This window comes from Mycobacterium sp. Dal123C01 (assembly GCF_052566995.1).
In genome coordinates, this window is the sequence record NZ_CP199580.1 from 3526796 (window position 1) to 3582968 (window position 56173).

The following is a 56173-nucleotide window of genomic DNA, read 5'->3' on the forward strand; positions in this document are numbered from 1 at the left end:
GGTGCAGCTCGCGACCGCCGCGCTACTGGCCGGGCTATCGAGTGTGCACTGGCGGCGTTGAGTGTGCAGGTAGGGCGCGATAATCGCGGTTTTCCCGCCGTCAGCGCACTCTGAAAGTCCTCAGCGCACACTCAACGGCGGCGGCCGTAGCGGTCGTCGAGTTTCTCCTCGACGGTCATCGGGGTTTCGGCCGACGACGCCTGCTGTTTGTGTTGACGGCGGGCGCGGATCTCGGAGTAGGCGAAATAGCCCAGTCCGATCGGCGCCAGAATGCCGAACGAAATCCACTGGATGCCGTAGGACAGGAACGGGCCGGCGTCGAGGTGTGGCACGTCGATCACGCCGAGCCCGCCCGGCTGGTTTTCGACCAGTTGCAGATAGGACCCGGTCAGCGAGACCTTGGTCAGCACCGATACCTGCTCGGTGTTGATCGAATACACTTGCTGGAAACCATCTCTGGAGAATGGTTCCTTGTCGTGAACGGCCGGCTCGGAGTCTCGCAGCCGTGCCGTGACGGTTACCGTTTCTTGCGGCGGGCGGGGAACCGGCGGGACGTGCGAGCCGGGCTCCGGGCGTACGTAACCACGATCGACGAGAACCGTCGGCCCGTCGTCGACGACAAATGGGGCCAGCACCTCAAAAGCCTGATTTCCCTCGACGACTCGCAAGCGGGCCAGTACCTCGATGTCGGGCAGATAGTGCCCGGTCGCGGTCACCCTGCGCCACTGCGCGTTCGATGCCGACGAATCCTGCTGCGGCAGCAAGGTTTTCAACGGAACCGGTGCGGTGTTGAGGGAGTTCTCGATCTGCTGGTTCTCCCGCGACGTGCGGGCGTTCTTTCCCAGCTGCCACGGCGCGAGCACCATAAAGCACAGGTATGTGAAGGCGATGACCACCAGGATCAGCGCTATCCAGCCCGGTCGCAGCAGGAACGCCAGCCTTGCCAGGAAACGACGCATCAACCGTGTCCGTTGTGCGCTAGTTGCTCGTCGACCCAGTCGTGCAGGCCGGGCAACGCGGCCTCGATGACGGCCAACACCTCTTCGAAGTCGGCATGGTCGCCGTAGTAGGGATCCTCGACGTCGAGGGCGTAGGCGGCCGAGCGCGGGTCGAACGAACGCAGCATCCTCATTCGATCGTCGTCGACGCCCAGCTGCTGCAAGATTCGAAGGTGGTTGCGGCCCAAGGCGACCACCAGGTCGGCGCCCAGGTGGTCGTCGTCGACCTGCGCGGCGAGGTGGTCGGTGGAGTAGCCGTGGGTACGCAGCACCCGGGCTGCCCGCTCGTCGGCGCAGTTGCCGACATGCCAGTTCCCGGTGCCCGCACTGGTCACGCGCACCGCGTCACCAAGTCCACGCTGGGCCAGCTGGTGGGCGAACATTTTCTCGGCCATCGGCGAGCGGCAGATGTTGCCGGTGCAGACGAAGGTCACGTGCAGAGGATTCGAGTCAGACACCCAGCGCCCTCCGCAGCTCGGACATGGTCGCGGCGTGTGTGACGCCGATCGTGGCGAAGCCGTCGGGGAAATCGGCCTGGCCGTACCCCCAGCCGACCACGACGGTGTCGATACCGTGTGCGGCCGCCCCGTCGACGTCGTGGCTGCGGTCGCCGACCATGAGCACCCGCTCGGGCAGCGGCTCTAGCTGGGTCAGCGCGTGCGCCAGCACTTCTTCCTTACTCCTGCGGGAGCTGTCCGGGCAGGCGCCGGCGATGACCTCGAAATGCTGGTCGAGCCCGAAGTGGGCGAGGATGCGTCGCGCCGTCGGCTCCAACTTCGAGGTGGCCACGGCCAGCCGGACTCCTGCAGCGCGCAGATCGGCCAGCAGCGGCTCGATCCCGTCGAACAGGCTGTTCATCGCCCAACCCCGGGCGCCGTACTCGGCCCGGAACGCCGTGAACGCCGCGTCGGCATGCTCGCCAAGGCCCATCGTCTGGAACGTTTCGTCCATCGGCGGGCCGACGATCCGGGCAGCCAGGTCGCCCTCGGGGACCGGGGCGCCGATGTGGCTGAGCGCGTGTACGAAGCTGGTAACGATCCCTTCGGCGGAGTCGGTCAGGGTGCCGTCGAGATCGAAGATCACCAGCTGGGGCGCCAGTCCATCGGCTGAAACTGCTCCTGTCACCTCACCATTGTCGTTGATGGGGTATTGCGAGGCATGAAGGGTCTGGCTGGACATGCGCTCAGTTCGCTTCCTGGGGATTCTTAGTCTGGCGGGCAACAGGTTTCGTTGCATACCGTTTTGCCAGCGCCTGACACTTCGGAAGGAATCACCATGACCACCAGTACCGTCACGGCCTGGGAAGAGGCGGAGATCGAAAGAGCCAATGCCTCTGGGCTAACCCCGGTGGTTTTCGTGCATGGTCTGTGGCTGCTCTCCAGCAGCTGGCAACGCTGGCGCGACCTGTTCGAAGCCAACGGCTACACGACCATAGCCCCAGGCTGGCCCGACGATCCGGCCACTGTGACGGAGGCGTTCGACCATCCAGAAGTGTTCGCACACAAAAAGGTTCAGGCCGTCACCGATCACTATCTGGATGCTATCAAGCGGCTGGCGAAGAAACCCGCGGTCGTCGGTCACTCCTTCGGCGGATTGATAGCGCAGAAAATCGCGGGCTCCGGCGCGTCCGTGGCAACCGTGTCGATCGACAACGCCCCGTTCAGAGGGATTCTGCCGCTGCCGATCTCGTCGCTGAAGTCGTCGTTCCCGGTCTTGAGCAATCCCACCAATTACGGCAAGGCAGTCGCGCTGACCTTCGATCAGTTCAAGTACGGCTGGGCCAACAACCTTGACGAAGCCGAGGCCAGGGAGCTGCACGAGACCTTCCACGTCCCGGCGCCCGGCTTGCCGCTGTTTCAGGCGGCGGTGTCTAACTTCAATCCGGCCAGCGAGACCCGGGTGGACTCCAAGAATCCCGACCGCGGTCCGCTGCTGATCATCGCGGGGGAGAACGACCACACGATCCCGCTGGCGATCACCGAGGCCACCTTCAAGCTCCAGTCCAAGCACAATCCGGGCGTGACCGAGATCGAGCGAATTGCCGGCCGAGGCCACTCCCTGGTCATCGACAGCGGGTGGAAAGAGGTCGCCGACGTCGCCGTGACGTTCATTCAGCGCTTCACCTGATTCGCGCTGCGGTCACTTTTGGGGGTCGCCGATCATTTGCTGCTGGCGCGGCGCGCCCGGGCTATGCTCCGTTGACCACGGGGCTCTGAAGGGTGAAAAACGCATGCGCCGATTGATAGTCGGAGTCGCCGTCGTTGCTGTCGGGATGTCGATCGCTGCGTGCGGCGGCAGCAAGGGGAGCGGCCCCGCCGCGTCGGCCACGAGCACCACGACGACCACGTCGGCGTCATCGAAGCCTCCGATCGCGCAGGCCGCGCTGTCGAATCTGTTGCTCACGCCGGCGGAGGTCGACGGCGTGCTGGGCGTCACCGGGTCGGTGAGCAAGGAAAAGATCGACAAGCTGCAGGACGACTCGACTAGTACGCCGGGAGCGCCGGGGTGGAAATTTCCCGACGAGTGCGTCTACGCCAAGGGTCCCGCCACTGCCCCCGTCTACGCGGGCAGCGGCAACACCGCGGTGAGCGGCGACATGGACACCACCTCCCTGAATAACGACCAGGACATCATGCTGGGCCAGGTGGTGGTGTTGTTCCCCTCCGCCAAGGAGGCGAATGACTTCTTCGGAACGTCCGCCCAGCGCTGGCCTGCCTGTGCGGACCGTGAAATCGCCGAGCCCGCCACCCCGGACGGCACGCAGACGACATACAAGATCGGCCCGTTCTCCAACGCCAACGGAATCTTGAGCGTTACGCAGACGACGACCATGAGCATGAGTGGCCAGCCCACCCCGATGGTCCTCACGTCCCAGCGGGCGCTGACGGTGCGCAACAACGTTGTGGTCGATGTCGTCCTGCTGCGCAAGGACCCGGCGGACTTTGGCGTCAAGGTCGCAGCCCAGATCGCCGGCAAGATCGACAAGCAGCAGTAGCCTCACCCGGGCCGTGAACGGGCCTGGTAGTGGCGCACTAGTGTTTCACGGATGGCGAGTCTGGACCCGAGCGTGCTTGCCGCCGCGCGCTATCACGGTGACCAGGCCGTCGCGCCCGGCATGCTGGACTTCGCCGTCAACGTGCGTCACGCGCACCCACCGCAGTGGCTGATCCAGCGGCTGGCCGCGCGGCTGCCGGACCTGGCGTGCTACCCCAGCGTCGAGGACCTGCACCGGGCACAGGACGCGGCCGCACAGCGGCACGGCCGGGCGCGCGACGAGGTGCTGCCGCTGGCCGGGGCGGCAGAGGGGTTCGCGTTGCTGCCCAACCTGCGGCCGGCACGGGCGGCGATCATCGCGCCCTCGTTCACCGAGCCGGCCGTGGCGCTGAGCGCCGCCGGAGTGCTGGTGCACCACGTCGTGCTCGACGCGCCCTTTGGCCTCGACGACGCTGATGTGCCCGAGGACGCCGACCTCGTCGTGGTGGGCAATCCGACCAACCCCACCTCGGTGCTGCATCGCCGCGAGCAGCTCCTCGCGTTGCGCCGGCCCGGGCGCATCCTGGTGGTCGACGAGGCGTTCGCGGATTCGGTTCCCGGGGAGCCGGAGTCGTTGGCCGGTGATTCGCTGCCCGACGTGCTGGTGCTGCGCAGCCTGACCAAGTCGTGGGCGCTGGCCGGATTGCGAGTGGGCTACGCCCTTGGCGCGCCAGAGGTGTTGGCGCGGTTGACTGCCCAGCGCGCGCACTGGCCGGTGGGCACGCTGCAATTGACGGCCATCGCCGCCTGCTGTGCCGCTGACGCGGTCGCCGAAGCGGCGGCCGATGCGGCGCGGCTGGGCCAATTGCGCAACGAGATGGTCGTCGGCCTGGCATCGGTGGGCGCCGACGTGGTCGACGGCCAGGCCCCGTTCGTGCTGTTCCGCCGCCCCGATGCCGTTCGGCTGCGGAACAGCCTGCACGACAAGGGGATTGCCGTGCGCCGCTGTGACACGTTCGTCGGCCTGGACGAGAGCTATCTCCGAGCCGCGGTGCGCCGGGAGTGGCCGCTGCTGGTTCAAGCCATCGCGGAGGCCATGCCCGTCTCGAACAACGGGAGGCACCGGTGAGCGTGCGGCTATCCGAGGTCATCGAGGTACTCGACGAGGCCTACCCGCCACGGCTGGCCCAATCGTGGGATTCGGTTGGCCTGGTGTGCGGCGACCCCAACGACGTACTGGACTCGGTCACGGTTGCCGTCGATGCCACGGCGGCGGTCGTCGACGAAGTCCCCGAGGCGGGCCTGCTGTTGGCTCATCACCCGTTGCTGCTGCGCGGGGTCGATACGGTTGCGGCCAGCACGCCCAAGGGCGCGCTGGTGCACCGGTTGATCCGGACCGGGCGCTCCCTGTTCACCGCACACACCAACGCCGACTCGGCATCGCCCGGTGTTTCTGACGCGCTGGCGCACACGCTTGGCCTCACCGTCGAATCAGTGCTCGAACCGCTTTCGGACACAGCCGATCTCGACAAGTGGGTGATCTATGTGCCGCGGGAGAACACGGCAGCGGTGCAGGCCGCCGTGTTCGAGGCCGGCGCCGGCCACATCGGCGACTACTCGCACTGCAGTTGGAGCGTCAGCGGCATCGGGCAGTTCCTGCCGCACGACGGGGCGACACCCGCGGTGGGCAGCGTCGGAACCGTGGAGCGCGTGGACGAGGACCGGTTCGAGGTCATCGCACCCGCGCGGGCCCGGGCGCGTGTGTTGGCAGCGATGCGCGCCGCCCACCCGTACGAAGAACCCGCATTCGACATCTTCGCGCTGGTACCCCCGCCCGGTGACGCCGGACTGGGCCGTATCGGCACGCTGCCGCAACCCGAAACGTTGCGCGCCTTCGTCTCCCGTGTCGGTGCCGCGCTGCCGCAGACCTCCTGGGGCGTGCGCGCCGCGGGCGATCCCGACAGGGCCGTGTCGCGGGTCGCGGTGTGCGGCGGTGCCGGGGATTCGCTGCTGAGCATCGCGGCTCGTGCGGACGTGCAGGCCTACGTCACGGCCGATCTGCGCCATCATCCGGCCGACGAGCATGGCCGGGCCTCGGAGGTGGCACTGATCGACGTCGCGCACTGGGCCAGCGAATTCCCCTGGTGCGCACAAGCCGCCGAGGTGCTGCGGTTCCGATTCGGGGCGGCGCTGCCGGTGCGCGTGTCCAGCACCCGCACCGACCCGTGGAATCTTGGCGACGCAACCTGTGGAGATCAGTGATGAAAGCCGAAGTAGCGCAGCAGCGTTCACTATTGGAGTTGTCCCAACTGGATGCTGAGCTGTCCCGGATGGCGCATCAAGCCAACCGTCTGCCGCAGCGCGAGGCCATCGATCGAATGCGAGGCGAACACGACGCCGCCAATGACCGGCTGGGTGCCGTGCGAATCGCTTTGCAGGACTTGGACGCTCAGGTGTCGCGGTACGAGTCGGAGATCGAAGCGGTGCGGCAGCGCGAAGACCGCGACCGATCGTTGCTCACGTCGGGGGCCACCGACGCCAAGCAGCTGGGGGATCTACAGCACGAACTGGAAACCCTGCAGCGCCGTCAGAGCAGCCTGGAAGATTCGCTGCTCGAAGTCATGGAGCGCCGTGAGGAGCTGCAGGGCCAGCTGACTGCCGAGCTGGGCACGATCGAGACGCTGCAGGCCGACCTGGCCGAGGCGCAGCAGGCCCTCGATGCTGCACTCGCCGAGATCGACGAGGCTCGTCTGGTTCATTCGTCGCGACGCGAGGCGCTGGCTGCGGCACTGGCACCCGATTTGTCTGCCCTCTACGAGCGACAGCGTGCCGGGGGAGGACCCGGCGCTGGGCAGCTGTTGGGGCATCGCTGCGGCTCCTGCCGGATCGAGATCGACAAGGGCGAACTTGCTCGCATCTCGGCGGCCCCCGAGGACGACCTGGTGCGCTGCCCGGAATGCGGCGCGATCCTGTTGCGGGTCAAGGGGTTCGGGCAGTGAAGGTGGTCATCGAAGCCGACGGTGGCTCCCGCGGCAATCCCGGGCCCGCCGGCTACGGCGCGGTGGTGTTCACCGAGGATCGCGCGACCGTGCTGGCCGAAAGTAAGCAGGCCATCGGCCACGCGACCAACAACGTCGCCGAATACCGCGGACTGATAGCCGGCCTGGAAGACGCCATGAAGCTGGATGCCGCCGAGGTTGAAGTCTTCATGGATTCCAAGCTGGTGGTCGAGCAGATGTCCGGCAGGTGGAAAGTCAAGCACCCAGGGCTGATTGAGTTACATGCCCAGGCTCGCAAGCTGGGGGCGCGGTTCGACCGGATCAGCTACGCGTGGATTCCGCGCGAACGCAACAAGCATGCCGATCGGCTGGCCAACGAAGCGATGGACGCCGCCGCCGAGATCAGTGACGAGAGCTCCGAACCGGCGGTGGCCGAACCGGTGGTCGCCGAACCGGCGAAAACTGGTGCGACACAAACCCTGTCGCCGCCCGGCTGGACCGGCGCTCGCGGCACGCCGACCAGGTTACTGTTGCTGCGCCACGGGCAGACCGCGCTGTCGGTGCATCGCCGCTATTCGGGGCGCGGCAACCCGGAGCTCACCGACTTGGGACGCCAGCAGGCGCAAGCCGCGGCGCGGTATCTGGCCGAGCGCGGCGGCATTGCCGCGGTGGTTTCCTCGCCACTGCAACGCGCCTACGACACCGCCGCGGCAGCCGCCAAGGCGCTGGGTCTGGACGTCACCGTGGACGACGACTTGATCGAGACCGACTTCGGAGCCTGGGAGGGGTTGACGTTCGCCGAGGCCGCCGAACACGATCCCGAATTACATGCCCGCTGGCTCAGCGATACCGCCACGGAGCCGCCGGGCGGCGAGAGCTTCGATGCCGTACTCGAGCGGGTGTGCCGGGCGCGGGAACGAATCATTGCCACCTACCAAGGCGCCACGGTGCTTGTCGTATCGCATGTCACGCCGATCAAGATGTTGTTACGCCTGGCGTTGGACGCCGGGCCCGGCATCCTGTACAAATTGCATCTTGACCTGGCATCCTTAAGCATCGCTGAGTTCTATTCCGACGGGGCATCTTCGGTGCGACTCGTGAATCAGACCGGCTATCTTTAGCCGCTAAGGAGCCACCGTTGCAGCCGTCTCCACAGTCCGATGAATCGCCGGCCGCCGTTCCGGCGGATATCCGGGCGCAGGTGATGCCGGCGGTTCTCGACGAGTTGTCCCGCTGGGGCGTCGAGCGGTTCAGCGTCGAGGCCTTGGCCGAGCGCCACCACCTCGATACGGCGATGATCTACCGCCACTGGGGCGACCGTCAGCGGCTGATCGTCGATGCGGCGCTGGCTGATCTCGAGGCCTGGGGTACGCCAACGGACACAGGCTCGTTGCGCGGAGATCTGGAGGCTTTAGCCCGGAATGTGACCGATCGAATCAACACCGAGGTCGGGCGCACTTTCCTGCGGGCGTTGGTGATGGGACATCGCGGGTATCACGACGAAGAAACCCGAATGAGGTTCTGGCGGGCGCGTTTCACTGTGGTGCGCATGGTGATAGACAGGGCAAGGGAGCGCGGCGAATTGCGCGACGGGATCAGCACGCTGGCTGCTGTACAGATTGTCATGGCGCCCCTGAACATTCGTGCGCTTTACTCGGACGCTGCCGTCGACGACGACTATTGCGCGGCCATTGCGGATATGGCGTGGCATGCGCTGGCGCGTAAATCCGTAACTGGCGAGCTGTAGACCGCCCGTTCGGCGTTGAATGTGCATAGTGGGCGTAGAGCGTGCGTTGTGGGTTGAATAATCGTCAAAATTCCACCCTGAGCGCACACTCAAAGCCGTCAGTGCACACTCAACGTGGCCAAGCTGAGCTGTTCAGCGAGACAACGTGATTGCTTGCTCCGGGCAGTTTCGCTCCCCGACGACAGCTTGCGCCTCGAGCTCACCCGCGACATCCTCGACAAGTACCAGGCAGTGGCCGACCTCGTCGGCATCGAACACGTCGCCCGCCAGGCTGTAACACCGTCCGTGGCCGGTGCACAAATCGGGGTCGACCGACACCTTGGTCATGAGCGCACGCGTCACGACACCGGGAAGATCAGCGGCAGCGACTCCACCGATCTCAGCGCGGCGGTGTAGATCAGCTGGGTGCCGGGCTTGATCTCGTAATTCGGTATGCGCCGGTGGAATTCGCGCAATGCCACCCGCAGCTCCATCCGGGCCAGGTGAGATCCCAGGCAGCGGTGCGGACCTCCGCCGAACGCCCGGTGCCGGTTTGGGCTGCGGTTGAAATCCACCACCTCGGGGTTGGGAAACTCGGCGGGGTCGGTGTTGGCCGCACCGAGTAGCGGGCTGACCCGCTCGCCCTTGCTGATCGGGCAGCCGCCCACCTCGACGTCTTGCATGGCGACCCGAACCACACCGGGCACCGGTGTCTCCCAGCGCAACAGCTCCTCGATCGCATGCGGCAGCACGTCGGGTTCCTCGACGAGCTGATGACGGTGATCGGGGTGTCGCGCCAGGTACACGAAGAAGCAGTCCAGTGAGTCGGTGACGGTGTCCAGCCCCGCGATCAGGAACAGGAAGCAGATGTCGAGCAGCTCCTCGCGCGAAAGCGGTTGACCCGCGATGTTCGCCGCGATCATCGCGGACAGCACGTCGTCGCGTGGGCTGGCGATGTGCTGGTCGATAGCGCGGTCGAAGTAGTCGTAAATCTGTTGCGCGACGGCTTGCGACGCGTCATGACGACCGTCGTAACCCTCGGCGCCCTCCGGGCGGATCACGCCGTCCTTCCATTCCAGGAATTGGTCGAGGTCTTCCAACGGCAGCCCGAGCAACTGCAGGAAAACGGTGCACGGGAGCGGTACCGCGAACTCCTCGTGAAAGTCGACCTCGCCCCGCCCGGCGAACCTGTCGATCATCTCGTTCACCAGCTTGGCGACGCTTGGTTCACGTTGGGCCATCTCGCGCGGGGTGAACAGCGGATCGAGAATGCGCCGGTACTTCGCGTGCTCGGGGGGATCGATCTGCAGCGGAATGAGCGGTCGGATGTTGCCGAGGTCGACCGCATCCATGTTCGACGAGAACAGCTCGGTGTGTTTGAGCGCCATCTCGATGTCGGTCAGGCGGCTGAGTACGACCGCCTCCGGCGACCGGAACACCGGAGTCGACTCGCGCAGAGCCTTGTACATCGGCTGGGGCTCGGCGACGCCCATCAACGCCTGGTCGACGAAAGCATCGGCTTCTGTCATGCGGTCAGCGTCGCACCAACTTCTTATTTAGGCAATGATTGAAAAAATTGGGCAATAGCCAGAAGCCGGTGATCAGGCGGCTATACCCGCTGGCCAGGAGAGGGGCCAACGAGTACCGTGTTCGTGCGGACGAGTTGGCTGGGCGACCGCGGCTCGTACCGGTCCGCAAGGTCCGGCCGAGTCGAGGAAAGTCCGGACTTCACAGAGCAGGGTGATTGCTAACAGCAATCCGAGGCGACTCGCGGGAAAGTGCCACAGAAAACAAACCGCCACCCTCGCGGTGGTAAGGGTGAAACGGTGCGGTAAGAGCGCACCAGCATCCCGGGTGACCGGGGTGGCTCGGCAAACCCCACCCGAAGCAAGGTCAAGAAGGCTGCACCGGAAGGTGCGGCCGCGCAGGCGATTAAGGGTTGCTCGCCCGAGCCTGCGGGTAGGCCGCTTGAGGCACCCGGCAACGGTGTGTCCAGATGGATGGTCGCCGCCGTGCCGCCGTTGGCTATGCCGCGGCGGTGGGGAACAGAATCCGGCTTACAGGCCAACTCGTCCGCCCTACGCCTGCGACCTGCATATCGGCGATCTCTAGCCAGCTAGCGTCAGAAGGTTACGGAGCAGCTCCGTAACGGTGTCCGGCTGCTCGAGCGTGGTGGTGTGGCCGCTGTGTACGACGGTCACGAGGCGCGCCCCGGGGATGAGGTCGACGATGCGCTGCGACTCGGCGGGCGGAGTGGTGGCATCGTCGGCGCCGACGATGACCAGCGTGGGCGCCTGGATGCGTCCGATCTCGCTCGCTACCGGCAGTCGGTCGGCAACACCGATGACGGCCTTGCTGATGCCCGAGCGTTGGCTGCGGCGGAGCCGCCGTTCCCATTCTTCGATTACCGGCTTGTTCGAAGCGTCTGCGCGGAACGTGGGGCCGAATACCATTGGCAGCACAGTTTTTCGCAGTACCCCAATGCCCGTCACCCGGAAGATCGTGCTCATCAGTTTGAATTTAGTGCCGTCGAGCTGGGCACCGGCGCTGGTGTCCAGGAGCGTCAGCGTGCGAATCAATTCCGGACGACGGGCGGCGATGCGCAGTCCGACGAATCCCCCCATCGATAATCCGACGTAGTGGACGGGCGCCACACCGAGCGACTCGATCAGGGCGACAGCGTCGTCGGTAAGAGTGTCCATGTCATAGCCGTCGTTGGCGGCAGGACTGTCACCTTGGCCGCGCCAATCGATTGCGACACAGCGGTATTGACTTTTCAGCGCGGCGATCTGTGGATGAAACATCCAGCCGCTGAACAGCAGGGCATGGCCGAAGAACACTGTCGGCGCGTCGGCACGTTCCGGCGGTGTCCCCGTGTCCGAGTAGGAGATGGTGGCTGAACCGCGCGTGAATGTTGGCATGGCCGTCCTAAACTGAGAGTCTCACGTCGATGCTTGGCGATGACGCTCGCACCCTAGTTGTATACATGATATGTCGCTGTCTTCCGGGCGCTCCACCTGACATCAGAGGTTGCCGCCGCCGGCGACCGTCCCGCCGACACGGCAATCGGCGTCAGCGCGTCTTTTTCACCGACTTGTCGAGTTTGCGCAGCGCCTCGTCGAGCTGCTGACGGCAGCTCTCGGCCAAGTCGGCCTCCTGCTGGTAGAGCAGACCGTAGGTGAAGGTGTCTTCGCCCGCGGCGTGGGCGGCGTCGGCCTGCTCAGTCAGGTGGTCGCGGCTGACCACGCTGTCTTGATGATCGCCGAGCAGCGACTGGATGGCCTTGGCCTGCTTGGACACGTCGTCCGCGCCGGTCGCCGCCGCCGTGTAGCGAAGTCGCTTGGCGCGCTTGCGAATTACGTGCAACGCCTCGTCGCGATCGTGCTCTTCGTCGTCCTCTTGGTCCTCGTCGGCCGACGAATCGACGTGTTCCTCTTGGGCGGCCTGGTCCACTTCGGCGGCGGCCTTCGCGGCCTTGCGCACCTTCTTGTAGGCGGCGTCAATGGTGACCGGCGCCGGTTGCTCGCCGGCAGCGGCGGCCGGGCTTTCCGCCACCATCGCATCCAGGGCATCGAGCAGCCGGAAATAGCGTTGCGACCGCATCGCGATCAAGGACCGCCGCAGCCCGGACTGGTAGCGGCGCTTAGCGCCCTCGATCAGGCGTTCGCGCACAGGTCCACGCACCAGCTCCGGTGACAGCCGATCCAGCTCTTGCTCGTAGCGCTGTTCGAGCACCTCGGCGTCGCGTGCCACACCCAAGACGCCGGCGAGCTCGCGTAGTTCGTCGAGCACCCAGGCGTAGGTGCCCTCCGACACGCCGAGCGACTCTTGGGCGTCCTTCAGCAGGCTGCGGATCTTGCGGGTGGTGACCCGCATCTGGTGCACGGAGTCGTCGACGTCGGCGCGCACGGCGCGATCCCACACCAGAAGCTCGTCGACCTGCTCGGCCACCGCGCGCTGTACCGGGTCTTCGGATGGCCGGGTGCCGTTGGACTGCAACGTCGTCCCGAGCACCCGCGCAAGCTTGGACGCGTGACCGGCGGGTTGGCCGCCGGCGTCCAGGAGCCGGTTGCTCAACCGGTTCAGCAGCTCGGTATCGCTTGCCCCTCGTGATTCGTCGAGCTCCAATTCCCACTCACGCCACTCTTGCTCGACGGCGCCCGCGTCGGGGCTATCCGAACCACCAGCCGACCATGCGCGGACATGGTCATTGCTGAACTCCGCGAAGGGTGCGCCCTCGATGCCGTACAGCACCTGGCTTTCGCGTTGGGTGGTGATCCGGGCGACCGGTTTGATCGGCCGGTCGCGAACGATCGCGAGCACCACGTCCAGTAATTGGGTGGGGACGGTGTCGTCGTCCGCGGACCCCAGGGGTGTACGAATCTCGGTGCGGGCGTCGGGCCCGGCCGGCAATTTCAGGTGCCAACCGGCGTCATGGCCACCGGTACGGCGCCGCAGCGTGATCTTGTTGTGCGCGAGATCCTGCGCCTGGGTGTCGAAGTACATCGCGTCCAGCGATTGCGTCGGCAACGTCTCCACCCGGGCCACCGCCGCGATGCCTTCGAACGACGGGGTGACCGTGGATTCGGGGACGTCGAACTTGCGCTCCACCTCGAGATGGCGCGAGGTTTCTGGCATTCTTTTCGGCTCCGTCAGGGGGCGCGTCGCCGCGGAATTACCCGGTCATCGACGCTCGTAAATGATGACCCATAGCGTGCCACACCACGGTTGAACGGCGGGCAGCGATCCTGGCTGCGGCGTGTCCGTCCGCGGTGGCCTGGGAGAACGGATTTTCGCGCCCGGTCGGTTACGGGGGCGGGGGCGGCGGAGGCGGAGGGTCTTCCGGCATCGGCGCGTAATCCGCCGGCGGCGGCACGTAGCGCTGGATGGCATCGGCGACGTTGGCGCAGCCGCTGACCGAAACGCGTCGGCCCGCGTTGACACAGACGGAAGCTTCCGCCGTGCCGGCGGAGTGTGTGAAGGCGACGATTCCCGGGATCGGGGTAATCGCCAACAAAGCCAGCAGTGCGGTAATCCAGCGGCGCTGATTCATATCGCAACTCCTGGGTTTGCGGACAGAGGGTTACACAGGGTTGAAGTATATCGACGTCGGCATTAACCGCGGTCGGGTTTTGCGTCGTTGGTACCGGGTCGATCTTGTGCGGCCCGCAATTCTCTACCGCCCGTTTAGCCCATGAGCCGCAGTAAAACCGCTTATGGTTTGCCTGCGGGTCAGTTTTCGAATACCTGATGGAGGAGCTACCGATGGTGTTTTTCGCACTCGCCACGTCACGCGCGGTCGTCGGTGGAATTGCTGCCGGCGCAATCAGTGCTGCAATGCTTTTCGCCGCCGTCGGCCCGGCTGCCGCGGATCCCGAGCCAGCGCCGGCACCGAACTGCACGGCGGCCGATCTCGCGCAGGTGTCTTCGGGTGTCGCGGCGTCAACGTCGGTCTATCTTTTCAGCCATCCAGACGTCAACACCTTCTTCACCAGCCTGAAAGGTCAGCCGCGCAGCGATCAGGCTGACCAGGTCAAGCAGTACATGGACGCCAACCCCCAGACGCACACCGACCTCGAAGGCATTCGCCAGCCACTCACCGATTTCCGTAATCGGTGCAACATGGAATAACTCAGAAGCAGTGTTCGTCGGCGGGGAAAACTCCGCCAGCTACTTCTTCCGCGTATTGGCTAGCGGCCCGGCGTAATTCGTCGCCGACGTTCGCGAATCGCTTGACGAATCGCGCCGCCTTGCCACTGCTCATGCCGGCCATGTCCTGCCAGACCAACACCTGAGCGTCGCAGTTCGGACCGGCTCCGATCCCGACTGTCGGGATGGTCAGCTTGCCGGTGATCTGGGTGGCCAATTCGGCGGGCACCATTTCCATGACGACCGAAAACGCCCCGGCTTCGGCGACGGCGATCGCGTCGTGGACGGTCTGCTCGGCGGCGTCACCGCGGCCCTGCACCCGGAACCCGCCCAGGGTGTTGACGCTTTGCGGCGTGAAGCCGATGTGCGCCATCACCGGGATACCCGCCGCGGTCAAGCAGCCGATCTGCTCGGCCACCCGCTCGCCGCCCTCGAGCTTGACGGCGTGCGCGCCGCCTTCCTTCATGAATCGGGTGGCGGCGGCCAGCGCGGCGGCGGGGCCGGCCTCGTAGCTGCCGAACGGCAAGTCGGCGACGACGAGGGCGTGCGGCGCCCCCTTGACGACGCCGCGAACCAGCGGGATCAGTTCGTCGATGGAAACCGGCACCGTGGTGTCGTAGCCGTATACGACGTTGGCCGCCGAGTCGCCGACCAGCAACACCGGGATGCCGGCATCGTCGAAGACGCGGGCGGTCGAATAGTCGTAGGCCGTGAGCATGGCCCACTTGTGGCCTTCGGCCTTCATTTTCTGTAGATGGTGGGTGCGGATCTTGGTCCGGGGCGCGCTAGACGCCGCGTTTGCACCGTAAACGTTCTGCTCAGACATCATTGTCCCTAGTGGTGGTCGGGTCGATCCTCGTGGCCGCGAATGGGTCCCCGGGTTCGTCTGACTTCCGTCATTCTGCCATCTCTTGTGCGCGGTTGCACCGTCGTAGCGGTGTGAGACGTGCCATGCGCGGTAGCCGGCAGGCGGTAGCCGCTCACGAAAACCTCAGGTTGTCTCTGGCAGCATGTGTTGGCATGGGTCTGACTCGCCGCGACAAGATCGCGCGCATGCTGCTGGTCTCGACAGCAATCGCTGCCGTGGCGCTGCTTCTGGGGGGCTGCGTGCGCGTTGTCGGCGGACACCCGCTGATGGCGGGGCCCAAATTGGGGCAGCCGGTGGAGTGGACGCCGTGTCGGGTCGCCAGCGGATCGGTGAAGCTTCCCGGCGGCGCCATGTGCGGCAAGCTCGCCGTGCCCGTCGACTACGACCATCCCGGCGGCGACCTCGCCACGCTGGCGATGATTCGATTCCCGGCGACCGGGGACAAGCTCGGTTCGCTGGTGATCAACCCCGGCGGGCCCGGCGAATCCGGTATCGAGGCTGCGCTGGGCGTCGTTCAGACGCTGCCCAAGCGGGTCCGCGAGCGGTTCGACCTGGTCGGGTTCGACCCTCGTGGTGTGGCCTCGTCGCGGCCGGCGATCTGGTGTAACTCCGATGCCGACAACGACCGGCTGCGCACCGAGCCGAACGTCGACTACAGCCCGGCCGGTGTCGCCCACATCGAGGACGAGACCAAGCAGTTCGTCGGCCGTTGCGTCGACAAGATGGGCAAGGATTTCCTGGCCAGTGTCGGGACGGTCAACGTCGCCAGGGATCTGGACGCCATCCGCGCGGCGCTGGGCGACGACAAGCTGACCTACCTGGGCTACTCGTACGGCACCCGGATCGGGTCGGCCTACGCCGAGGCCTTCCCGCAGAGAGTGCGGGCGATGATCCTCGACGGCGCCGTCGACCCCAACGCCGATCCGATCGAAGCCGACCTACGGCAGGCCAAAGGATTCCAGGGCGCCTTCAACGACTACGCCACCGACTGCGCGAAGCAGTCGAACTGCCCGCTGGGCACCGATCCGGCCAAGGCCGTCGACGTCTACCACAGCCTGGTCGACTCGATGGTCGACCCGAACAACCAAATGATCGGCAGGCCGGTGCCCACAAAAGATCCGCGGGGGCTGAGCTACAGCGACGCCATCGTGGGCACGATCATGGCGCTGTACTCGCCGACACTATGGCATCACCTGACCGACGGCCTGAGCGAACTGGCCAACCACCACGGCGACACCCTGCTCGCCCTGGCCGATATGTATATGCGCCGCGACTCGCACGGCCACTACACCAACGCCACCGATGCGCGGGTCGCGATCAACTGCGTTGATCAGCCGCCAATTACGGACCGGGCCAAGGTCATTGACGAAGACCGCCAATCTCGCGAGATCGCCCCGTTCATGAGCTACGGCAAGTTCACCGGCGACGCTCCACTGGGCACCTGCGCGTTCTGGCCGGTGCCGCCCACCAGCAAGCCGCATGCCGTCTCGGCGCCCGGCCTGGTCCCGACCGTCGTGGTGTCGACCACGCACGATCCGGCGACGCCGTACAAGGCCGGCGTCGACTTGGCGAACCAGCTTCGCGGCTCGCTGCTTACCTTCGACGGCACCCAGCACACGGTCGTCTTCCAGGGCGACAGCTGCATCGACGACTACGTGACGGCGTATCTGATCGGCGGCACCACGCCGCCGAGCGGCGCCAAGTGCTAGCGCCCGTCGAACCGACGCGCGTGGCCCGCCGGGCCCGGCCCGAGATCAAGGCGTGACCAATTCGCGCCATCACAGGTACTCGAAGCTGCGACGATTGACCACCATGTCGCGCCTGAGATCCTTGAACTCGGCGCTGCTGTCGTTAGGGCTTTTGCTTGTAGTACAACCGGCACTGCCCGAGGCCGGCGCAACTCCAGAACCCGGTGCCGGCCAGACGGCGAGCCCGGCGCCCCCGTCGGCGGCGTCATCGCTGACCTGGGGCAGTTGCAGCCAAGTTCTCACCGACCGCAGCGACGTTCCCACTGCACAGTGCACCACCGTGTCAGTCCCGATTGACTACAACAATCCGACTGGGGCACAAGCGAAGTTGGCGGTGATCCGTGTGCCCGCCACCGGTCAGCGGATCGGGTCACTGTTGATCAACCCGGGCGGACCCGGAGCGTCGGCGGTCGACATGGTGGCCGGGATGTCGTCGGAACTGCAGAACACCGACATCACCCGCAATTTGGACCTGGTGGGGTTCGACCCGCGAGGCGTGGGCCACTCCACCCCGTCGCTGCGCTGCCGCACCGATGCCGAGTTCGACGCCTACCGGACCGAACCGATGGTCGACTACAGCCCGACGGGCGTCGCGCACATCGAGCAGATCAACCGGCAATTGGCTCAGGAATGCGTGAACAAGATGGGCAAAGGGTTCTTGGCCAACGCCGGCACCGCGTCCGTCGCGCGCGACATGGACATGGTGCGTCAGGCGCTGGGGGAGGACCAGATCAACTACCTCGGCTATAGCTATGGCACCGAGCTGGGCACCGCATACCTGGAAAAATTCGCCGACCATGTGCGCACGATGGTGCTCGATGGCGCCATCGACCCGACCGTCGACCCGGTCCAGGAGAACATCCGCCAAACGGCAGGATTCCAAACCGCTTTCAACGATTACGCCGCGGACTGCGCCCGCTCGCCGGCCTGCCCGCTGGGCACCGACCCGACCCAATTCGTCAACCGCTACCACGCCATGATCGACCCGCTCGTCGCCAAGCCGGGCCGCACCTCGGACCCGCGCGGCCTGAGCTACGCCGACGCGACCACGGGCACGATCAATGCGCTCTATACCCCGCAGCACTGGAAGTACCTGACGAGCGGTTTGCTCGGGTTGCAGCGCGGCACCGACGCGGGCGACCTGCTGCTGCTCGCCGACGATTACCAGGGCCGCGACAAGCACGGGCACTACGACAACGACCAGGACGCGTTCAATGGCGTCCGATGTGTCGATTCGCCGGCGCCGACGGATCAGGCGACCTGGGTATCCGCCGATCAACAAATCCGCCAGGTCGCGCCGTTCTTGAGCTACGGGCAATTCACCGGGAGCGCTCCCCGCGACCTGTGTGCGCTGTGGCCGGTACCGGCGACGTCCGCACCGCACACCACCGCCCCGGTCGCGCTCGGCAAGGTCGTTGTGGTCTCCACGACGCACGACCCGGCAACCCCGTATCAGGCGGGGGTGAGTCTGGCCCGACAGTTGGATGCTCCGCTGATCACCTTCGACGGAACCCAGCACACCGCGGTGTTCGGCGGTAACCAGTGCGTGGACAACGCGGTCGTCACCTACTTTGTCGCAGGGACCGTGCCGCCGGCGTCCCTACATTGCGCGCCCTGAGCCGAGCGACCAATCACCTGGTGAAGGCGTCGTGCAAGCCCTGATTGATCCGGTCGTCGGTCGTCTGACCGGGGGCCGGAGGCGGGGTCTGGCAGCTGCAGCTGAGGTCGTTGAACGCGGGGTCGGCGACAACCGGTGCGGCTTGGCTCACCGCTTGACCCATCGCGACACCGAGACCGATAGCTCCGATGGCTAAAAGTTTGGCGATCACTTCTTGTCCTCCCTGCTGATGCGACGTGCCTTATGTAACCACATTAGACGGTTACATATTTCAGACCGGGAACGGTGACCGCACGAGTCGGTTACAGGGTTGGCGGGCGACGCGGCGACACGGCGTTCCGGTACGCCGAGGGTCGGGCTGCCCGCGCTGTTTGCGCTGGTGGCTGTAACAAGGGTGCCGAGCACTAAGCACCCGCGTAACACGGAATTAACAGCACTTGCATAGTGTGCGCGGTATGGATCGCCAGAAGGAATTCGTCCTCCGCACGCTGGAGGAACGGGACATCCGCTTCGTCCGGCTCTGGTTCACGGATGTGCTCGGTTACCTCAAGTCGGTCGCCATCGCCCCGGCCGAACTCGAGGGCGCCTTCGAAGAAGGCATCGGCTTCGACGGATCCTCGATTGAGGGCTTCTCGCGGGTCTCGGAATCCGACACCGTGGCCAACCCGGATCCGTCGACCTTCCAGGTGCTGCCGTGGGCCACTAGTGCCGGCCACCACCACTCGGCGCGGATGTTCTGCGACATCACCATGCCGGACGGCTCGCCGTCGTGGGCCGACCCCCGGCACGTGTTGCGGCGTCAGCTGCAGAAGGCCAACGACCTCGGCTTTTCCTGCTACGTCCACCCCGAAATCGAATTCTTCCTGCTGAAGCCCGGCCCCGAAGACGGAACGCCGCCCATTCCCGTCGACAACGCCGGGTACTTCGACCAAGCGGTCCATGACTCGGCGTCGAACTTCCGCCGGCTCGCCATCGATGCCCTCGAATTCATGGGCATCTCAGTGGAGTTCAGCCACCACGAGGGCGCGCCCGGCCAGCAGGAGATCGACCTGCGCTTCGCCGACGCGCTGTCCATGGCCGACAACGTGATGACCTTCCGCTACGTCATCAAGGAAGTGGCGATCGAAAACGGCGCGCGAGCGTCCTTCATGCCCAAGCCGTTCGGCGAACACCCGGGCTCGGCCATGCACACTCACATGAGCCTGTTCGAAGGTGACGTCAACGCCTTCCACAGCCCCGACGACCCGCTGCAGCTTTCGGATGTCGGCAAGTCGTTCATCGCCGGGATCCTCGAGCATGCCTCCGAGATCAGCGCGGTCACCAATCAATGGGTCAACTCCTACAAGCGCCTGGTGCATGGCGGCGAGGCGCCCACCGCGGCCTCGTGGGGTGCGGCCAACCGGTCTGCCCTGGTGCGGGTGCCGATGTACACGCCGCACAAAACATCGTCGCGGCGGATCGAAGTCCGCAGCCCCGACTCGGCGTGCAACCCCTACCTGGCGTTCGCCGTGCTGCTGGCCGCCGGATTGCGCGGGGTGGAGAAGGGCTACGTGCTGGGGCCGCAGGCCGAGGACAACGTATGGGACCTCACCCCCGAAGAGCGCCGCACGATGGGCTACCGCGAGCTACCCACCAGCCTCGACAGTGCGCTGCACGCCATGGAGGCCTCCGAGCTTGTCGCGGAGACGTTGGGGGAGCACGTCTTTGACTTCTTCCTGCGCAACAAGCGCGCGGAATGGGCGAACTACCGCAGTCATGTCACGCCCTACGAGCTGAGCACCTACCTGTCGCTGTAACTCACCAGGGCTGCCGGTTGTTCTGAGAGATCGCCCGGTTGCGCTACCGTTTCGATCGTGACCAAACCCGCGACCGAGCGCCCCAGGCTGCCCAGCGTGGGCCGGCTCGGGTTGGTCGATCCCCCCGCCAGTGAGCGGCTGGCGGAACTGGGCTGGACAACGCAGGATGACAAGGCGCACGTCGACCTGCTGTGGGCGTTGTCGCGTGCACCCGACCCCGACGCCGCGCTGCGAGCCCTGGTTCGGCTCGCGGAGAACCCGGACACCGGATGGGATGAGCTCAACGCCGCCCTGCTCAAAGAACGCGCCCTGCGCGGGCGATTGTTCTCGGTGCTCGGTTCGTCGCTGGCCCTCGGGGACCATCTGGTCGCCAATCCGCAGTCCTGGAAGCTGCTGCAGGGCAAGGTGAAACTGCCTACTCGCGACGAGCTGCACGCCGCGTTCACGGAGTGCGTCGACGACGCATTAACCGAGCCGAATTCGGTGGTGCCCCGATTGTGCGCCTTGTACCGCGACCACCTGCTGGTGCTGGCGGGCCTCGACCTGGCCGCGACGGTCGAGGATGAGCCGGTGCTCCCGTTCACGGTGATCGGCGCCCAACTGTCGGATACTGCCGACGCGGTGCTGGCGGCCTCGCTGCGGGCGGCCGAGGCGACCGTGTGCGGTGACCGCACGCCGCCGCGGCTCGCGGTGATCGCCATGGGCAAATGCGGTGCCCGTGAATTGAACTACGTCAGCGACGTCGACATCATCTTCGTCGCCGAGCAGGCCGACGCGCTGTCCACCCGGGTGGCCACCGAGATGATGCGGATCGCTTCGACGGCATGCTTCGAGGTGGACGCCGGGCTGCGGCCGGAGGGTCGCAGCGGTGAGCTGGTCCGCACCGTCGAATCGCACGTCGCCTACTACAAGCGCTGGGCGAAAACCTGGGAGTTCCAGGCGCTGCTGAAAGCCCGGGCCGCCGTTGGTGATGCGGAACTCGGCGAGCGGTACCTGGCCGAGTTGATGCCCATGGTCTGGATCGCCTGCGAGCGTGACGACTTCGTCGGCGAGGTGCAAGCCATGCGGCGCCGCGTGGAGCAGCTGGTGCCTTCCGATGTCCGCGCCCGCGAGCTCAAGCTCGGCAGTGGCGGATTGCGGGATGTGGAGTTCGCCGTGCAGCTGCTGCAGTTGGTGCACGGCCGCAGCGACGAATCGCTGCATGTCGCGTCCACGGTCGATGCGCTGGCCGCGTTGGGCCAAGGCGGCTACGTCGGCCGCGAGGACGCCGCGAACCTGACTGCCTCCTATGAGTTTCTGCGGCTGCTCGAGCATCGGCTGCAGCTGCAGCGGCTCAAGCGCACCCATCTGCTGCCGGAGGTGGACGACGATGAGGCGGTGCGCTGGCTGGCGCGCGCGGCTCATATTCGTCCGGACGGTCGCCACGATGCGGCCGGAGTGCTGCGCGAGGAGCTCAAGCACCAGAACGTGCGGGTGTCCCAGCTGCACGCCAAGCTCTTCTATCAGCCGCTGCTGGAGTCGATCGGGCCTGCCGGTTTGGAAATCGCCAACGGCATGACGTCGGAAGCCGCGGAGCGCCAGCTCGCCGCGCTGGGCTACGAGGGGCCGCAGACCGCGCTGAATCACATGTCGGCGTTGGTCAACCAGAGCGGCCGTCGCGGCCGCGTGCAGTCGGTGCTACTGCCCAGGCTGCTGAACTGGATGTCGTACACCCCGGATCCCGACGCCGGGTTGCTGGCCTACCGGCGTCTGTCCGAGGCATTGGCCTCGGAAAGCTGGTACCTGTCGACGCTGCGCGACAAGCCCGCGGTGGCCCGGCGGCTGATGAACGTGCTGGGGACTTCCGCATATGTGCCGGACCTGTTGATGCGCGCGCCCAGGGTGATTCAGGATTACGGCGACGGGCCGGCCGGCCCGAAACTGCTCGAAACCGACCCCGCTGTGGTGGCCCGCGCGCTGATCGCCTCGGCCGCCCGCCATGCCGATCCGGTGCGGGCCATCGCCGGCGCCCGCACGCTGCGCCGCCGAGAGCTGGCCCGCATCGGTTCCGCGGACCTGCTCGGCATGCTCGAGGTACGGGACGTGTGCAAGGCGCTGACCTCGGTGTGGGTGGCTGTGCTGCAGTCCGCTCTGGACGCGCTGACCCGGGCCTACCTCCCCGAAGACGGCAAAGCCCCGGCCGCCATCGCGGTCATCGGCATGGGCAGGCTGGGTGGCGCCGAACTGGGTTACGGGTCCGATGCCGACGTGATGTTTGTCTGCGAACCGGCTAGTGGCGTCGACGATTCGGCGGCGGTCAAATGGTCGACGCCGATCGCCGAGCAGGTTCGCACCCTGCTGGGGACGCCCAGCGTCGACCCGCCACTGGAAGTCGACGCGAACCTGCGACCCGAGGGCCGCAGCGGCGCGCTGGTCCGCACCTTGGGGTCCTATACCGCCTACTACCAGCAGTGGGCGCAGCCCTGGGAGGTCCAGGCGCTGCTGCGTGCACACGCGGTCGCCGGTAACGAGGAATTGGGTCAGCGGTTCCTGCTGATGGCCGACAAGACGCGCTATCCATCCGACGGTGTGTCCGCCGAGGCGGTGCAGGAGATTCGCCGGATGAAGGCCCGCATCGAGTCCGAGCGGTTGCCTCGCGGCGCCGACCCCAACACCCACACCAAGCTGGGTCGTGGGGGACTGGCCGACGTCGAATGGACGGTGCAGCTGCTGCAACTGCAGCACGCGCACGAGATCCCGGCGCTGCACAACACCTCGACGCTGGAATCGCTCGACGTGATCGCCGAGATGGGGTTGGTCCCCGCCGACGAGGTGGACCTGTTGCGCCAGGCCTGGCTGACCGCCACGCGGGCCCGCAACGCGCTGGTGCTGGTCCGGGGCAAGCCGACCGACCAGCTGCCCGGGCCCGGACGTCAGCTCAACGCGGTCGCGGTCGCCGCAGGCTGGCACAACGACGACGGAAGTGAGTTCTTGGACAACTATCTGCGGGTGACTCGGCGTGCAAAAGCAGTGGTGCGCAAGGTGTTCGGGAGTTGAGTCAGGGAGCCGGCGCGTTCAATCCGATGTCCGAAACGATCTTCGAGGTGCTCAGCGCGGCGGAGGCCGATCGAGTGACGACTCTGTACGCCCCGCTGGCCGAGGCGGTCCGGGAACTCGTCGACGCGACCATCCGGACCGAGGCCGACGACGACGTCGTCGACAATGCGCGCGGGGCGATCGAGGCCGTCACTGCGCTTCTGCGCCAACGGACCAGGCCGCTGGGAGTGAGTTATCGCGTCGGCGAGCGCCCGCTGCCGCTGGGTAACGCCGTGGTCGGTGTGTGCAACCCGATCGCTCCGCCGGTCATCGTGCAGCACGAGGGCGGCGGCCGCTGCTGGAGCGAGTTCGTCCTCGGGACGGCCTACGAGGGCCCACCCGGCCTGGTGCACGGCGGCGTCAGCGCCCTGGTGCTCGATCACTTGCTCGGCGAGGCGGCCAGCGAAGGGCTGTCCAAGGCGCGTTTCACCGGAACCATCACCGTGAAATATCTGCGCGGCACGCCGCTGGGCCCGCTTCGTTGCGATGCTTGGATCGACCGCGCCGAAGGCGTCAAAGTCTTTTCCCAAGGGACTATTTCAGATTCGAAAGGGGTGACCGTGGAGGCAGAAGGCGTCTTCATCGAGCCGGCATGGGCCCGGGAAGGCCAATGAAGTTCTATATCAGCAGCGCCTTCCTGAACACCCGCGAGATCATCGAGATCGCCAAGGCCGCCGACGAGCTGGACTACGACGGCATCGGCATCCCCGACCATGTGGTCAACCTGGAGACCCTCGAGACGCCGTACCCGTACACCAAAGACGGGCAACGACGCTGGCAGCCATTCACCGACTGGCCCGACCCCTGGGTGCTGGCCGGCGCGCTGGCCCAGGTCACCACCCGGCTGAGGTTCGTCAACACGGTCTACATTCCCGCGATGCGCAATCCCTACTCGGCGGCCAAAGCCATTGGTACGGCAGCAGTTTTGGCATCCGGACGGATCGAGCTCGGTATCGGTGTCGGCTGGTGCCGCGAGGAATTCGCGTTGATGGGCGAACAGTTCGACGCCCGCGGCAAGCGCACCGACGAGATGATCGACTTGATGCGGGCGTTGTGGACACCGGGCTGGACGGAGTTCGAGGGCCAGTTCTACAAGACGCCGCGGCTGGAGATGCAACCGACTCCGCCGCCGATACCGGTCTACGTCGGCGGGCTCAGCGACGCCGCCCTGCGCCGTGCTGCTCGCAACGACGGCTGGATCGGCGACCTGATCAGCACCGACCGCGCCATCGAATCGGTGGGCAAGCTGCGCGAAATGCGCCTCGAAAAGGGTTTGTCCATGCAGGATTTCACCATCCTGACACCGCTCACCGACGCCTTCACCCCCGCCGACTATCAGCGCGCCGCCGATGGCGGTATCAACGGCATCATCACCATGCCGTGGATGTTCTACACCGGACCCGACGCCACGCTGGCCGACAAGATCGACGGCATGCAGCGCTTCCGCAAGGATCTCGGGCTCGACGGCTAGACGCTGCGTAGCGGCCCGCCCTTCAGAGGGGGATCACCGTCGGCTCGTCAATACCGAGTAGCAGTCGGCCGTAGACCTCGGCGCTGATCGAGGGATTGCTGACGGCGTGGCTGGCGGCCATTTCGCTGTCCCGCCATATCCGTTGCAGCGGATTGGATTCGGCATACGCAGAGCTGCCCGCGACCGACATCAGTTCGCGGATCGCATCGCGTGCCTCGACGATCGCGCGCGCCAGCTTCATCCGCATTCGTGCGCGGTCGAGCAACGAAGGGCGGACAAGCGTGCGGCTCGCGTGGTCCATCTCCGCGGCGGCGCTGAGCACCAGCGTTTCTGCCGTTTCGATGGACGACGCCGCTCGGGCAACGGCGAGCTGCACCGTCGGCGCTTCCGTCTGCCGCGTGTACGTGGTGGCGCTGACCCCGCGCCGGGCGGCGTTGTCGATCACCAGCTCCAGTGCGGCTCGGGCCAACCCGAGCTGTGGTCCGGCGAGATCGCTCAAAGATCCCAGCGCCAGCGGGACGTGGAACGGAGCCTCGTTCGCAAATGGGGTATCGAGTTGCCCGCTGTGAACTGCGTCGAGGGAGATCGTCCGGTGGAACGGCACGGAGACTCCAGCGCTGACCACGGTGTTGGACCCGGTACCGCGCATACCCGTTACCTGCCAGGTGTCTTCGATTTCGACTTGGTCGCGCGGCACCAGCGCCACCACCGGCGACGGCTGTCCGTCGAGGCCGGAGAACCGGGCACCAAGGAGCACCCAGTCGGCGTGGTCGACGCCCGAGCAGTACGGCCACCGACCGCTGATGCGGTACCCGTCGTCGACGATTTTCGCAGTGCCAGACGGCGGAACCGCGACCGCGACGGTCGTGTCAGGACCGTCCGACCACACTTCCCGCTGGGCTTGTTCGTTCATCATCCCTACGAACCAGGAGCCCCCAGTGAGCAGGGCGACGACCCAGCTTGTGGACCCGCAGCCGCGAGCGAGCTCGCTGACAACCCTGATCTTCGTTTCGAATCCGGCCTCGTGCCCACCCCATCGGCGCGGCGCCGTCAGGCGAAACAGGCCGGCGTCCCGAACCGCGGCCAGATTCTCCGCCGCGACTCGTCGCTCGCGGTCGGTTCGCGTGGCATTTTCGCGCAGCAGCCCAACCAGATCGCTGGCGCGGGCCACCAGCTCCGCACCCGCGTCGGTTGTCGGCTCGATCGTTTCGTCGAGCATCGTCATGGGGACCCCTTCTTCGACTTGTGCCGCATGCAATCCAGATTGACCCACGTCGGCGGCGTTATGTGATGCCCTGAGTGCCGACGCCCGCTCAATTCGTGCCAATCACCGGCTTGCGCCGATCCGCCCAGGGGAATTGACTCAGCCGCACCCGTTGTTAAAGGGTTCATGCAGGTCAGGCCCGCAACGTTCGCGAGCTATCGCGAGGTGATCAGCCGTACGCTCGTTCCGCTGGCTGCCACACCGTTGGGTGACGCCCCGTTCTGGGCGGAGCTCGATGGGGCAGGTTGCGGCGAACTGCAGGTCACGAGCGTTCGGTCGAGCCCGCAGCGGGTCCGCAGGACTTCGGCGCTGATCGACGATGCCACCGCCGGCTACGCGATGGCGACGATCCACGTCGCCGGTGAGTGCATCGTGGAGCAAGACGGTCGATCGGGGCGGCTCACGCCCGGCGCGATCGTGTTCTGCGACAGCACCCGTCCGTTCGACTTCTCCTTCGACGGCCCGTTCGAGCAGGTGATCGTTCAGGTGCCGAGGGACGCGGTACCGGAACGAGCCCTGAAGCGGGCCAGTGGCCTGCCGCTTCCAGGAGAGGACACACGTGCCGCGGCGGTCGGCGCGTTCTTTCGCGCCCTGCCTGGTGAAGACTGTTCCGCCTTCGCGACACACGCGCTGGGCTTGATCAGCTCAATGGTGTCGATCGCCGCGGGTGCGGGTGCCGCGCCCGCCGAACTTGATCGGGAGCGGGTGATCCACCACCTACGCCTGGCCTTTCGCGATTCCTCCCTGGACGCGGATGCGGTCGCACATGGTTGCCACCTGTCGAGGCGCACGCTGTTCCGTCTGTTTTCCGATACTCCTCGTTCGCTGGCCGATGAACTGCGGGAAATCCGGGTGGCCGAAGCGCAACGCCTGCTTCGTGCTCATCCGGATCGCTCGGTCGCCGACATCGCCGCGGCATCCGGATTCCGCGGGGAGACGCAGCTACGCCGAGCGTTCCGCGCCGTGGCCGGTACCACACCCGGGCGCTACCGATGCGAGATGAACTGAGTCAAATCCTTTGCGCGGGGCCGTATTCTCCGCTGCGCTTCCGCAAGGATCTCGGGCTCAACGGCTAGACGACCGGTTGCGGCACGGCCATACTCGACGCATGCCCTTCACGGTTGTGTTCAGTAATGGCGAGCCGCGCGACTATGGCGCCTTCGACAAGTACGAGGTGACAGATGCGGGCGTGCTGGTCATCGACATGCATCGCGAAGATGTGAGCCGGCATTACATCGCTCCCGGGAGTTGGCTGGAGCTTGTCGACATGGCCGAGGGACAGCAGCCCGGCGCATCGCGAGGGATCCTGGGCGTCAGATCTTCTCGCTAGAGCGGTTGATACCTCGACATCGAGCACAGGGGGAGAACGTGAGACATCGCAGCTACGTCCCGGCGGCCATGGCGATGACCATGGGTTTGGTCGCGGCAGCCTGCAGTAGTTCGCCGAATTCGACTACCGCGTCGGGCACCAGTACGACGAGTACCAAGACCGTCACGACGACGGTGTCACAGGCCACGACGACGTCGAGCGCCAGTACGGATCTGCGGTCGCTGATACCGACACCGTCGAACACTGCGCGGACTGACGGCCCCGACTCCATTGCGGACAACGGCATCCATCTGCACTTCCTGGTCAACGGGTCGCCGAACGACGTCATGGCCGGCTACAAGACCTCTCTAGAAGGTGTGAGCTGGGTGGTGACCGTCGAGAGTTCGGGTGGCAGCGGCGGAGGCGGCGGCGCGACCTACACGGGGACCAACGGCAACACCTACGGTGTGTTCTCCGGAGGCGGCTACGGCGGTTCGACCGATATCGATGCGTGCGCGTGGCCGGCTAAGCCCGCCAACCCCAACTGCGGTCACCACCAATAGGAACGGTTCCCGGCCGCAGGGCGCTCAACTAGCAAGCTTCTCAACGTCTTTCACGCCGTGCTTCGGCTGGGTCGGCGACGTGGCCTTGCCTCGTCGCCGATCTTGCCTGTGTGATCTCGCCCATATTCGTGGCTAGTTTGTCGGTATAGCCATACCATATTTCTATACCTAACGAACCTGGCGGCGATCGGAAGGAACCGGCAATGGAATCGTGGCGTGACAAACTTTCGGAACTTCGAGGCGTCGTGCAAGGACCCGTCTTCACGGCCAACGACCAGGGCTACGACGGCGAGGTGGCGGTATTCAACATGGCGGTGCGCCACCGACCCGCAGTCGTGGTCGGCGCCGCCAACGCCGCCGACGTATCCGAGGCGGTGACGTTCGCGGCACGTCACGGCCTGAACATCGGCGTCCTCAACACCGGCCACGGACCGACTGCAGCGGCCGATGCGGACACCCTGATGATCACGACGGGGCGGATGTCCGGTGTCACCATCGACGCTGAAAACCGTTCGGCGCGTGTGGAAGCCGGGGTATGTTTCGGTCAGCTTGTCGAGGACGCCGCAAAGTACGGACTGGCTCCGCTGGCGGGCTCCGCGCCCGGCGTTGGCGTGGTGGGCTACACCCTTAGCGGCGGGGCGAGTTCGACGATGGGGCGCAAGTACGGCTGGGCCTCCGATCATGTCAGCGCCATCGACGTGGTGACTGCGGATGGTCAATTACGGTGTATATCAACGGAATCGGAATACGATCTATTCAGCGCCCTGCTGGGAGGGAAGAGCAACTTCGGTGTCGTCGTGGCGATGAAGTTCGCGCTCTTCCCGGTAACGTGGTTGTACGCCGGCGCACTCTTTTACTCCGGCGAGCACACCAGGGAGGTACTGCAGGCCTACCGAGAACTCACCGCGTCGGTACCCGACGAGTTGACGAGTTCATTTGCACTGCTGAATCTGCCACCACTGCCCGGACTGCCGCCATTCATGCAGGGGCAGTTGACCGTATCGGTGCGAGTCTCCTATGTCGGTGACGCTCACGTCGGCGCTACTCTGATCGAACCGCTGCGCCAGGCGGCTCCGGTGCTGGCGGACGGCGTGGCCAGCATCCCGTACACCCAGTTCGCCGCCATCAGCAACGATCCGACCGATCCCGCGCCGGCGGTCGAACATTTCGGGCTGCTTCGAGAGCTGACCGAGGACACCGTGAAGGCGATCGTCGACGCGGTCGGGCCCGGCTCCGGCAGTCCGATCAACATCGTCGATATCCGGCATCTCCAAGGGGCTTTCGGCAAGCCGGCACCTTTCCCCAACGCGGTGGGTGCGCGCGACGCCGCCTATGCCATGTTCGGCTTGACCGTCGTGCCGCCCGGACAGGAGGTGGCGGACTACCGCGACTCTGGGCGCGAACTCCTTGCGGCGCTGCGCCCTTGGCTCCACGACAAGGGAAACCCATGCTTTGTTGGGCCGGCCGACATGTCCGAGGATCGCACCAGGCAGCTTTACGATGCCGAGGTCTACGACAGACTACAAACGGTCAAGGAAATGTATGACCCGCACAACAGGTTTCGGCTCAACCACAACATTCCGCCGCGCTTCAGCGCGTAAAGTGTGCGCGTTGATGGGTCGTGTCGAATGGTTGCTTAACCGCGGTATATCCGTACCATATGCAAATGGCTGTTGAACGTCGAACGCGCCGGGCGGGCGGAGCCCGCCGGACCGCGGTTGTCGAAGCGGCCGCCGGGGTGCTGGCCGAGCGGGGTTATGAAAATTCCCGCTTTGCCGATGTCGCGGCGGCAAGTGGGGCGGCCATCAGCACATTGCAAAATTATTTCGGGTCGCGGGAAGACATGCTGATCGAGGCGCTGCGGCACGCGACCGAGATGGAGGTCGGCGCGCTCGAGGCCGTGGCCGACGCCGAGAACGACCCATGGAATCGCCTGGTAGCGATGATCGACCGCAACCTGAACACACCCGTGCGCAACCATCAGTTGCTGATCGAGTTCTGGCGTTCCGGCATTCGTGACGCGGAGTTGCGTGACTACGGCGAAGAAGGCTGGTCGCGCTACCGGGCGCCGTTCGTGCGAACCGTGATTGCGGGCCGCGACGCCGGCGTGTTCACACCGGTGGTCGCTCCCGAGGAGGTCGTCGATCTGCTGTTCGCCACACTCGTCGGCGCCATGATTCCCCGGGTCCTGCGTTTTCCCGACTGGTCGGCGGACGGGTTCCGGACGGCCCTGCTCCGGCAGGTCGCCGAGATGCTGGGCCGGCCCGGATACCAGTAGGCCACCCGGTCAGCGATGATCGCGAACCGGGTGGCCTCTAGTGGTTTTCGACGACTCTAGACGTCGTAGTACAGCGCGAACTCGTACGGGTGCGGCCGGATCTGGACCGGCAGAATCTCGTTTTCGCGCTTGAAGCTGATCCACGTCTCGATCAGGTCAGGCGTGAAAACGCCTCCCTCAGTGAGGTATTCGTGGTCTTCTTCCAGCCGGTCGATCACCGCGGACAGCTGGACCGGTGCCTGCGGGATGTTGGCGGCCTCTTCGGGCGGCAGCTCGTAGAGGTCCTTGTCGACCGGAGCCTGCGGCTCCATCTTGTTCTTGATGCCGTCCAGGCCGGCCATCAGCATGGCCGCGAAGGCCAGATACGGGTTGCCCGACGAGTCGGGGCAGCGGAACTCCAGCCGCTTGGCCTTCGGGTTGCTGCCGGTGATCGGGATGCGCACACACGCCGACCGGTTGCGCTGGCTGTAGACCAGGTTGATCGGCGCCTCGTAACCCGGAACCAGTCGCTTGTAAGAGTTCGTCGTCGGGTTGGTGAAGGCCAGCAGCGACGGTGCGTGGTGCAACAGGCCGCCGATGTAGTGGCGCGCGGTGTCCGAAAGGCCGGCGTAGCCGGTCTCGTCGTACATCAGCGGGGTGCCGTCTTTCCACAGCGACTGGTGGGTGTGCATGCCGGAGCCGTTGTCGCCGAACAGCGGCTTGGGCATGAACGTGACGGTCTTGCCGTTCTGCCATGCGGTTTGCTTGACGATGTACTTGTACAGCTGCATGTCGTCGGCCGCGTGCAGCAAGGTGTTGAACTTGTAGTTGATCTCGGCCTGGCCGCCGGTGCCTACCTCGTGGTGGCCCTTCTCCAGGCTGAAACCGGACGTGATCAGGTTCTGCAGCATCTTGTCGCGCAGGTCGACGTAGTGGTCGACGGGGGCGACGGGGAAGTACCCGCCCTTGGGGCGGACCTTGTAACCGCGGTTGGGGGTGCCGTCGTTCTCGGTCGGCTCACCGGTGTTCCACCATCCGGAGATCGCGTCCACTTCGTAGAACGAGCCGTTGGTGCGGGAATCGAAGGTCACCGAGTCGAAGATGTAGAACTCGGCCTCGGCGCCGAAGTACGCCGTGTCGGCGACGCCGGTGCTGATCAAGTAGTTCTCCGCCTTGCGGGCGACGTTGCGGGGGTCGCGCGAGTACGCCTCGAGGGTGAAGGGATCGTGCACGAAGAAGTTGAGGTTCAGCGTCTTGGCTTCACGGAAAAGGTCGATCTGCGCGGTCGCCGGGTCGGGCAGGAGCAACATGTCCGACTCGTGGATCGACTGGAAGCCGCGAATCGACGAGCCGTCGAAGGCCAAACCGTCGTCGAAAACGCTCTGGTCGAAGAACGAGATCGGAATCGTGAAGTGCTGCATGATGCCGGGCAGGTCACAGAACCGCACGTCGACAAATTCGACGTTCTCATCCTTGGCGAGCTTGAAGACGTCGTCGGGCGTCTTTTCCGTCACTGAAAGCTCCTTTGCTTGATAATCCGCGGCCTGACGCTATGGAGATGATGTTGCCCGCCCATCAACCCCATGTTGCGCGGAGGTTACGTGACCACGCGTCCCACAACTCAGAGCGGAGCACCGGCGGGTTCTATTGTGAGGCCCATGGATCGCAAGATCGTATCTGGTCGGCCGCGCGGGCGCTGCAGCCTGTACCGGCCTCCGGTCGAGACGACCTGATGCCCGAGTCGCGCCCGGCATACCCCGGCGAGACGCTCGGCCTGCCAAAGAGTGGGCCGGGGTCGCTGGCGTCGATGGGACGCCGCATGGCGGCACTGCTGGTCGACTGGCTGATTGCCTACGGCCTGGCAGCACTGGCCATGGCGTTTGGCCTCTTCTCCGAACGGATGTTGTCGACGGCGGTGCTGGTGATCTGGTTTCTGCTCGGCCTGGTGGCGGTGCGGCTGTTCGGCTTCACACCCGGTCAGCTGGCGCTCGGTCTCGGCGTGGTGGCCCTGGACGGACGGCTGGGCGTCGGTCGGGTGGCCGCGCGCGGGCTGCTGGTCGCCTTTGTGGTCCCGGCGTTGTTCACCGACTGGGACGGGCGCGGCGTGCAAGACCGGCTGACCAACACGGCAGTGGTGCGGCGCTGAATCCGATGGCGGCGACCCGCTGCGCTCGGCTTTGCCGCGCTTGCGATCGCCGCTAAGCCCGACGATCGCTGAGCTACTTGCGGCGCACGGTGCGCTGCATGCCGCGCATCTTGCCGGCGTTGGGTAGTGGTCCCTTCGGCAGGACTGCGGCACCGGCCCGTGTTCCCAGCGCGGCCAACCGCGACTCCAGGGCGTCCATTTGCTTGACGCTGATGTTGGCCGGAAGCCGGGTCAGATGACGCTCCAGCTTGCCCAGCGACACCTCGCCGTCGCCGTTGCCGACGATGACGTCGTAGATCGGCACGTCGCCGACCAGCCGGGCGGTGCGTTTCTTCTCTTGGGCCAGTAGCGGTTTGACCCGAGCCGTCGACCCCTCGCCGACGAAGATGACGCCCGGCCGGCCGATCACCCGATGCACCGCGTCGAAGTGTCCGGTGGCGGCCACACCCGGAGTGACCCGCCACTTGCCGCGCAGGTTGTCCAGTACCCAGGCCGCCGCGCCGGTCTGCCCTTCGGCTTGGCGGTAGACCGATTTCTGGGCCCGGCGGCCGAAGATGATGAAGGCCACCAGCGCGCCCAGCACCACGCCAAGCGGGATCAGCGTGATCATGGTGAGCCCACCGACCAGCACGCCCACCGTCACGGAGGCGCTCACGATCAGGACGAAGGCGCCGATCATGTAAGGGAGCAGGCGCTTGTCCTGTTTGCGCTGCAGGTTGAACGCCTGCCACAGCTGGCCGCGGCGCTCCTTGGACGCGGCCTTCCGGGCGGCCTGCGCTGCTGCCCGGGCGGCCTTGTTCTCGGCAGTACTGCGGGGTTTAGCCATAATCACTAAGAATACGTGCGGGCGGGTGGCCGACGGGCCCGAGTTACCCCAGAGCGTCCGAGGTGCGGCTGCGTACGGTCTGCTCATACAACCGGCCCGCCCGGTACGACGAGCGCACCAGCGGCCCGGCCAGCACGCCCGCGAAGCCCAACCCCTCGGCGTGCTTCGCGAACTCGTCGAACTCCTCCGGCCTTACCCAGCGCTCCACCGGGTGGTGCCGCACCGACGGTCGCAGGTACTGGGTGATGGTGACGATGTCGCAACCGGCGTCGTGCAGGTCGGCCAGGGCAGTGCGCACCTCGTCGGGGGTTTCGCCGAGGCCGAGAATCAGGTTGCTCTTGGTGACCAGCCCGGCGTCGCGCGCCGACGTCAGCACGCCCAGGCTGCGCCGGTAGGTGAACGCGGGCCGAACCCGCTTGAAGATGCGGGGCACCGTTTCGACGTTGTGCGCCAACACTTCCGGGCGCGACTCGAAGACTTCGGCAAGGCGGGCGGGCTCGCCGTTGAAGTCGGGGACCAACAGTTCGACGCCGGTCGACGGGTTGAGTTCTTTGATGGCGCGCACGGTCTCGGCGTACAGCCATGCTCCGCCGTCGGGCAGGTCATCGCGGGCGACGCCGGTGACGGTGGCATAACGCAACCCCATCGTCTGCACGCTTTGGGCGACGCGGCGTGGCTCGTCGAGGTCCAGTTCGGCTGGCTTGCCGGTGTCGATCTGGCAGAAGTCGCAACGACGGGTGCACTGATCACCGCCGATCAAAAAGGTGGCTTCCCGGTCTTCCCAGCATTCGAAGATATTGGGGCAGCCGGCCTCTTCGCAGACGGTGTGCAGCCCCTCCCGCCGGACCAGGCTCTTGAGCTCGGTGTACTCCGGTCCCATCCGGGCCCGCGTCTTGATCCACGGTGGCTTGCGCTCAATTGGGGTCTGCGCGTTGCGCACTTCCAAGCGCAGCAATTTGCGGCCTTCGGGCGCAACTGTCACGGTGTCGATGCTACGCGGGCGCCGGTGGGCCGCCAGCTAAGGGCGAGATGGCCGTCCAGGGCATCACAGACGGCGACTGCGACCGCCGCGCGGACATCGTCGACGGTCACCCTGCGCCCCAATTCGGCGGATAGAGAGGTCACCCCGGCGTCGCTGATGCCGCACGGCACGATGGCCGCGAACGCGTCCAGATCGCAGTCGCAATTGAGCGAAAACCCGTGCAGGGCGATCGCGCGCGAGACCCGGACGCCGATCGCGGCGACCTTGCGGTCGGGCCGGCCGGCGCCGCCGGGCACCCACACCCCGGACCGCCCTTCGATTCGCGCTGTCTCCAGGCCCACGTCGGCGCACACCTTGATCAGCGATTCCTCTAGGCGCCGAACGTAATTGACCACATCGAGCGGTTCGGCCAACCCGATGACCGGGTAGCCGACCAATTGCCCCGGACCGTGCCAGGTGATCTTGCCGCCGCGGTCGGTGTCTATGACATCTGCGACGCGGGCGTCGCTGACCGGCCGTTCGTGCGGCTCGGTGCGCCGTCCGGCGGTGTAGACCGCGGGATGCTCCAGCAGCAGGAGCGTGTCGCTGCCGCCGGCGACCCGGGCGTCGGCCAGGTCACGCTGCAGCTGCCAGGCGGTGCGATAGTCGACGGTCCCCAGTTGGCGGACGTCGATCGCGGTGGCGTGCGACCGGATAGAGCTCATCATCGCGAGGTTACTCGGGTGATCGTGCGGCCCGCTTCGCGCATCGACGATTGACCGTCGTCGTCACTGTAATCACTTGTGTCACTTATGTTTCAGTGGTTTCTGGGCGGCATTTTTTGTCGGTGGGTCGGGTTAGTTTCGCAGTATGAGTTCAGGTGTCGTTGCGGATCCCGAAGCCTTCACGGCGGCTTTTGATGTGGTGGATGCGGCGCTCGATACCGTCGTCGGGCTCGATTCCGAAATGTTGCACAGCCGCGAGTGCTTGGCGTTGCTAGAGCGCTGCGAGAAGGTGCGACGACGCCTACCCGCCGCCGAACATGGACTGATCAACAAGCTTGCGCAGGAGGCCACCGCGGAGGAAATCGGCGGCAAGCTCTCCCACGCGGTGGCCGAATGGACGCTGGTCACCCGTGCCGAAGCCTCCCGGCGGGTCCGCGACGCCGCTGATTTGGGCCAGCGGCATGGGCTCACCGGTGAACCAATTCCGCCGGTATTGGCGGCCACCGCGGCCGCGCAGCGCGCCGGGCGCCTCGGGGCCGGTCATGTGGCGGTCATCCGCCGCTTCTACCACCAACTACCTGGCTGGATCGATCAGGCCACCCGCGACCAGGCCGAAGCCGATCTGGCCAGGTTGGCTTCGCAGTACCGGCCTGACCAACTCGCCGGACTGGCCGATCGCCTCGCCGACTGCCTCAATCCCGACGGCAGCTACACCGATGACGACCGCGCCCACCGCCGCGGAGTCACGCTGCGCGAGCAAGGGGCCGATGGCATGTCGGCGCTGAGTGGCTGGCTGACCCCCGAGCTCCGCGCGAGCCTGGAGGCGGTGTTGGCCAAACTCGCCGCCCCCGGCATGTGCAACCCCAGCGACCGCACTCCCTGCACCGACGGCGCACCTACCCAACAGGCGATCGACGGTGACCCCCGCAGCCCCGCCCAGCGCAACCATGACGGCCTCAACGCCGCCCTGCGCAGCGTGTTGGCGTCCGGAAGCCTCGGTCAACACAATGGGCTGCCGGCCTCGATCATCGTCACCACCACCCTGGCCGAATTGGAAGCGGCCGCCGGCCACGGAATCACCGGCGGCGGCACCCGGCTACCGATGTCCGACGTGATCCGTCTGGCCCGCCACGCCCACCACTACCTGGCGGTCTTCGACAAAGCCAAACCCGTCGCGCTGTATCACTCCAAACGCCTCGCGTCGGCCGGCCAACGAATCGTGCTCTACGCCAAGGATATTGGTTGTTCAGCACCTGGATGCGACGTCGGCGGTTATTACTGCGAAGTCCACCACGTCACCGACTTCGCACAATGCCATACCACCGACATCGACAACCTCACCCTGACCTGCGGGCCTCACCACCGACTGCTCCGACCCCGCGGCTGGAGCACCCGAAAACGCGCTAACGGTGACACCGAGTGGATTCCGCCCCCGCACTTAGACCGCGGTCAACCACGCACCAACACCTTCCACCACCCCGAGAAGCTGCTGCACGACCTCGACGATCCAGACGTCGCGTAATCAGTCGTGGTCGCGCCGGGCGGTGGCGTAGCCGAGCGCTTCGCCAATGGTGTTGTGGTGGAACTGGAAACCGGCGCGCTCCAACGCGGACGGGATCGCGCGCTGACCGGTCAGCAGCCCCTCTTCGGCAAATTCTCCGAGCGCGGTCCGCACCGCGAAGGCCGGCAGCATCAGCGGGGTCGGACGATTGACCGCGCTGCCGAATGCGGTGGTGAACTCGGCGTTGGTGACGGGCGCGGGTCCGGTCATATTCACCGGGCCCGACAGCGACGGATGCGAGATGACGAACAGCAAGGCCCGCACTTCGTCTTCCAGGCTGATCCACGACATGTACTGACGGCCACCGCCCAGCCGGGCGCCCAGGCCCACCGAGAACAGCGGGCGCATCCGGCGCAACGCACCGCCCCCCGCGGCCAGCACCAGCCCGGTGCGGGCCAGCACGACGCGGGCACCGCCGTATTGGGCCGGCAGTGTGGCGGCCTCCCAGTCCTCGCAGAGCTGGGCCAGGAAACCCGTTCCCGCCCGGTCATTTTCGTCGACCACGCGGTCCCTGGTGTTTCCGTAGTAACCCACGGCGCTGGCGTTGATCAAGGTTTCGACGCCGGCTTCGGCGACCGCGGTGGCCAGCACCTCCGTGGGGGTGATGCGGCTATCCCGCAGGCTCTGCTTGAAGGCACCCGACCACCGGCGCTGGCCGACGTTGACGCCGCACAGGTTGACGACCGCGTCGACTTCGGCGAGCGCGTCGGGGTCGAACTCGCCGCTCTCGGGATTCCAGTGCAGCTCATCGGAATTCGCCGGTGTCCGCCGCACGATGCGCAGCACCCGATGGTCGGCGGCGCGTAGGGCCGCAGCCAAGGCGGAGCCGATCAGACCGGACGAACCCGCAATCGCGACGACGGGCGTGGTCACTTTGCTATAGCCCTAAATCGGCCTCGAACGCTCCCTCTTCGAGCCGGTGCTTGATCGTGGTGAGGAATCGTCCGGCATCGGCCCCGTCGATCAGCCGATGGTCGTAGGTCAGAGGCAGGTAGCAAATCGAGCGCACCCCAATCGATTCGTTACCGCTATCGTCGACTACCACCCGCGGTCGTTTGACAATCGCGCCGGTGCCGAGCATGGCGGCCTGCGGCGGAACCAGGATCGGGGTGTCGAACAACGCGCCCTGGCTGCCGATGTTGGTAATGGTGAAAGTGCCGCCGGACAACTCGTCCGGCTTCAGGTTGCCCGACCGGGCGCGGTCGGCGATGTCGGCGACCGCGCGGGCCAGCCCGGCCAGCGACAGGTCCCCGGCATTGTGGACGACGGGGGAGAGCAGGCCCTGGTCGGTGTCGACGGCGAACCCGAGGTGCTCGGCGTCGTAATAGGTGATCTCCTTGGAGTCCTCGTCGTAGCTGGCATTGACGTTGGGGTGAATCTTCAGCGCGTCGATCACCGCCTTGGCGATGAACGGCAAGTAGGTCAGATTCACCCCCTCGCGCTCGGCGAACGCCGTCTTGGACCTGGCCCGCAGCCCGACGATCTTGGTCATGTCGACCTCATGGGTCTGGGTGAGCTGAGCCGTGGCCTGCAGGGACTCGCGAGTCTTCTTGGCGGTGATCTGGCGGATCCGGCTGGCCTTTTGCGTGGTGCCGCGCAAGTGCGCCAGCGCGGGTGCCGGAGTGGGCGCCGCCGCGGGAACCTGGGCTGCCGGTGCAGCGGGAGTAGCCGCGGCCGGAGCAGGCGCCTTCGCGGCCTCTTGCTTCTGCTGTGCGGCGGCCAGCACGTCCTGCTTGCGGATGCGGCCACCGACCCCGGTGCCCTTCACCGCGGTGAGGTCGATGTTGTTTTCGGTGGCCAGTTTCCGGACCAGCGGGGTCACGTAGGGTGCGCCTTCTGAATCCGAGCCCTGGGCCTGCGCCGCCGGCTGGGACGGTTCGGCCTTCGGAGCCGGTGTCGGCTCGGGCTTGGGCTGCGGCTTGGGCTCCGGTGCGGGAGCGGGTTTGGCGGCAGCCTGGGGTGGGGCCTCGGCCTTCGGCTGGGGAGCCGGTTCGGGCTTGGGCTCCGGCTTGGGGGCGGGCGGCGGCTGCGGAGCAGACGCAGCGCCGGCGCTGGAGCCGACCCGGGCCAACTCACCGCCGACCGGCACGGTGGCATCCTCATCGGCGGTGATGCTGAGCAGGACTCCGGCTACCGGTGACGGAATCTCGGTATCCACCTTGTCGGTGGACACCTCGACCAGCGCATCGTCGATCTGGACCGAATCGCCGACCTTCTTGAGCCAGCGAGTCACGGTGCCTTCGGTGACGGACTCGCCGAGCTCAGGCATCAGCACCGGCGTCGAACTGCCCTCGCCCTGTGGGGCGGCCTGTGCTGCGGGTTCGGGCTGGCGCTCGGGCTCCGGCTGGGCCGCGGGAGCGGGCTCGGGCTCCGGTTCCGGCGGGGATTCGGCGGCAGGTTGGCTGGGCGCCTGTGCGGGCGCTTCGGCGGCGCCGCCTTCGGACGAGTCCCCGATCACGGCCAACTCACCGCCGACCTCGACGGTGTCGTCCTCCTGGGCGACGATCTTGGTCAACACACCCGCGGCGGGCGACGGTATTTCGGTGTCGACCTTGTCGGTCGACACTTCGACGAGCGGTTCGTCGAGTTCGACCGTGTCGCCTTCCTGCTTGAGCCAGCGGGTGACCGTCCCCTCGGTGACGCTCTCACCGAGTGCCGGCATCTGGACAGAGAAGGCCATCTCTTCTGACTCCTCGATTGCTCGTGGGTCGGGGCAGGTCGACATCTGACTTACCACACCGTGGTGTACTGCGAGTTGACGTCAAAACTATCCTGTCATTGCCTCTGCGTCGGCACGCATCCAGGGCTGACCCGCTTGCTACGGTGTGGCCGACTGGTAGTCACAGCTAAATCGCGGGGAGGCGGAGATCCGATGCCGGCAACACAGGCACCCCAACAGTTCGTCGATAGCGCGGACGACGTCCGCATCGCGGTCTACGAAGAAGGCAACCCGGACGGTCCCACGGTCGTGCTGGTACACGGCTTTCCGGATTCGCACGTGTTGTGGGACGGGGTCGTTCCGCTGCTGGCCGAGCGGTTCCGGATCATCCGCTACGACAACCGCGGTGTCGGCCTGTCGGCGGCCCCCAAACCGGTCTCGGCGTACACGATGGCTCGCTTTGCCGACGACTTCGCCGCGGTGACAGGTGAGCTGAGCCCCGGCGAGCCCGTGCACGTGCTGGCCCACGACTGGGGTTCGGTGGGTATCTGGGAGTACCTGAAACGGCCGGGTGCCAGCGACCGGGTCACGTCGTTCACGTCGGTGTCCGGCCCGAGCCAGGAGCAACTGGTCGACTACATCTTCGCCGGTCTGCGCCAACCGTGGCGCCCGCGACGGTTTGCCCGCTCGATCAGCCAGGCGTTGCGACTCACCTACATGATTCTGTTCTCGATCCCGGTGCTGGCACCGCTGTTGCTTCGGGCGGCTTTGTCCGTGCCCGCGCTGCGGCGCAATGCCGTCGATAACATTCCCGATGAGCAGATCCATCACTCCGCCAACTTCGCCAGAGATGCGGCTCGCTCGGTAAAAACCTATCCCGCCAACTACTTTCGTTCGTTCTCCGGTCGCGGCCAGGCGATCAGCGTCGTCGACGTGCCGGTGCAGCTGATCGTCAACACCCGCGACAAGTACGTCCGGCCGTATGGCTACGACGCGACCGCGCGGTGGGTGCCGCGGCTGTGGCGGCGCGACATCAAGGCCGGGCACTTTTCTCCGATGTCACACCCGCAGGTGATGGCCGCGGCGGTGCACGACTTCGCCGACCTGGCCGACGGCAAAGCGCCCAGCCGTGCGCTGCTGCGCGCGCAGATAGGCCGCCCGCGCGGGTCTTTCGGCGACACCCTGGTGTCGGTCACCGGCGCCGGCAGCGGAATCGGGCGGGAAACCGCATACGCATTCGCCCGGGAGGGCGCCGAACTCGTCGTCAGCGACATCGACGAAGCCGCCGTCAAGGAGACCGCGGCCGAGATCACCGCACGTGGTGGGATCGCGCACTCCTACGTCCTGGACGTGTCCGACACCGATGCGGTCGAGGCCTTCGCCGAGCGGGTCAGCGCCGAACACGGCGTGCCCGACATCGTGGTCAACAACGCGGGCATCGGGCAGGCCGGTCAGTTCCTGGACACCCCCGCCGAACAGTTCGACCGGGTGATCGACGTCAATCTCGGCGGCGTGGTGAACGGCAGCCGGGCGTTCGGGCGGCGCCTGGTCGAGCGCGGCACCGGCGGGCACATCGTCAATGTGTCGTCGATGGCCGCCTACGCCCCGCTGCAATCGCTGAACGCTTACTGCACCTCCAAGGCGGCGAGCTTCATGTTCTCCGACTGCCTGCGCGCCGAACTCGACGCCGCCGACGTGGGGCTCACCACGATCTGTCCCGGTGTGATCGACACGAACATCATCAACACCACCCGGTTCGATGCGCCCGGCGGCAAGCAGGATGAGCAGGTCGACGGCCGGCGGGGGCAGCTGGGCAAGCTGTTCGCGCTGCGTCGTTACGGGCCGGACAAGGTCGCCGACGCGATCTTGTCGTCGGTCCAGAAGAACAAGCCCATCCGGCCGGTAGCGCCGGAAGCCTATGCGCTCTATGGCGTTTCGCGGCTGCTGCCACAGGCGCTACGCAGCACCGCGCGATTCCGGGTGATCTAGACCGGCTCAGCCCGCTGGCACGCCTTCACGCCGCACCAACAGTGCACCGGCGATCCCAATGAGTGCGAGGACGGTCACCGGGATGGTCCACGTACGCCGGCTTCCCAGCGATGATTCGCACAGCGCCACATAGTCGGTGTGCGGCACGAATTGGTTGACGATCGGAATGTTGGCCACGCTCTTGTCGTTGGCGTTGCGCGCCGGGGTGAGATCCGCGACGACCGCATTGCCGCAGCCAATGGAACTGCCATTGCCGTCCGATACCGACATCGGCACCAAAAGCCCGATCACACCGGCTACTAGAAGCACGGCGGCCACACCGAGGATCAACCGTCGAACCGTCATGATTCGCCTCCCGTCGAGTACCGATCGGTAGGCAGGTTAGCCGCGGCGTGGGTGGTCTAAACCCACGCAGTCTCAGCCATGCACTAGCCCTTTTCGCAGATATCCTCCAGCACCGCGAACATCGTCCGGGTCGGTACACCCGTGGAGCCCTTCGGGGAGTACCCCCACGGGCTGCCGGTGTTATAGGCCGGTCCAGCAACGTCGATGTGCGCCCAGCCCACCCCGTCGGCGACGAACTCGCGCAGGAACACCCCGGCCACCAGCATGCCGGCGAAGCGCTGGCCGCTGATATTGGACAGGTCGGCCACCTGGGACTTCAGGTCATCCTTCAGGTCGTCGGGCAGCGGCATCGGCCAGCCGTTTTCGCCCACCTGCTGCGAGATCGCCGCGACCCGGTCACGGAACTCGTCGCTGCCCATCACCCCGGGGATGCGGGCGCCCAGCGCCACCGTCTGCGCACCGGTCAGCGTGGACGTCTCGATCAGGTAGTCCGGGTTGTCCTCGCATGCCCGCACGATGGCGTCGGCCAGGATGAGCCGGCCCTCGGCGTCGGTGTTCTGCACCTCGACCGTGATGCCGCCGTACTGCGTCAGCACGTCGCCCGGGCGCTGCGCCGTCGACGACGGCATGTTCTCGGCCATCGGCACGGTGGCGATCACGTCGATCGGTAGCTCGAGCTGCGCGGCCAGCGTGACCGTCGCGATCACCGCGGCGGCACCGCCCATGTCCGAGGTCATGTAATGCATTGAGGCGGCCGGCTTGATCGAGATGCCGCCGGTGTCGAACGTGACGCCCTTGCCGACCAGGGCCACCGTCTTGGCCTGCTTGGGTTTCTTGGCCAGCTTCGAACCGCGATGGATCAGCCGCACCAGCCGCGGTGGTCGCGACGAGCCCTGCCCGACGCCGATGATCCCGCCGTAGCCGGCTTTTTGCAGCGCCTTGTCGTCGAGCACTTCCACTTCAAGGCCGACGGATTCACCCAAAGTCTTTGCGCGCTTGGCGAATTCGGCGGGAAAAAGGTGGCTGGGCGGGGTGTTGACGAAGTCGCGAGCGGTGGCGACCGCGGCCGCGACGGCCGCACCGTGGGCGGCCTGCTTCTTGGCATCCTTGCCGGTAGCGAGCACGGTGATCTTGCTGAGCCCTTTGTCTTTGGGCGCGGTCTTGCCGCTGCGGAACGCGGTGAACCGGTAGCTGCCCAGGATCAGCCCTTCGACGGCGGCGGAGCCGACATCGTCGCCGGGCAACTCGGCCAGCGTGGTGATCACCGTTTCGGCGCCGCCAAGCGAACGCGCGGCCACACCGGACGCACGCCGGATGGTGTCGGCAGACCAATCGGATCGCGCCTTGCCCAGGCCGATCGTGAGCACGCTGGCCACCGGAAGCGAGGGCACCACCAGCCGGTGTACCTGTTCGCTGCCGCCGGTGGCGTCCAGCGCTTGCAGGCCGGCCTCGATCTCGGCGACCGCTTCGGCGGGCAGGAAGGGCTCGGCGGAGACAACGGTCGCGCCCGGCCGGTCTTCGTCACCGGTCGAGACGACCGGCACGAGCAATACCGACGAACCCGCGCCGCGTTTAGGCAGCGACGTGGCGACAGTGACGGCAGGGGCCTGGTATCCGGATTCGGTGCTCACAGGAATTACCCTAGTCACCGGGATGGGGCTTAGATCGGCTATGTCCTTGGGCGCAGATCGAATGCGGCGACCGGGGCGTCAAAACCCTTGAGTGTCAACAGACTCTGGGCGGCCGCGGGCCAGTCCGGCAACATGTCACGCAGTTCGGAGGTGGCCAGGATCTGTTCTGGCGCCGCTGCGGCAACGAGTCGGGCGGCCAGGTTGACCGGGTTGCCGAAGTAGTCGCCGTTGATGGCCACGACCGTGCCGAACGCCAGACCGGCGCGGACCTGCAGCCCTTCCTCGCGCGCCGAGGGGTGGTCGACGAGATCAATCGCCGCCCGCACCAGCGCCTCGGGCGACGAACTCACCCACATCACCTCGTCGCCGATGAACTTCACCACCCGGCCGCCGTCGGCATGCACGACGTCGGAGACGGTGCCGGCGAACTCGTTGAGCATGTACGACAACTCCGCCGGCGTCAGCGCCTGCGTCAACGCGGTGAAGCCGGACAGATCCGCGAAACCAACGCCGCACACCACCGACGACGACGCGTCGCGCAGGACACCCTCGAAGTAGGTCCGGGCGCTGATCAGGTGGTGTCGGTGGACGGTGTCGATCAATGCCCCGAGTCGGGGGATGAACTCGGCGACCGCGCGGTACGCCTGCGCGGTGGCGAGCTCGTCGCGGGTGTGGGTCATCAGAATGTCCGGCGTCCCGCCGCGGATCATCGTCGCCTCGGCCTCGGCGAGCCTGGCCATGGCGGCGCCCAGTACCCGCAGCAGGCCCAATGCACCGTCCGGGCCGACCACCGCCTTGAGCGCGAGCCAGGTTGCCAGGGCGTCGACGTCGGCCTGACTCAGCACCGGAATATCGGGACCGGCGACAGTCAAGCCGAGCAAAGCCCAGGCGCGCGCGACATCCTCGGCTGCTATCCCGAGTTCCTCGGCCGCGGTCTGCAACGTGTAGATCGGGCGCCCCGACCACGACAGCACATCACCGGCAAGGCCGAACAGCCGGCCGCGGAGTTCGGCTTCCACCATTTCTTCGACCGTGAAGCCAAGGTCGTCCAGATACTTGATCAGGTCGGCCCGCTCGTGTGGGTTGGCGATTCCCGCGGCCTCAAGCGCATCGGAGTCCAGCGGATCGATCACCTATCAAAGTGTGCCACTAGGGTGAGACGTCGTGAGCGATGCGCCGGAACTGCTGACGGGACCACTGGAAGACCGCCACCGTGAGTTGGGCGCCAGTTTTGCCGAGTTCGGCGGCTGGCTGATGCCGGTGTCCTATGCAGGCACGGTCAGTGAGCACAATGCGACCCGCAACGCGGTCGGCCTGTTCGACGTCAGCCACCTCGGCAAGGCGCTGATCCGCGGACCGGGTGCCGCGCAGTTCGTCAACTCCGCGCTGACCAACGACCTGGGCCGTATCACGCCGGGCAAGGCTCAATACACACTGTGCTGCACCGAATCCGGTGGCGTCATCGACGACCTGATCGCCTACTACGTCGACGACGACGAGATCTTTCTGGTGCCCAATGCCGCCAACACCGCCGCGGTGGTCGAGGCGTTGCAGGACGCGGCGCCCGCCGGCCTGACGATCACCGACGAGCACCGCAACTACGCCGTGCTGGCGGTCCAGGGTCCGCGATCGGCCGACGTGCTCGCCGAGCTGGGGCTGCCGACCGGCATGGATTACATGGGGTACGCCGACGCCGAATATTCCGGCGTGCCCGTGCGTGTCTGCCGCACCGGTTACACCGGCGAACACGGCTACGAACTGTTGCCGCCCTGGAAGTCCGCGGGTGTGGTGTTCGACGCGCTGGCGACGGCGGTCTCAGCGGCCGGCGGCGAACCGGCCGGCCTGGGGGCCCGTGACACCCTGCGCACCGAGATGGGCTACCCGCTGCACGGGCACGAGCTGTCGCTCGACATCTCGCCCCTGCAGGCTCGCTGCGGCTGGGCGATCGGCTGGAAGAAGGACGCGTTCTTCGGCCGCGATGCGCTGCTGGCCGAGAAGTCGGCGGGGCCGCGACGGCTGCTGCGCGGTCTGCGGATGCTGGGCCGCGGTGTGTTGCGGCCCGGGCTGACGGTGCTCGCCGGGGATAAACCGGTCGGGGTCACCACATCCGGGACGTTTTCGCCGACGCTGCAGGCCGGCATCGCGCTCGCGTTGATCGACACCGACGCGGGGGTCGAAGACGGCCAGCAGGTCACCGTCGACGTCCGCGGTCGCGCCGCCGAGTGCGAAGTGGTGCGTCCGCCGTTCGTCGAGCTGAAAACCCGCTAGCCGCCGCCCGTTCACGCGGCAAAATCCCGTTGGCACCCGCATATACAATCGGCGCATGACGAGCGGCCTTCTCGAGTTCACCGTTCAACGCGCGTCTAATCCCGCGTCCGGCGTTGAACGTGAATCGATCCTGGCCGACCCCGGTTTCGGCAAATTCTTCACCGACCACATGGTGTCGATCGACTACTCCGACGGCCAGGGCTGGCACAACGGGCGAGTGATTCCGTACGGCCCGATTCAGCTGGACCCGTCGGCGATCGTGCTGCACTACGCCCAAGAGGTTTTCGAGGGACTGAAGGCATACCGCTGGGCCGACGGCTCGGTCGTGTCGTTTCGCCCGGACGCCAACGCCGCCCGGATGCGCTCGTCGGCGCGGCGTATCGCGATCCCCGAGCTGCCCGAAGAGCTCTTCATCGAATCACTGCGCCAGCTCATCGCCGTCGACAGCGAATGGGTGCCCCGGGCCGGCGGCGAAGAGGCCCTGTATCTGCGGCCGTTCATCTTCGCGACCGAGCCCGGACTGGGAGTACGGCCGGCCAAGCACTATCGGTACCTGCTGATCGGGTCACCGGCGGGCGCGTATTTCAAGAACGGCGTCAACCCCGTGGACGTCTGGGTGTCAACGGATTACGTGCGAGCCTGCCCTGGCGGTACCGGCGCGGCCAAGTTCGGCGGCAACTATGCCGCGTCGCTGGTGGCTCAGGCCGAAGCCGCGGAAAACGGTTGCGACCAAGTGGTCTGGCTGGATGCCGTCGAGCGTCGCTTCGTCGAAGAGATGGGCGGCATGAACCTGTTCTTCGTGCTGGGCAGCGGCGGGTCGTCGCGGCTGGTCACCCCGGAGCTGTCCGGCTCGCTACTGCCCGGCATCACGCGGGATTCGTTGCTGCAGTTGGCGATTGACGCCGGATTCACCGTCGAAGAGCGCAAGATCGATATCGACGAGTGGCAGAAGAAGGCCACCGCGGGGGAGATCACCGAGGTATTCGCCTGTGGCACAGCCGCCGTCATCACGCCGGTCGCGCGGGTGAAGTACGCCGACACCGAGTTCACCATCGCCGACGGCCAACCGGGTGAAGTGACGATGGCGCTGCGCGACACGCTGACCGGCATTCAGCGCGGCACCTTCGCCGACACCCACGGCTGGATGTCCCGTCTGGGCTAGTGCCCCTCCGGCTAGCAGCGGACCAACGCCGCAAGCGCCACGGCGCTGACCGTCGTGGTCAGTTCGATAGCGGCGCCCAGCACATCGCCGCTGATGCCGCCGAAGCGGCGCACACAGTGCCCGACCAGGACCGCGCCGCAGCACGCCGCCACCAACACCGCGGCCGGCCCCTGCCACGGTCGCGGACCCGCCACCAGCGAAACCCCAAGCAGCACCGCGATCCAGCCCGCGACCACCGGGATGGGTTGGGTGCCGGCGACCTGGGCGCCCAGGGCGCTACCGTCGGCCGCCGGCACCGAACGGCGGCACGCCAGCACGGCGGTCACTCGGCCGGCAACGACCGCCACGATGATCGCCGCAAGCCCGTGGTGCCAGCTCACGCCGAGCGCCGAAAATGCCAATCCCTGCAACGTGATCACCAGCACGACGGCCGCGACACCAAACGGTCCCGTCGACCCGTCGCGCATCACCGCCAGTGCCCGCGGCGGCGGCCCGTAGCAGCCCAGCCCGTCGGCCGTATCGGCGACGCCGTCGATGTGCAGTCCACGGGTAACGAGCAAAAGTGCTGCCACCGCAAGCAATCCCGGCAGCGGGCTGGACACACCGAAGGCGAGCGCCCCGCCCCACGTGACACCCGCGGCCAGCGCGCCCAAGGCCGCGCCGACCACCGGTAGTGCGGTCATCGCGCCGCGGCCCATCGGAGCGTCGTCCGCAACCGGCACCGGCAACACCGTTGCGAACGCGAAAGCCGTTGCCAGCGAACGAATCACGGTGTGGAAGCCGGCCCAGGAGCGTCGTCGGGCCGGGTGGAGACACCGGCCTGGGTGAACGTCGCCATCGACGACAGCGTGGCCACCGCGGCGCGCAGCACCGGCAGCGCCAGCGCCGCGCCGGTGCCCTCGCCCAGCCGCATGCGCAGGTCCAGAATCGGGTCCAACTCGAGCGCGGCCAACGCCAGCGCATGAGCCGGCTCGGTGGATCGGTGGCCCGCTTGCCACCACTGCCGCGCGCCCGGTGCCAGCCGTTCGGCGACCAGGGCCGCGGCCGTCACCGCCATGCCGTCGAGCAGCAGTGGAGTGCGCCGCACCGCGGCTTGCGCGCAAAAGCCCGCGATCGCAGCCAGATCCGCACCGCCGCAAGAGCGCAGCAACGCGACGGGGTCGGGCAGTACCTGCTGCGTCCGGAACAAGGCGTCGCGGACTACGGCCGTCTTGCGTGCCCAGCCCGCATCGTCGATCCCCGACCCGAAGCCGACCACCACGACCGGCTCGGCGTTGGTCAGCGCCGCTACCAGAACCGCTGCCGCGGTGGTGTTTCCGATGCCCATGTCGCCGGCGATGAGCAGGTCGGCGCCCGCATCGACCTCCTCGTCGGCGATCTGTCGGCCCGCCGCGATCGCCCTGGCCGTCTCTTCGTCGGTCAACGCGTCCTGCACGGCGATATCGCCGCTGGCGCGCCGCACCTTGTGGGCGCCGATCTGCTCCGACAACGGGTCGGCGTCGACGGCCAGGTCGGCGATGCGCACGGTCGCGTCGGCGATCGCTGCCAGCGTGTTGATCGCCGCCCCGCCGGCGTCGATGTTGGCGACCATCTGGGCGGTCACCTCCGGCGGGTAGGCCGACATCCCGGACCGGGCCACACCGTGGTCACCGGCGAACACCACCACCCGAGCGCGCTCAAACTGCCGTGGCGGGCAGGTGCCCTGGCACGACGCGATCCAGACCGACAGGTCCTCCAGACGGCCCAGCGCGCCGCGTGGCTTGGTCAGCGTGTCCTGGCGCGCGCGAGCAGCCGCGGCAGCGGACGCATCGGGCGGCGAGATCGGCGTGAATTCCATCACGCCACCGACGGTTTGATCGATACCGGCTGACCGGCCACCAACAACACCACCCGATCGCACAACGCCGCGACGCGCTGGTTGAGTGAGCCCAGTTCGTCGGCAAACCTACGGCCGGATGCGGTGGCGGGCACCACGGTCAACCCGACCTCGGGGCTGACGAGCACCAGGGTGGATTCAAACGCGCCGACCGCGCTGAGCATCTCCTGAACCGGGGCTGCCACCGATCCGTTCTCCCACGCCTGGTGGTGATCCAGCGTTCCGGTCAGCCAGCCGCCGAGGTCGTCGACGAGGGTCGGGGTATCCGGCGAATGCCGCAATTCGGTTGTGATGTCCCGGGTTTCGACCGTCGACCAGTGCGCGGGCCGACGGTCGCGATGTTGCGCGACCCGGCGGGCCCAGTCCGCATCGGTCTGGCCGTCCGGCCCGGGGGCCAGGTACCGAACCGGCTGCCCGGGTGAGAGTGACTTGGCGATGGCTTCCTCGGCCCACTCGGATTTGCCCGACCTGATCCCGCCGAGCACCAGGGTGCGCACTGGGGTCAGAAGGCTTTCCGGCAACGGTCAATCGACACTGCTGCCGCGCTCAACTTTGGGCCGGGGCGCGCGCATCCGGCGTATCTGCGAAGCCCGGCCGGCGGCGTACAGGCCTAGCTTCCAACGGCTTTCGGTGTTGCTCGGGAATTTCGCATCGACCAGCCGGCTGACCTTTCGGCCCAGGATCACACCGTCGACGCCCATGACCGCGGTGATCAACAGCATCGCGGGAGAGATGTAAAGCTGCAGCTGCGGAACGGCGAACATGACGAACAGCAGACCCAGCGTCGACGGCATGAACAGGCCGAGCACGTTGCGCCGGGAATCCACCACATCGCGCGCATAACGGCGTATCGGACCCTGGTCGCGCGGCAGCAGGTAGTCCTCGTCGCCGGCCATCATGCGTTCCCGGCGATCCGTCATCCGGGCCCGGCCCGCAGTGCGGTCGGCCTTGCGCTCCTCGCGGCTGAGTTTGGGGCCGGCCAGAGTCTTGCGGCGGGCCCGCGCCTCGGACGACGTCAGGGGCGCCGGCGCAACCGGGCCCTTCTTCGTAGTCCGTCGGGCCTGGTCGCGTTTGGGCGTTGGGCGGCCCTTGGGGTCGGTTCGGCGTGGTGCGCGGGGTGCCGCGTCCGGGGCGGCGTCGGACGCGGCCGGTGCCACGAGATCGCCTTCCAGGACCTCCGCATGGGTTTTCTTACGGCCCAACAGCTTCACAACCGCCAGGTTACTTCGCAGGCGACCCGGTTCCCGCATGGCCCCGTCAGGCATCGCCATAGCTCTGCGCCCGCGCGATACTTAGACCTACCCTTAACGGTGATGAACGGCTACGGGTGATGGATGACGGCTCGATGGCCACGGATGACGTTCCCGCTGGTCTTTCACCGGGTCGCCTGCAATTGCCCGCCATGCGGGTGCTGGTGGCTCCGGATTGCTACGGCGACAGCCTCTCGGCGGTCGAAGCTGCCGCCGCCATCGCGACCGGCTGGACCCGGTCCCGTCCGGGCGACCAGTTCATCGTTGCCCCGCAATCCGACGGCGGACCGGGTTTCATCGAGGTGCTGGCCAATCGGCTGGGGGAGAAGCGGCGCATCCGGGTGATGGGGCCGCTGGACACGACGGTGGACGCGGAGTGGGTGTGGGATCCCGACTCGGCGACCGCCTACCTGGAGTGTGCGCAGGCGTGTGGCCTGGCCTTGCTGGGCCGTCCGGTCGACCCGGAGACCGCGCTGACCGCGCACAGCAGGGGAGTCGGACAGCTCATCACGGAGGCGCTACGGTCCGGGCCGATGCGAATCGTCGTCGGGCTGGGCGGCAGCGCGTGCACCGACGGCGGGCAAGGAATGATCGCCGAGCTGGGCGGTCTGGAAGTCGCTCGTCGGCAACTGGCCCATGTCGAGCTGATCGCCGCCTCGGACACCGAATATCCGCTGGTGGGGCCGTGGGGCGCGGCCCGGGTGTTCGGGCCGCAGAAGGGCGCGGACACGGTCACCGTCGCCGCACTCGAGGTCCGCCTCGAGGCGTGGGCGCTGCAACTGGAAGCAGTGGCCGGACGGGATGTGAGCTCCGAGCCGGGGGCCGCCGCCGCCGGTGGTATCGGCGCGGGGCTGCTCGCGCTCGGGGGCCGCTGCGAGTCCGGCGCGGCGATCATCGCCGAACACACCCATTTGGCCGACGACCTGGACACCGCGGAGCTGATCGTCACCGGCGAAGGCACGTTCGACGAGCAGTCCCTGCACGGAAAGGTGGTCGGCTCGCTCGCGGACGCGGCCGGCCCGCTGGGAATTCCGGTGATCGTGCTGGCCGGGCAGGTCGGCCTGGAGAAATCCGCGGTGCGATCGGCGGGCATCATGTCGGCGCTGTCCATGGCCGAATACGCCGGCTCGGTGGGATTGGCGCTGGCCGATGCGGCAAATCAGCTGATGGGATTAGCGTCACAGGTAGCGGCGCGACTCGGGAATAGCGGTCCTGCAAGGTACCGTTGAGGCAGTGGGTTTACCCCGCGCGGTTCCGGTGCCCGGGCACCCACCCAACAACAGGCATGTAGGAGAACTAATGACGGTGGAAAACGAGACGACCGCCACGACTCACGGCGCCATCCTCACCGAGGCCGCCGCGATCAAGGCGAAGTCCCTGCTCGACCAGGAGGGCCGCGACGACCTGGCGCTGCGGATCGCGGTCCAGCCCGGCGGGTGCGCGGGGCTGCGCTACAACCTGTTCTTCGACGACCGGACGCTGGACGGCGACCTGATCGCCGACTTCGGCGGCGTGAAGCTGACGGTGGACCGGATGAGCGCGCCCTACATCGAAGGCGCGTCGATCGACTTCGTCGACACCATCGAGAAGCAGGGCTTCACCATCGACAACCCGAACGCCACCGGCTCCTGCGCCTGCGGAGACTCCTTCAACTGACCCGCAACGGCTAGTGACCGGCGGCTAGTACGAGCCCCCGGTACGCAGCACGTACGAGCACACCAAGATCTCGCCGCGCTGGAATAGCAGCTGCGCGACGCCCTGGACCTGCCCACGCATCGGGCCGCCGGTGGCCGGCGACACCTGCATCGTGAACAGCGTCTGAGCCTGGTATTGCGACAAGTACACGATCTTGTCGATCGAGGTCAGCTGGACCTGCGAGAACTGCTTGCGAAACGCATCGCTGCTCAACTTGGCCAGGGCCTGGTCGGACCGCCGGTCGCGCACGCCGTCGTACAGGCCGCAGAGCGCGTTGCGGGCGATCTCGTCGGTGTTGCGGCTCTCGAGCGCGTCCAGGTAGCCCTGAACCGCCGTTTTGGCCGATGCTTCGGAGAACGCGGCACCGGTGTTGGCCCCATTCGTGCGGACCCCGTACACAATCGCCGCCGTCATCGCGGCTACCAGGGCGATGGCCACCAGAATCCCGATGATCAACCGCCGCGGTGAACGCCGCTTCGGGTAGCCAGGTGGTACCCCCGGGGGCTCGTGCGGGAAGTCGACGGCTTGGGGCTCGTTGTAGGGCACGGGTCCGTCGCCGCCGACAGTGTGGTTCGGCGAGTGCGGACCGCCCATTCTGGTTCTCCTACTGTGGTTGCCGGGACCACGGGCGGGTACCGCCCGCGTATTCGGTCCCGCCGACTTGAGTGAGTTCCCTAGGCAGGCTAGCGCACCACCTTTCGCCGACTGCGGACGCAACGGTGGTCGAAACGCGTAGGTAGGCTGGACGCGCTTACCGATGAAGGGTGGAGATTTCGTGACGATCGCGGTGACTGGTTCGATTGCGACCGATAACCTGATGCGTTTTCCCGGCCGGTTTTCCGAGCACCTGCTGGCCGAGCATCTACAGAAGGTTTCGCTGAGCTTCCTGGTCGACGACCTGGTGATTCATCGTGGCGGCGTGGCGGGCAACATCGCCTTCGCCATCGGCGTGCTGGGTGGGGACGTCGCGCTGGTCGGCGCGGCCGGCGACGACTTCGGCGAATACCGTGAATGGCTGGAGCGCCACGGGGTCAACTGCGAGAACGTGCTGATCTCCAAGACCGCGCACACCGCCCGGTTCACCTGCACCACCGACGAGGACATGGCCCAGATCGCGTCGTTCTATCCCGGCGCCATGTCGGAGGCCCGCAACATCAAGCTCGCCGACGTCGTGTCGTCGGTGGGCAAGCCGGATCTGGTCATCATCGGGGCCAACGACCCCGACGCCATGGTGGTGCACACCGAGGAGTGCCGGAAGCTCGGCTTGGCTTTCGCCGCCGACCCGTCCCAGCAGCTGCCCCGGCTGTCCGGGGACGAGATCAACAAGCTGATCGACGGGGCGGCCTACTTGTTCACCAACGACTACGAGTGGGAGCTGCTGCTCAACAAGACCGGCTGGTCAGAGGCCGATGTGCAGGGCAAGGTCGACCTGCGGGTGACCACGCTCGGCGCTAAGGGCGTCGACATCGTGGAGCGCGACGGCACCACCACCCACGTCGGCGTGGTGCCCGAGAACAGCCAGACCGACCCCACCGGGGTCGGCGACGCGTTCCGGGCCGGCTTCCTCACCGGGCGCAGCGCCGGGCTGAGCCTGGAGCGCGCCGCGCAGCTGGGCTCGCTGGTGGCGGTGCTGGTGCTGGAGTCGACCGGCACGCAGGAGTGGAAGTGGGACCGCGAGGTCGCCAAGAGCCGGTTGGCGGATGCCTACGGCGACGAGGCGGCCGCCGAGATCGCCGCGGTGCTCGCCTAGGTCGCCTATCCGGCCGAGTGTGAACTCACGGCGTTGCGTGTGAGATGAGGGCGGGAATTCCGCGAAAAGTGCGCCCAGGATTCACCTTCAACGCCCTCGCCGCACACTAGAGCTGCACCGGGTAGTGCGGCTCGCCGATCTGGGGCACCACGCTGTGCTCGACGAAGATCGCGTGCCAGAGCATGAAGATCAGCACCGTCCATAGCCGGCGGCTGTGATCGCTGATGCCGCTGCGGTGTTCGTCGAGCATCCGGCGCACGGCGGCGACGTCGACCAAATGACCGGCCTGCGAGGAGTCGACCGTCGCGTAGGCCCACTCCAGCAGCTCGCCGGCGCGCAGCCAATGCCGAATGGGAACCGGGAACCCGAGTTTGGGCCGGTGCAGCACATGCGCGGGGACGACGGGTTCCAGCGCTCGCCGCAGCGCGTACTTGGTGGTCGTGCGGGTGATCTTCGCGTCCACGGGCAACCGGGACGCGACGGCGAACACCTCCGGGTCCAGGAACGGCACCCGGAGCTCCAGCGAGTTGGCCATCGTCATCTTGTCGGCCTTGACCAGAATGTCGCCGCGTAGCCAGGTGAACAGATCGACATGCTGCATACGGGCCACCGGGTCCCAGCCCGTCGATTCGGCGTATACCGAGGCCGTCACGTCGGTGTGCGTCCACTCCTCGCGGAATCCGGGCAAGACGTCGCGCAGCTGCGCATCGGAGAAGCTGCGGGCATTGCCGTAGTAACGCTCCTCGAGGGTCAGCGAACCGCGATGCAGCAGGCTCTTGCCGCGCATGCCCTCGGGCAGCGGTTTGCTCATCTTGCCCACCGAACGCCGCAGCGACCGCGGCAGATAGTCAAAGGGCTTCAGCGACAACGGCTCTCGATAGATCGTGTATCCGCCGAACAACTCGTCAGCGCCCTCGCCGGAGAGCACCACCTTGACGTGCTTGCGGGCCTCGCGCGCGACGAAGAACAGCGGGACCAGCGCCGGATCGGCGACCGGCTCGTCGAGATACCAGACGATCTCGGGCAGGGCGGCGACGAACTCGCCGGCGCTGACCACCTTGGCGATGTGGCGGGCGCCGATCGCCTCGGCCGAGGCCACCGCGACGTCAATCTCGGAGAATCCCTCCCGCTCGAATCCGGTGGTGAAGGTGATCAGCCGGGGGTTATGCCGGATGGCCAGCGCCGCGATCGCGGTGGAGTCGATACCGCCGGACAAGAACGCCCCGACGGTGACGTCGGCGCGCATGTGCTTGGCCACCGAGTCCTCGAGCACCGCGGTGATCTCGTCGTAGCGGGCCTGCTCGGTGTCGCGGGTCATCGGCACCGCGGCGAATCGGGGTACGAAATAGCGGGTGACCTGCGGCGGCACCCCGGGCCGGATGCGCGCGTAGCAGCCGGATTCGAGCCGGCGCACCCCGCGGTGCAGCGTCTCGGGCTCCGGCACGTACTGCAGGACGGTGTAGTGCTGGACGGCTCGGGTGTCGATCGCGGTGTCGAACCCCACCAAATCGACCAGATCCAGCAGGCACTTCTTCTCGCTGGCCACCGCCGTGCCGCCGGTACCGGTCGCCATGAACAGCGGCTTGATGCCGAAAGGGTCTCGGGCGCAAAGTAATTCGCGGGTGACGGTGTCCCACAGTGCGAAGGCGAACATGCCGCGCAGCCGCGTCAACACGTCGGTGCCCCAGTGGTGGTAGCCGGCGACGATGGCCTCGCCGTCACCGTCGGTGGCGAAGGCAGCGTCATGCCGGGCGGCCAGTTCGTCGCGCAGTTCGAGGTAGTTGTAGATCTCGCCGTTGAACACCAGGACGTAGCGGTCGGGCGCCTCGGGTGGGCCCCAGCGCAGCGGCTGATGCGAATGCGCGAGGTCGATGATCGAGAGCCGGTTGAAACCGAATACGACCGATCCGTCGGCTCCCGGATCCGTCCAGGTGCCGGGCTCGTCGGGCCCACGATGGCGCATCAGATGCGACGCGCGGGCAATGGCGCCGTCGGCCCGGGCCGCATGTGCCGCGGCAACGGCATCCTCGGCACCGGCAGGGCCGGGGCCGGTCGCTTGGTCGTTCAGGGCGGCCGGATCGGCCACGAACGCCAGCAGTCCACACACGGCGCCCCAGTATGCCGCACTTCGGCGATGCTTGGGGGCGCCGCACCGGACCGGTCGCGACGACGCGGCAGACGAGCCGGTCGGGGTTTAGTCGCCGGGCTGAGCGGCGTGGTCTACGCTGCGTAGTATTCGATATTCGAGCAGGAGGCGCCAACGTGACACCCGGCGGGCAGTTCCGTTCGCAACGTTTGTCGCAGGGCATGTTTCAGCGCCGTTCCGCAGACGCGCCGCGGGGTTTTTCCCGTCGTCTTCGACCGCTGGCGCTGGCCGGGACGCTGGGAGTTCTCGCGGTCACGCTCAGTGGATGCAGCTGGCAAACGGTATTCGCCCTGGGCTGGCCCGAGGGCATCACGCCACAGGCCCATGTCAACCGGGAGCTGTGGATCGGTGCGGTGATCGCATCCCTGGTCGTCGGCGTCATCGTGTGGGGCCTGATCTTCTGGTCGGCGGCTTTCCACCGGAAGAAGGCAACTGACACCGAACTGCCCCGGCAGTTCGGCTACAACATGCCGCTGGAGCTGGTGCTGACCGTGACGCCGTTCCTGATCGTCTCGGTGCTGTTCTACTTCACCGTCGTGGTGCAGGAGAAAATGCTGCATCTGGACAAGAACCCGGAAGTGGTGATCGACGTCACGGCCTTCCAGTGGAACTGGAAGTTCGGCTATCAGCGCGTCAACTTCAAAGACGGCACGCTGACCTACGACGGCGCCGACGAGGCCCGCAAGAAGGCGATGGTCTCCAAGCCGGAGGGCAAAGACGCTCGCGGCGAGGAGCGCGTCGGGCCGGTGCACGGGATCAACACCGAGGACCGGACCTACCTGAACTTCGACAAGGTCGAAACTCTGGGGACCCCCCAGGAAATTCCGGTCCTGGTGCTGCCGGCCGGCAAGCGCATCGAATTCCAATTG

55 protein-coding genes and 1 other RNA gene (2 of these 56 cut by a window edge) are annotated in these 56173 nt (G+C 66.7%); 30 read left to right on the forward strand and 26 right to left on the reverse strand.

Going from position 1 to position 56173, the window contains the following annotated elements:
• Positions 1-61, forward strand: the end of a protein-coding gene (locus ACTXG5_RS16630; RefSeq protein WP_445159850.1) for a cobalamin biosynthesis protein. It extends 893 nt beyond the left edge of the window; 61 of the gene's 954 nt are visible here — the last part of the coding sequence; the start codon falls outside the window, past its left edge; its stop codon occupies positions 59-61.
• 70 nt (positions 62-131) lie between these two features.
• Here ACTXG5_RS16630 and ACTXG5_RS16635 read toward each other — a convergent pair whose 3' ends face one another.
• The 3 genes from ACTXG5_RS16635 to ACTXG5_RS16645 are packed head-to-tail and all read right to left on the reverse strand — an operon-like array spanning position 132 to position 2123.
• Positions 132-947, reverse strand: coding sequence for an SURF1 family cytochrome oxidase biogenesis protein (locus ACTXG5_RS16635; RefSeq protein WP_445164455.1), 816 nt, complete (start codon positions 945-947; stop codon positions 132-134).
• An 11-nt stretch (positions 948-958) separates the two neighbouring features.
• On the reverse strand, positions 959-1456 hold the full coding sequence (locus ACTXG5_RS16640) for a low molecular weight protein-tyrosine-phosphatase (RefSeq protein ID WP_445159851.1): 498 nt from the start codon (positions 1454-1456) through the stop codon (positions 959-961).
• Positions 1449-2123, reverse strand: coding sequence for an HAD-IA family hydrolase (locus ACTXG5_RS16645; RefSeq protein ID WP_445159852.1), 675 nt, complete (start codon positions 2121-2123; stop codon positions 1449-1451). Before ACTXG5_RS16645 ends, ACTXG5_RS16640 begins: the two co-directional genes overlap by 8 nt.
• Positions 2124-2273: 150 nt before the next feature.
• Between ACTXG5_RS16645 and ACTXG5_RS16650 the strand changes: the two genes are divergently transcribed.
• From ACTXG5_RS16650 to ACTXG5_RS16680, 7 genes are all read left to right on the forward strand, one after another.
• Positions 2274-3125: an alpha/beta hydrolase gene (locus tag ACTXG5_RS16650; RefSeq protein WP_445159853.1), complete on the forward strand. Its 852-nt coding sequence runs from the start codon at positions 2274-2276 to the stop codon at positions 3123-3125.
• A gap of 103 nt (positions 3126-3228) precedes the next feature.
• Positions 3229-3993: a sensor domain-containing protein gene (locus ACTXG5_RS16655; protein ID WP_445159854.1), complete on the forward strand. Its 765-nt coding sequence runs from the start codon at positions 3229-3231 to the stop codon at positions 3991-3993.
• Positions 3994-4044: 51 nt separating this feature from the next.
• Positions 4045-5100: an Rv2231c family pyridoxal phosphate-dependent protein CobC gene (gene cobC / locus ACTXG5_RS16660; protein WP_445159855.1), complete on the forward strand. Its 1056-nt coding sequence runs from the start codon at positions 4045-4047 to the stop codon at positions 5098-5100.
• Complete coding sequence (locus tag ACTXG5_RS16665) at positions 5097-6233, forward strand: Nif3-like dinuclear metal center hexameric protein (protein WP_445159856.1); 1137 nt, start codon at positions 5097-5099, stop codon at positions 6231-6233. Before cobC ends, ACTXG5_RS16665 begins: the two co-directional genes overlap by 4 nt.
• Positions 6233-6970 (forward strand): zinc ribbon domain-containing protein, encoded by a 738-nt coding sequence (locus ACTXG5_RS16670; RefSeq protein WP_445159857.1) that lies wholly within the window; start codon positions 6233-6235, stop codon positions 6968-6970. The genes ACTXG5_RS16665 and ACTXG5_RS16670 overlap by 1 nt, the downstream gene beginning before the upstream one ends.
• Positions 6967-8091, forward strand: coding sequence for a bifunctional RNase H/acid phosphatase (locus ACTXG5_RS16675; protein WP_445159858.1), 1125 nt, complete (start codon positions 6967-6969; stop codon positions 8089-8091). Before ACTXG5_RS16670 ends, ACTXG5_RS16675 begins: the two co-directional genes overlap by 4 nt.
• A gap of 17 nt (positions 8092-8108) precedes the next feature.
• The gene (locus ACTXG5_RS16680) at positions 8109-8717 is read left to right on the forward strand and encodes a TetR-like C-terminal domain-containing protein (RefSeq protein WP_445159859.1); all 609 of its coding nucleotides are present in this window, start codon (positions 8109-8111) and stop codon (positions 8715-8717) included.
• A 132-nt stretch (positions 8718-8849) separates the two neighbouring features.
• Here the strand turns inward: ACTXG5_RS16680 and ACTXG5_RS16685 are convergent, their stop codons facing one another.
• Together ACTXG5_RS16685 and ACTXG5_RS16690 are read right to left on the reverse strand one after the other, a co-directional pair.
• A complete protein-coding gene (locus ACTXG5_RS16685; RefSeq protein ID WP_445164456.1) occupies positions 8850-9044 on the reverse strand; it encodes a ferredoxin in 195 nt (64 codons plus the stop codon).
• Between the two features lie 11 nt (positions 9045-9055).
• Positions 9056-10225, reverse strand: a complete 1170-nt coding sequence (locus ACTXG5_RS16690; RefSeq protein WP_445159860.1) for a cytochrome P450 — start codon at positions 10223-10225, stop codon at positions 9056-9058.
• Positions 10226-10355: 130 nt separating this feature from the next.
• Between ACTXG5_RS16690 and rnpB the strand changes: the two genes are divergently transcribed.
• An RNA gene (gene rnpB, locus ACTXG5_RS16695) (RNase P RNA component class A) lies at positions 10356-10772 on the forward strand.
• 32 nt (positions 10773-10804) lie between these two features.
• Here rnpB and ACTXG5_RS16700 read toward each other — a convergent pair.
• The 3 genes from ACTXG5_RS16700 to ACTXG5_RS16710 form a co-directional block, all read right to left on the reverse strand.
• The gene (locus tag ACTXG5_RS16700) at positions 10805-11617 is read right to left on the reverse strand and encodes an alpha/beta fold hydrolase (protein ID WP_445159861.1); all 813 of its coding nucleotides are present in this window, start codon (positions 11615-11617) and stop codon (positions 10805-10807) included.
• Positions 11618-11768: 151 nt separating this feature from the next.
• Positions 11769-13334, reverse strand: coding sequence for a CYTH and CHAD domain-containing protein (locus ACTXG5_RS16705; protein WP_445159862.1), 1566 nt, complete (start codon positions 13332-13334; stop codon positions 11769-11771).
• 169 nt (positions 13335-13503) lie between these two features.
• Positions 13504-13749: a hypothetical protein gene (locus ACTXG5_RS16710; RefSeq protein WP_445159863.1), complete on the reverse strand. Its 246-nt coding sequence runs from the start codon at positions 13747-13749 to the stop codon at positions 13504-13506.
• A gap of 212 nt (positions 13750-13961) precedes the next feature.
• Between ACTXG5_RS16710 and ACTXG5_RS16715 the strand changes: the two genes are divergently transcribed.
• Complete coding sequence (locus ACTXG5_RS16715; protein WP_445159864.1) at positions 13962-14327, forward strand: heme-binding protein; 366 nt, start codon at positions 13962-13964, stop codon at positions 14325-14327.
• A gap of 1 nt (position 14328) precedes the next feature.
• Here the strand turns inward: ACTXG5_RS16715 and panB are convergent, their stop codons facing one another.
• Positions 14329-15171 carry a 3-methyl-2-oxobutanoate hydroxymethyltransferase gene (gene panB, locus ACTXG5_RS16720; protein WP_445159865.1) on the reverse strand — a complete coding sequence of 281 codons (843 nt, stop codon included), beginning with the start codon at positions 15169-15171 and terminating at the stop codon, positions 14329-14331.
• Positions 15172-15365: 194 nt separating this feature from the next.
• On the opposite strand from panB, the gene ACTXG5_RS16725 reads away from it, so the two are divergent.
• Together ACTXG5_RS16725 and ACTXG5_RS16730 are read left to right on the forward strand one after the other, a co-directional pair.
• Positions 15366-16922 carry an alpha/beta hydrolase gene (locus tag ACTXG5_RS16725; protein ID WP_445159866.1) on the forward strand — a complete coding sequence of 519 codons (1557 nt, stop codon included), beginning with the start codon at positions 15366-15368 and terminating at the stop codon, positions 16920-16922.
• 103 nt (positions 16923-17025) lie between these two features.
• On the forward strand, positions 17026-18579 hold the full coding sequence (locus ACTXG5_RS16730; RefSeq protein WP_445159867.1) for an alpha/beta hydrolase: 1554 nt from the start codon (positions 17026-17028) through the stop codon (positions 18577-18579).
• Between the two features lie 13 nt (positions 18580-18592).
• Here ACTXG5_RS16730 and ACTXG5_RS16735 read toward each other — a convergent pair whose 3' ends face one another.
• Positions 18593-18790: a hypothetical protein gene (locus ACTXG5_RS16735; RefSeq protein ID WP_445159868.1), complete on the reverse strand. Its 198-nt coding sequence runs from the start codon at positions 18788-18790 to the stop codon at positions 18593-18595.
• A 244-nt stretch (positions 18791-19034) separates the two neighbouring features.
• Here ACTXG5_RS16735 and ACTXG5_RS16740 point away from each other — a divergent pair, with 244 nt between their 5' ends.
• The 4 genes from ACTXG5_RS16740 to ACTXG5_RS16755 are packed head-to-tail and all read left to right on the forward strand — an operon-like array spanning position 19035 to position 24921.
• Positions 19035-20375: a glutamine synthetase family protein gene (locus ACTXG5_RS16740; protein WP_445159869.1), complete on the forward strand. Its 1341-nt coding sequence runs from the start codon at positions 19035-19037 to the stop codon at positions 20373-20375.
• Positions 20376-20429: 54 nt separating this feature from the next.
• Positions 20430-23411: a bifunctional [glutamine synthetase] adenylyltransferase/[glutamine synthetase]-adenylyl-L-tyrosine phosphorylase gene (locus ACTXG5_RS16745; RefSeq protein WP_445164457.1), complete on the forward strand. Its 2982-nt coding sequence runs from the start codon at positions 20430-20432 to the stop codon at positions 23409-23411.
• Complete coding sequence (locus tag ACTXG5_RS16750) at positions 23408-24064, forward strand: PaaI family thioesterase (RefSeq protein WP_445159870.1); 657 nt, start codon at positions 23408-23410, stop codon at positions 24062-24064. Before ACTXG5_RS16745 ends, ACTXG5_RS16750 begins: the two co-directional genes overlap by 4 nt.
• Positions 24061-24921, forward strand: a complete 861-nt coding sequence (locus tag ACTXG5_RS16755) for a TIGR03619 family F420-dependent LLM class oxidoreductase (protein ID WP_445159871.1) — start codon at positions 24061-24063, stop codon at positions 24919-24921. The genes ACTXG5_RS16750 and ACTXG5_RS16755 overlap by 4 nt, the downstream gene beginning before the upstream one ends.
• A gap of 22 nt (positions 24922-24943) precedes the next feature.
• Here ACTXG5_RS16755 and ACTXG5_RS16760 read toward each other — a convergent pair whose 3' ends face one another.
• Complete coding sequence (locus ACTXG5_RS16760) at positions 24944-26146, reverse strand: acyl-CoA dehydrogenase family protein (protein ID WP_445159872.1); 1203 nt, start codon at positions 26144-26146, stop codon at positions 24944-24946.
• Between the two features lie 165 nt (positions 26147-26311).
• Here ACTXG5_RS16760 and ACTXG5_RS16765 point away from each other — a divergent pair, with 165 nt between their 5' ends.
• The 5 genes from ACTXG5_RS16765 to ACTXG5_RS16785 all read left to right on the forward strand — a co-directional run bounded on the left by ACTXG5_RS16765 (position 26312) and on the right by ACTXG5_RS16785 (position 30335).
• Entirely contained in the window at positions 26312-27193 is an 882-nt protein-coding gene (locus tag ACTXG5_RS16765; RefSeq protein WP_445159873.1) for an AraC family transcriptional regulator, read from the forward strand.
• A gap of 100 nt (positions 27194-27293) precedes the next feature.
• The gene (locus ACTXG5_RS16770; RefSeq protein ID WP_445159874.1) at positions 27294-27515 is read left to right on the forward strand and encodes a hypothetical protein; all 222 of its coding nucleotides are present in this window, start codon (positions 27294-27296) and stop codon (positions 27513-27515) included.
• A gap of 38 nt (positions 27516-27553) precedes the next feature.
• Positions 27554-28057, forward strand: a complete 504-nt coding sequence (locus ACTXG5_RS16775) for a hypothetical protein (RefSeq protein ID WP_445159875.1) — start codon at positions 27554-27556, stop codon at positions 28055-28057.
• Between the two features lie 203 nt (positions 28058-28260).
• Entirely contained in the window at positions 28261-29658 is a 1398-nt protein-coding gene (locus ACTXG5_RS16780) for an FAD-binding protein (RefSeq protein ID WP_445159876.1), read from the forward strand.
• A 65-nt stretch (positions 29659-29723) separates the two neighbouring features.
• Positions 29724-30335 (forward strand): TetR family transcriptional regulator, encoded by a 612-nt coding sequence (locus ACTXG5_RS16785; protein ID WP_445159877.1) that lies wholly within the window; start codon positions 29724-29726, stop codon positions 30333-30335.
• A gap of 56 nt (positions 30336-30391) precedes the next feature.
• Here the strand turns inward: ACTXG5_RS16785 and glnA are convergent, their stop codons facing one another.
• A complete protein-coding gene (glnA, locus tag ACTXG5_RS16790) occupies positions 30392-31828 on the reverse strand; it encodes a type I glutamate--ammonia ligase (RefSeq protein WP_445159878.1) in 1437 nt (478 codons plus the stop codon).
• Between the two features lie 218 nt (positions 31829-32046).
• On the opposite strand from glnA, the gene ACTXG5_RS16795 reads away from it, so the two are divergent.
• On the forward strand, positions 32047-32460 hold the full coding sequence (locus tag ACTXG5_RS16795) for an RDD family protein (protein WP_445159879.1): 414 nt from the start codon (positions 32047-32049) through the stop codon (positions 32458-32460).
• 73 nt (positions 32461-32533) lie between these two features.
• On the opposite strand, the gene ACTXG5_RS16800 is transcribed toward ACTXG5_RS16795, so the two are convergent.
• From ACTXG5_RS16800 to lipB, 3 genes are read right to left on the reverse strand one after another with little or no spacing between them, the layout of a single operon-like run.
• Complete coding sequence (locus ACTXG5_RS16800; protein ID WP_445159880.1) at positions 32534-33286, reverse strand: DUF4191 domain-containing protein; 753 nt, start codon at positions 33284-33286, stop codon at positions 32534-32536.
• 43 nt (positions 33287-33329) lie between these two features.
• Positions 33330-34268 carry a lipoyl synthase gene (lipA, locus tag ACTXG5_RS16805; protein WP_445159881.1) on the reverse strand — a complete coding sequence of 313 codons (939 nt, stop codon included), beginning with the start codon at positions 34266-34268 and terminating at the stop codon, positions 33330-33332.
• Entirely contained in the window at positions 34265-34975 is a 711-nt protein-coding gene (gene lipB / locus ACTXG5_RS16810) for a lipoyl(octanoyl) transferase LipB (RefSeq protein WP_445159882.1), read from the reverse strand. The genes lipA and lipB overlap by 4 nt, the downstream gene beginning before the upstream one ends.
• Positions 34976-35117: 142 nt before the next feature.
• On the opposite strand from lipB, the gene ACTXG5_RS16815 reads away from it, so the two are divergent.
• Complete coding sequence (locus ACTXG5_RS16815; RefSeq protein WP_445159883.1) at positions 35118-36494, forward strand: HNH endonuclease signature motif containing protein; 1377 nt, start codon at positions 35118-35120, stop codon at positions 36492-36494.
• Here the strand turns inward: ACTXG5_RS16815 and ACTXG5_RS16820 are convergent, their stop codons facing one another.
• Both ACTXG5_RS16820 and sucB read right to left on the reverse strand, forming a co-directional pair.
• Positions 36495-37406: a TIGR01777 family oxidoreductase gene (locus ACTXG5_RS16820; RefSeq protein WP_445159884.1), complete on the reverse strand. Its 912-nt coding sequence runs from the start codon at positions 37404-37406 to the stop codon at positions 36495-36497.
• 4 nt (positions 37407-37410) lie between these two features.
• Positions 37411-39213, reverse strand: a complete 1803-nt coding sequence (sucB, locus tag ACTXG5_RS16825; protein WP_445159885.1) for a 2-oxoglutarate dehydrogenase, E2 component, dihydrolipoamide succinyltransferase — start codon at positions 39211-39213, stop codon at positions 37411-37413.
• 192 nt (positions 39214-39405) lie between these two features.
• Between sucB and ACTXG5_RS16830 the strand changes: the two genes are divergently transcribed.
• Positions 39406-41181 (forward strand): SDR family oxidoreductase, encoded by a 1776-nt coding sequence (locus tag ACTXG5_RS16830; RefSeq protein ID WP_445159886.1) that lies wholly within the window; start codon positions 39406-39408, stop codon positions 41179-41181.
• A 6-nt stretch (positions 41182-41187) separates the two neighbouring features.
• Here ACTXG5_RS16830 and ACTXG5_RS16835 read toward each other — a convergent pair whose 3' ends face one another.
• From ACTXG5_RS16835 to ACTXG5_RS16845, 3 genes are all read right to left on the reverse strand, one after another.
• The gene (locus tag ACTXG5_RS16835; RefSeq protein WP_445159887.1) at positions 41188-41526 is read right to left on the reverse strand and encodes an aminopeptidase; all 339 of its coding nucleotides are present in this window, start codon (positions 41524-41526) and stop codon (positions 41188-41190) included.
• A gap of 83 nt (positions 41527-41609) precedes the next feature.
• The gene (locus ACTXG5_RS16840; RefSeq protein WP_445159888.1) at positions 41610-43157 is read right to left on the reverse strand and encodes a leucyl aminopeptidase; all 1548 of its coding nucleotides are present in this window, start codon (positions 43155-43157) and stop codon (positions 41610-41612) included.
• A 38-nt stretch (positions 43158-43195) separates the two neighbouring features.
• Positions 43196-44290: an adenylate/guanylate cyclase domain-containing protein gene (locus tag ACTXG5_RS16845; RefSeq protein ID WP_445159889.1), complete on the reverse strand. Its 1095-nt coding sequence runs from the start codon at positions 44288-44290 to the stop codon at positions 43196-43198.
• A 31-nt stretch (positions 44291-44321) separates the two neighbouring features.
• On the opposite strand from ACTXG5_RS16845, the gene gcvT reads away from it, so the two are divergent.
• Positions 44322-45425 (forward strand): glycine cleavage system aminomethyltransferase GcvT, encoded by a 1104-nt coding sequence (gcvT, locus tag ACTXG5_RS16850; RefSeq protein WP_445159890.1) that lies wholly within the window; start codon positions 44322-44324, stop codon positions 45423-45425.
• 55 nt (positions 45426-45480) lie between these two features.
• Positions 45481-46587: a branched-chain amino acid aminotransferase gene (locus tag ACTXG5_RS16855; protein WP_445159891.1), complete on the forward strand. Its 1107-nt coding sequence runs from the start codon at positions 45481-45483 to the stop codon at positions 46585-46587.
• An 11-nt stretch (positions 46588-46598) separates the two neighbouring features.
• Here the strand turns inward: ACTXG5_RS16855 and ACTXG5_RS16860 are convergent, their stop codons facing one another.
• The 4 genes from ACTXG5_RS16860 to ACTXG5_RS16875 are packed head-to-tail and all read right to left on the reverse strand — an operon-like array spanning position 46599 to position 49620.
• The gene (locus tag ACTXG5_RS16860) at positions 46599-47357 is read right to left on the reverse strand and encodes an adenosylcobinamide-GDP ribazoletransferase (RefSeq protein WP_445159892.1); all 759 of its coding nucleotides are present in this window, start codon (positions 47355-47357) and stop codon (positions 46599-46601) included.
• Positions 47354-48424 carry a nicotinate-nucleotide--dimethylbenzimidazole phosphoribosyltransferase gene (gene cobT, locus ACTXG5_RS16865; RefSeq protein ID WP_445159893.1) on the reverse strand — a complete coding sequence of 357 codons (1071 nt, stop codon included), beginning with the start codon at positions 48422-48424 and terminating at the stop codon, positions 47354-47356. Before cobT ends, ACTXG5_RS16860 begins: the two co-directional genes overlap by 4 nt.
• Complete coding sequence (locus ACTXG5_RS16870; protein ID WP_445164458.1) at positions 48424-48960, reverse strand: bifunctional adenosylcobinamide kinase/adenosylcobinamide-phosphate guanylyltransferase; 537 nt, start codon at positions 48958-48960, stop codon at positions 48424-48426. Before ACTXG5_RS16870 ends, cobT begins: the two co-directional genes overlap by 1 nt.
• A gap of 27 nt (positions 48961-48987) precedes the next feature.
• Entirely contained in the window at positions 48988-49620 is a 633-nt protein-coding gene (locus ACTXG5_RS16875) for a DUF3043 domain-containing protein (RefSeq protein WP_445164459.1), read from the reverse strand.
• 245 nt (positions 49621-49865) lie between these two features.
• Here ACTXG5_RS16875 and ACTXG5_RS16880 point away from each other — a divergent pair, with 245 nt between their 5' ends.
• The gene (locus ACTXG5_RS16880) at positions 49866-50942 is read left to right on the forward strand and encodes a glycerate kinase family protein (protein ID WP_445164460.1); all 1077 of its coding nucleotides are present in this window, start codon (positions 49866-49868) and stop codon (positions 50940-50942) included.
• Between the two features lie 70 nt (positions 50943-51012).
• A complete protein-coding gene (locus ACTXG5_RS16885) occupies positions 51013-51369 on the forward strand; it encodes an iron-sulfur cluster assembly accessory protein (protein ID WP_445159894.1) in 357 nt (118 codons plus the stop codon).
• 24 nt (positions 51370-51393) lie between these two features.
• Here the strand turns inward: ACTXG5_RS16885 and ACTXG5_RS16890 are convergent, their stop codons facing one another.
• Positions 51394-52002 (reverse strand): Rv0361 family membrane protein, encoded by a 609-nt coding sequence (locus ACTXG5_RS16890; RefSeq protein ID WP_445159895.1) that lies wholly within the window; start codon positions 52000-52002, stop codon positions 51394-51396.
• A 181-nt stretch (positions 52003-52183) separates the two neighbouring features.
• Between ACTXG5_RS16890 and ACTXG5_RS16895 the strand changes: the two genes are divergently transcribed.
• A complete protein-coding gene (locus ACTXG5_RS16895; protein ID WP_445159896.1) occupies positions 52184-53158 on the forward strand; it encodes a carbohydrate kinase family protein in 975 nt (324 codons plus the stop codon).
• A gap of 106 nt (positions 53159-53264) precedes the next feature.
• Here the strand turns inward: ACTXG5_RS16895 and asnB are convergent, their stop codons facing one another.
• Complete coding sequence (gene asnB / locus ACTXG5_RS16900; protein WP_445159897.1) at positions 53265-55265, reverse strand: asparagine synthase (glutamine-hydrolyzing); 2001 nt, start codon at positions 55263-55265, stop codon at positions 53265-53267.
• A gap of 155 nt (positions 55266-55420) precedes the next feature.
• Between asnB and ctaC the strand changes: the two genes are divergently transcribed.
• On the forward strand, positions 55421-56173 hold the 5' portion of the coding sequence (gene ctaC / locus ACTXG5_RS16905) for an aa3-type cytochrome oxidase subunit II (protein ID WP_445164461.1). 357 nt of this gene lie beyond the right edge of the window; the window shows 753 of its 1110 coding nt (coding positions 1-753); the start codon lies at positions 55421-55423; its stop codon lies off the right edge, out of view.

What these genes read in the sequence shown, in the direction of transcription:
- ACTXG5_RS16650 (WP_445159853.1), top strand. Translation starts at nt 2,274, where the DNA reads ATGACCACCAGTACCGTCACGGCCTGGGAAGAGGCGGAGATCGAAAGA.
- ACTXG5_RS16655 (WP_445159854.1), top strand. Translation starts at nt 3,229, where the DNA reads ATGCGCCGATTGATAGTCGGAGTCGCCGTCGTTGCTGTCGGGATGTCG.
- cobC (WP_445159855.1), top strand. Translation starts at nt 4,045, where the DNA reads ATGGCGAGTCTGGACCCGAGCGTGCTTGCCGCCGCGCGCTATCACGGT.
- ACTXG5_RS16670 (WP_445159857.1), top strand. Translation starts at nt 6,233, where the DNA reads ATGAAAGCCGAAGTAGCGCAGCAGCGTTCACTATTGGAGTTGTCCCAA.
- ACTXG5_RS16685 (WP_445164456.1), bottom strand. Translation starts at nt 9,044, where the DNA reads ATGACCAAGGTGTCGGTCGACCCCGATTTGTGCACCGGCCACGGACGG.
- ACTXG5_RS16690 (WP_445159860.1), bottom strand. Translation starts at nt 10,225, where the DNA reads ATGACAGAAGCCGATGCTTTCGTCGACCAGGCGTTGATGGGCGTCGCC.
- ACTXG5_RS16700 (WP_445159861.1), bottom strand. Translation starts at nt 11,617, where the DNA reads ATGCCAACATTCACGCGCGGTTCAGCCACCATCTCCTACTCGGACACG.
- ACTXG5_RS16705 (WP_445159862.1), bottom strand. Translation starts at nt 13,334, where the DNA reads ATGCCAGAAACCTCGCGCCATCTCGAGGTGGAGCGCAAGTTCGACGTC.
- ACTXG5_RS16710 (WP_445159863.1), bottom strand. Translation starts at nt 13,749, where the DNA reads ATGAATCAGCGCCGCTGGATTACCGCACTGCTGGCTTTGTTGGCGATT.
- ACTXG5_RS16715 (WP_445159864.1), top strand. Translation starts at nt 13,962, where the DNA reads ATGGTGTTTTTCGCACTCGCCACGTCACGCGCGGTCGTCGGTGGAATT.
- panB (WP_445159865.1), bottom strand. Translation starts at nt 15,171, where the DNA reads ATGTCTGAGCAGAACGTTTACGGTGCAAACGCGGCGTCTAGCGCGCCC.
- ACTXG5_RS16725 (WP_445159866.1), top strand. Translation starts at nt 15,366, where the DNA reads ATGGGTCTGACTCGCCGCGACAAGATCGCGCGCATGCTGCTGGTCTCG.
- ACTXG5_RS16730 (WP_445159867.1), top strand. Translation starts at nt 17,026, where the DNA reads ATGTCGCGCCTGAGATCCTTGAACTCGGCGCTGCTGTCGTTAGGGCTT.
- ACTXG5_RS16740 (WP_445159869.1), top strand. Translation starts at nt 19,035, where the DNA reads ATGGATCGCCAGAAGGAATTCGTCCTCCGCACGCTGGAGGAACGGGAC.
- ACTXG5_RS16755 (WP_445159871.1), top strand. Translation starts at nt 24,061, where the DNA reads ATGAAGTTCTATATCAGCAGCGCCTTCCTGAACACCCGCGAGATCATC.
- ACTXG5_RS16760 (WP_445159872.1), bottom strand. Translation starts at nt 26,146, where the DNA reads ATGACGATGCTCGACGAAACGATCGAGCCGACAACCGACGCGGGTGCG.
- ACTXG5_RS16765 (WP_445159873.1), top strand. Translation starts at nt 26,312, where the DNA reads ATGCAGGTCAGGCCCGCAACGTTCGCGAGCTATCGCGAGGTGATCAGC.
- ACTXG5_RS16770 (WP_445159874.1), top strand. Translation starts at nt 27,294, where the DNA reads ATGCCCTTCACGGTTGTGTTCAGTAATGGCGAGCCGCGCGACTATGGC.
- ACTXG5_RS16780 (WP_445159876.1), top strand. Translation starts at nt 28,261, where the DNA reads ATGGAATCGTGGCGTGACAAACTTTCGGAACTTCGAGGCGTCGTGCAA.
- ACTXG5_RS16785 (WP_445159877.1), top strand. Translation starts at nt 29,724, where the DNA reads ATGGCTGTTGAACGTCGAACGCGCCGGGCGGGCGGAGCCCGCCGGACC.
- ACTXG5_RS16795 (WP_445159879.1), top strand. Translation starts at nt 32,047, where the DNA reads ATGCCCGAGTCGCGCCCGGCATACCCCGGCGAGACGCTCGGCCTGCCA.
- ACTXG5_RS16800 (WP_445159880.1), bottom strand. Translation starts at nt 33,286, where the DNA reads ATGGCTAAACCCCGCAGTACTGCCGAGAACAAGGCCGCCCGGGCAGCA.
- lipB (WP_445159882.1), bottom strand. Translation starts at nt 34,975, where the DNA reads ATGATGAGCTCTATCCGGTCGCACGCCACCGCGATCGACGTCCGCCAA.
- ACTXG5_RS16815 (WP_445159883.1), top strand. Translation starts at nt 35,118, where the DNA reads ATGAGTTCAGGTGTCGTTGCGGATCCCGAAGCCTTCACGGCGGCTTTT.
- sucB (WP_445159885.1), bottom strand. Translation starts at nt 39,213, where the DNA reads ATGGCCTTCTCTGTCCAGATGCCGGCACTCGGTGAGAGCGTCACCGAG.
- ACTXG5_RS16830 (WP_445159886.1), top strand. Translation starts at nt 39,406, where the DNA reads ATGCCGGCAACACAGGCACCCCAACAGTTCGTCGATAGCGCGGACGAC.
- ACTXG5_RS16835 (WP_445159887.1), bottom strand. Translation starts at nt 41,526, where the DNA reads ATGACGGTTCGACGGTTGATCCTCGGTGTGGCCGCCGTGCTTCTAGTA.
- ACTXG5_RS16855 (WP_445159891.1), top strand. Translation starts at nt 45,481, where the DNA reads ATGACGAGCGGCCTTCTCGAGTTCACCGTTCAACGCGCGTCTAATCCC.
- cobT (WP_445159893.1), bottom strand. Translation starts at nt 48,424, where the DNA reads ATGGAATTCACGCCGATCTCGCCGCCCGATGCGTCCGCTGCCGCGGCT.
- ACTXG5_RS16880 (WP_445164460.1), top strand. Translation starts at nt 49,866, where the DNA reads ATGCGGGTGCTGGTGGCTCCGGATTGCTACGGCGACAGCCTCTCGGCG.
- ACTXG5_RS16885 (WP_445159894.1), top strand. Translation starts at nt 51,013, where the DNA reads ATGACGGTGGAAAACGAGACGACCGCCACGACTCACGGCGCCATCCTC.
- ACTXG5_RS16890 (WP_445159895.1), bottom strand. Translation starts at nt 52,002, where the DNA reads ATGGGCGGTCCGCACTCGCCGAACCACACTGTCGGCGGCGACGGACCC.